This is a genomic window from Bacillus sp. Bwzl_19 (genome assembly GCF_054900515.1).
The window spans coordinates 2,309,947-2,367,617 of sequence record NZ_CM142729.1 but is presented as its reverse complement, the minus strand read 5'-3'; the positions used below and the strand labels follow the sequence as shown (position 1 = coordinate 2,367,617).

55 protein-coding genes, 1 other RNA gene, 1 pseudogene and 2 other annotated features (2 of these 59 only partly in view) are annotated in these 57,671 nt (G+C 46.7%); of the genes and pseudogenes, 47 read left to right on the top strand and 10 right to left on the bottom strand.

Annotation, left to right across the window (positions count from 1 at the left end; genetic code table 11):
- From recJ to dtd, 4 genes are all read left to right on the top strand, one after another.
- Nucleotides 1–206: the end of a single-stranded-DNA-specific exonuclease RecJ gene (gene recJ, locus ACW5MY_RS12600; RefSeq protein WP_013353032.1), read on the top strand. It extends 2,152 nt beyond the left edge of the window; only the last 206 of its 2,358 coding nucleotides appear in the window; its start codon lies beyond the left edge, outside the window; its stop codon occupies nt 204–206.
- Nucleotides 207–211: 5 nt separating this feature from the next.
- A complete protein-coding gene (locus ACW5MY_RS12595) occupies nt 212–724 on the top strand; it encodes an adenine phosphoribosyltransferase (RefSeq protein ID WP_013353031.1) in 513 nt (170 codons plus the stop codon).
- Between the two features lie 158 nt (nt 725–882).
- Complete coding sequence (gene relA / locus ACW5MY_RS12590; RefSeq protein WP_289393775.1) at nt 883–3,087, top strand: GTP diphosphokinase; 2,205 nt, start codon at nt 883–885, stop codon at nt 3,085–3,087.
- A gap of 12 nt (nt 3,088–3,099) precedes the next feature.
- Nucleotides 3,100–3,543 (top strand): D-aminoacyl-tRNA deacylase, encoded by a 444-nt coding sequence (dtd, locus tag ACW5MY_RS12585; protein WP_013353029.1) that lies wholly within the window; start codon nt 3,100–3,102, stop codon nt 3,541–3,543.
- A 28-nt stretch (nt 3,544–3,571) separates the two neighbouring features.
- Here the strand turns inward: dtd and ACW5MY_RS12580 are convergent, their stop codons facing one another.
- Entirely contained in the window at nt 3,572–5,125 is a 1,554-nt protein-coding gene (locus ACW5MY_RS12580; RefSeq protein ID WP_014470771.1) for an SH3 domain-containing protein, read from the bottom strand.
- A 130-nt stretch (nt 5,126–5,255) separates the two neighbouring features.
- On the opposite strand from ACW5MY_RS12580, the gene ACW5MY_RS12575 reads away from it, so the two are divergent.
- The 5 genes from ACW5MY_RS12575 to ACW5MY_RS12555 all read left to right on the top strand — a co-directional run bounded on the left by ACW5MY_RS12575 (nt 5,256) and on the right by ACW5MY_RS12555 (nt 9,964).
- Nucleotides 5,256–5,426: a YrzK family protein gene (locus ACW5MY_RS12575; protein WP_014470770.1), complete on the top strand. Its 171-nt coding sequence runs from the start codon at nt 5,256–5,258 to the stop codon at nt 5,424–5,426.
- A 60-nt stretch (nt 5,427–5,486) separates the two neighbouring features.
- Nucleotides 5,487–5,731 (top strand) — a binding site (T-box leader).
- Between the two features lie 74 nt (nt 5,732–5,805).
- A complete protein-coding gene (gene hisS / locus ACW5MY_RS12570; protein WP_013353026.1) occupies nt 5,806–7,080 on the top strand; it encodes a histidine--tRNA ligase in 1,275 nt (424 codons plus the stop codon).
- 14 nt (nt 7,081–7,094) lie between these two features.
- The gene (gene aspS / locus ACW5MY_RS12565; RefSeq protein WP_289393774.1) at nt 7,095–8,873 is read left to right on the top strand and encodes an aspartate--tRNA ligase; all 1,779 of its coding nucleotides are present in this window, start codon (nt 7,095–7,097) and stop codon (nt 8,871–8,873) included.
- A gap of 62 nt (nt 8,874–8,935) precedes the next feature.
- Nucleotides 8,936–9,128, top strand: a non-coding RNA gene (gene ssrS / locus ACW5MY_RS12560) — 6S RNA.
- Nucleotides 9,129–9,199: 71 nt separating this feature from the next.
- Nucleotides 9,200–9,964 carry a tRNA threonylcarbamoyladenosine dehydratase gene (locus tag ACW5MY_RS12555; protein ID WP_289393773.1) on the top strand — a complete coding sequence of 255 codons (765 nt, stop codon included), beginning with the start codon at nt 9,200–9,202 and terminating at the stop codon, nt 9,962–9,964.
- Nucleotides 9,965–10,081: 117 nt separating this feature from the next.
- Here the strand turns inward: ACW5MY_RS12555 and ACW5MY_RS12550 are convergent, their stop codons facing one another.
- Complete coding sequence (locus ACW5MY_RS12550; RefSeq protein ID WP_013353023.1) at nt 10,082–11,350, bottom strand: replication-associated recombination protein A; 1,269 nt, start codon at nt 11,348–11,350, stop codon at nt 10,082–10,084.
- 194 nt (nt 11,351–11,544) lie between these two features.
- Between ACW5MY_RS12550 and cymR the strand changes: the two genes are divergently transcribed.
- From cymR to ACW5MY_RS12510, 8 genes are all read left to right on the top strand, one after another.
- Nucleotides 11,545–11,961 carry a cysteine metabolism transcriptional regulator CymR gene (gene cymR / locus ACW5MY_RS12545; protein WP_013353022.1) on the top strand — a complete coding sequence of 139 codons (417 nt, stop codon included), beginning with the start codon at nt 11,545–11,547 and terminating at the stop codon, nt 11,959–11,961.
- Nucleotides 11,962–11,979: 18 nt separating this feature from the next.
- Nucleotides 11,980–13,119, top strand: coding sequence for a cysteine desulfurase family protein (locus ACW5MY_RS12540; RefSeq protein ID WP_462061614.1), 1,140 nt, complete (start codon nt 11,980–11,982; stop codon nt 13,117–13,119).
- A 36-nt stretch (nt 13,120–13,155) separates the two neighbouring features.
- Nucleotides 13,156–14,271: a tRNA 2-thiouridine(34) synthase MnmA gene (mnmA, locus tag ACW5MY_RS12535; protein ID WP_013353020.1), complete on the top strand. Its 1,116-nt coding sequence runs from the start codon at nt 13,156–13,158 to the stop codon at nt 14,269–14,271.
- 87 nt (nt 14,272–14,358) lie between these two features.
- The gene (locus ACW5MY_RS12530) at nt 14,359–14,979 is read left to right on the top strand and encodes a tetratricopeptide repeat protein (RefSeq protein WP_088030693.1); all 621 of its coding nucleotides are present in this window, start codon (nt 14,359–14,361) and stop codon (nt 14,977–14,979) included.
- An 18-nt stretch (nt 14,980–14,997) separates the two neighbouring features.
- Complete coding sequence (gene recD2, locus ACW5MY_RS12525; RefSeq protein ID WP_013353018.1) at nt 14,998–17,376, top strand: SF1B family DNA helicase RecD2; 2,379 nt, start codon at nt 14,998–15,000, stop codon at nt 17,374–17,376.
- A gap of 110 nt (nt 17,377–17,486) precedes the next feature.
- On the top strand, nt 17,487–17,945 hold the full coding sequence (locus tag ACW5MY_RS12520; RefSeq protein WP_041481661.1) for a PRC-barrel domain-containing protein: 459 nt from the start codon (nt 17,487–17,489) through the stop codon (nt 17,943–17,945).
- A gap of 12 nt (nt 17,946–17,957) precedes the next feature.
- Nucleotides 17,958–18,149 carry a hypothetical protein gene (locus ACW5MY_RS12515; protein WP_003152738.1) on the top strand — a complete coding sequence of 64 codons (192 nt, stop codon included), beginning with the start codon at nt 17,958–17,960 and terminating at the stop codon, nt 18,147–18,149.
- Between the two features lie 21 nt (nt 18,150–18,170).
- Entirely contained in the window at nt 18,171–18,302 is a 132-nt protein-coding gene (locus ACW5MY_RS12510; RefSeq protein WP_003152741.1) for a YrzQ family protein, read from the top strand.
- A gap of 33 nt (nt 18,303–18,335) precedes the next feature.
- Here ACW5MY_RS12510 and ACW5MY_RS12505 read toward each other — a convergent pair whose 3' ends face one another.
- The 4 genes from ACW5MY_RS12505 to ACW5MY_RS12490 are packed head-to-tail and all read right to left on the bottom strand — an operon-like array spanning nt 18,336 to nt 21,295.
- On the bottom strand, nt 18,336–18,992 hold the full coding sequence (locus tag ACW5MY_RS12505; protein WP_013353016.1) for an amino acid ABC transporter permease: 657 nt from the start codon (nt 18,990–18,992) through the stop codon (nt 18,336–18,338).
- A gap of 18 nt (nt 18,993–19,010) precedes the next feature.
- Complete coding sequence (locus ACW5MY_RS12500; RefSeq protein ID WP_061573720.1) at nt 19,011–19,661, bottom strand: amino acid ABC transporter permease; 651 nt, start codon at nt 19,659–19,661, stop codon at nt 19,011–19,013.
- A gap of 57 nt (nt 19,662–19,718) precedes the next feature.
- Nucleotides 19,719–20,546 (bottom strand): transporter substrate-binding domain-containing protein, encoded by an 828-nt coding sequence (locus ACW5MY_RS12495; RefSeq protein ID WP_013353014.1) that lies wholly within the window; start codon nt 20,544–20,546, stop codon nt 19,719–19,721.
- A 20-nt stretch (nt 20,547–20,566) separates the two neighbouring features.
- Complete coding sequence (locus ACW5MY_RS12490; protein ID WP_013353013.1) at nt 20,567–21,295, bottom strand: amino acid ABC transporter ATP-binding protein; 729 nt, start codon at nt 21,293–21,295, stop codon at nt 20,567–20,569.
- A gap of 215 nt (nt 21,296–21,510) precedes the next feature.
- Between ACW5MY_RS12490 and ACW5MY_RS12485 the strand changes: the two genes are divergently transcribed.
- From ACW5MY_RS12485 to ACW5MY_RS12425, 13 genes are all read left to right on the top strand, one after another.
- Nucleotides 21,511–22,572, top strand: coding sequence for an AI-2E family transporter (locus tag ACW5MY_RS12485; RefSeq protein ID WP_289393771.1), 1,062 nt, complete (start codon nt 21,511–21,513; stop codon nt 22,570–22,572).
- A gap of 43 nt (nt 22,573–22,615) precedes the next feature.
- Nucleotides 22,616–22,823: a binding site (T-box leader), on the top strand.
- Between the two features lie 80 nt (nt 22,824–22,903).
- Nucleotides 22,904–25,540 carry an alanine--tRNA ligase gene (alaS, locus tag ACW5MY_RS12480; protein WP_013353011.1) on the top strand — a complete coding sequence of 879 codons (2,637 nt, stop codon included), beginning with the start codon at nt 22,904–22,906 and terminating at the stop codon, nt 25,538–25,540.
- Between the two features lie 84 nt (nt 25,541–25,624).
- Nucleotides 25,625–25,891: an IreB family regulatory phosphoprotein gene (locus ACW5MY_RS12475; RefSeq protein WP_012118070.1), complete on the top strand. Its 267-nt coding sequence runs from the start codon at nt 25,625–25,627 to the stop codon at nt 25,889–25,891.
- 8 nt (nt 25,892–25,899) lie between these two features.
- Nucleotides 25,900–26,316 carry a Holliday junction resolvase RuvX gene (gene ruvX / locus ACW5MY_RS12470; protein WP_003152750.1) on the top strand — a complete coding sequence of 139 codons (417 nt, stop codon included), beginning with the start codon at nt 25,900–25,902 and terminating at the stop codon, nt 26,314–26,316.
- Nucleotides 26,317–26,328: 12 nt separating this feature from the next.
- Nucleotides 26,329–26,610, top strand: a complete 282-nt coding sequence (locus ACW5MY_RS12465; RefSeq protein ID WP_003152751.1) for a DUF1292 domain-containing protein — start codon at nt 26,329–26,331, stop codon at nt 26,608–26,610.
- Nucleotides 26,611–26,721: 111 nt separating this feature from the next.
- Nucleotides 26,722–27,813 (top strand): endolytic transglycosylase MltG, encoded by a 1,092-nt coding sequence (mltG, locus tag ACW5MY_RS12460; protein WP_013353010.1) that lies wholly within the window; start codon nt 26,722–26,724, stop codon nt 27,811–27,813.
- A 151-nt stretch (nt 27,814–27,964) separates the two neighbouring features.
- A complete protein-coding gene (locus ACW5MY_RS12455) occupies nt 27,965–28,618 on the top strand; it encodes an O-methyltransferase (protein WP_013353009.1) in 654 nt (217 codons plus the stop codon).
- A gap of 6 nt (nt 28,619–28,624) precedes the next feature.
- A complete protein-coding gene (locus ACW5MY_RS12450; RefSeq protein WP_003152757.1) occupies nt 28,625–29,554 on the top strand; it encodes a peptidase U32 family protein in 930 nt (309 codons plus the stop codon).
- 17 nt (nt 29,555–29,571) lie between these two features.
- Nucleotides 29,572–30,840: a peptidase U32 family protein gene (locus tag ACW5MY_RS12445; protein ID WP_003152759.1), complete on the top strand. Its 1,269-nt coding sequence runs from the start codon at nt 29,572–29,574 to the stop codon at nt 30,838–30,840.
- A gap of 6 nt (nt 30,841–30,846) precedes the next feature.
- Nucleotides 30,847–31,482 carry a uridine kinase gene (gene udk, locus ACW5MY_RS12440; RefSeq protein ID WP_003152763.1) on the top strand — a complete coding sequence of 212 codons (636 nt, stop codon included), beginning with the start codon at nt 30,847–30,849 and terminating at the stop codon, nt 31,480–31,482.
- Nucleotides 31,483–31,735: 253 nt separating this feature from the next.
- The gene (gene greA / locus ACW5MY_RS12435) at nt 31,736–32,209 is read left to right on the top strand and encodes a transcription elongation factor GreA (RefSeq protein WP_003152766.1); all 474 of its coding nucleotides are present in this window, start codon (nt 31,736–31,738) and stop codon (nt 32,207–32,209) included.
- Between the two features lie 52 nt (nt 32,210–32,261).
- Nucleotides 32,262–34,016, top strand: a complete 1,755-nt coding sequence (locus ACW5MY_RS12430) for a peptidoglycan D,D-transpeptidase FtsI family protein (protein ID WP_289393749.1) — start codon at nt 32,262–32,264, stop codon at nt 34,014–34,016.
- 63 nt (nt 34,017–34,079) lie between these two features.
- A complete protein-coding gene (locus ACW5MY_RS12425; RefSeq protein ID WP_013353007.1) occupies nt 34,080–34,796 on the top strand; it encodes a YrrS family protein in 717 nt (238 codons plus the stop codon).
- Nucleotides 34,797–34,835: 39 nt separating this feature from the next.
- Here ACW5MY_RS12425 and ACW5MY_RS12420 read toward each other — a convergent pair whose 3' ends face one another.
- Nucleotides 34,836–35,039, bottom strand: coding sequence for a YrzA family protein (locus ACW5MY_RS12420; protein WP_003152771.1), 204 nt, complete (start codon nt 35,037–35,039; stop codon nt 34,836–34,838).
- Between the two features lie 183 nt (nt 35,040–35,222).
- On the opposite strand from ACW5MY_RS12420, the gene ACW5MY_RS12415 reads away from it, so the two are divergent.
- From ACW5MY_RS12415 to ACW5MY_RS12395, 5 genes are all read left to right on the top strand, one after another.
- Entirely contained in the window at nt 35,223–35,864 is a 642-nt protein-coding gene (locus tag ACW5MY_RS12415) for a class I SAM-dependent methyltransferase (protein WP_013353005.1), read from the top strand.
- A gap of 20 nt (nt 35,865–35,884) precedes the next feature.
- Nucleotides 35,885–36,580, top strand: a complete 696-nt coding sequence (gene mtnN, locus ACW5MY_RS12410; protein WP_003152774.1) for a 5'-methylthioadenosine/S-adenosylhomocysteine nucleosidase — start codon at nt 35,885–35,887, stop codon at nt 36,578–36,580.
- Between the two features lie 44 nt (nt 36,581–36,624).
- Nucleotides 36,625–37,548, top strand: coding sequence for an O-acetylserine dependent cystathionine beta-synthase (locus tag ACW5MY_RS12405; RefSeq protein WP_013353004.1), 924 nt, complete (start codon nt 36,625–36,627; stop codon nt 37,546–37,548).
- Between the two features lies 1 nt (nt 37,549).
- Nucleotides 37,550–38,692, top strand: coding sequence for a bifunctional cystathionine gamma-lyase/homocysteine desulfhydrase (locus ACW5MY_RS12400; RefSeq protein ID WP_003152778.1), 1,143 nt, complete (start codon nt 37,550–37,552; stop codon nt 38,690–38,692).
- A gap of 83 nt (nt 38,693–38,775) precedes the next feature.
- A complete protein-coding gene (locus ACW5MY_RS12395) occupies nt 38,776–39,006 on the top strand; it encodes a YrhC family protein (RefSeq protein WP_013353003.1) in 231 nt (76 codons plus the stop codon).
- A gap of 38 nt (nt 39,007–39,044) precedes the next feature.
- Here ACW5MY_RS12395 and ACW5MY_RS12390 read toward each other — a convergent pair whose 3' ends face one another.
- Nucleotides 39,045–39,536, bottom strand: a complete 492-nt coding sequence (locus ACW5MY_RS12390) for a helical membrane plugin domain-containing protein (RefSeq protein ID WP_003152780.1) — start codon at nt 39,534–39,536, stop codon at nt 39,045–39,047.
- 17 nt (nt 39,537–39,553) lie between these two features.
- Nucleotides 39,554–42,496 (bottom strand): formate dehydrogenase subunit alpha, encoded by a 2,943-nt coding sequence (gene fdhF / locus ACW5MY_RS12385; protein WP_088030690.1) that lies wholly within the window; start codon nt 42,494–42,496, stop codon nt 39,554–39,556.
- Nucleotides 42,497–42,802: 306 nt separating this feature from the next.
- Between fdhF and ACW5MY_RS12380 the strand changes: the two genes are divergently transcribed.
- The 7 genes from ACW5MY_RS12380 to ACW5MY_RS12350 all read left to right on the top strand — a co-directional run bounded on the left by ACW5MY_RS12380 (nt 42,803) and on the right by ACW5MY_RS12350 (nt 49,772).
- Complete coding sequence (locus ACW5MY_RS12380) at nt 42,803–43,171, top strand: Na-translocating system protein MpsC family protein (protein WP_003152783.1); 369 nt, start codon at nt 42,803–42,805, stop codon at nt 43,169–43,171.
- A gap of 264 nt (nt 43,172–43,435) precedes the next feature.
- The gene (locus ACW5MY_RS12375) at nt 43,436–44,236 is read left to right on the top strand and encodes a formate/nitrite transporter family protein (protein WP_013353001.1); all 801 of its coding nucleotides are present in this window, start codon (nt 43,436–43,438) and stop codon (nt 44,234–44,236) included.
- A gap of 389 nt (nt 44,237–44,625) precedes the next feature.
- Nucleotides 44,626–44,766: a YrzI family small protein gene (locus ACW5MY_RS12370; protein WP_003152787.1), complete on the top strand. Its 141-nt coding sequence runs from the start codon at nt 44,626–44,628 to the stop codon at nt 44,764–44,766.
- Nucleotides 44,767–44,939: 173 nt separating this feature from the next.
- The gene (locus ACW5MY_RS12365; protein WP_007408227.1) at nt 44,940–45,095 is read left to right on the top strand and encodes a hypothetical protein; all 156 of its coding nucleotides are present in this window, start codon (nt 44,940–44,942) and stop codon (nt 45,093–45,095) included.
- Between the two features lie 172 nt (nt 45,096–45,267).
- Nucleotides 45,268–45,807, top strand: a complete 540-nt coding sequence (locus ACW5MY_RS12360; RefSeq protein WP_013352999.1) for a class I SAM-dependent methyltransferase — start codon at nt 45,268–45,270, stop codon at nt 45,805–45,807.
- Between the two features lie 209 nt (nt 45,808–46,016).
- Nucleotides 46,017–46,583 carry a TetR/AcrR family transcriptional regulator gene (locus ACW5MY_RS12355; RefSeq protein ID WP_003152789.1) on the top strand — a complete coding sequence of 189 codons (567 nt, stop codon included), beginning with the start codon at nt 46,017–46,019 and terminating at the stop codon, nt 46,581–46,583.
- 27 nt (nt 46,584–46,610) lie between these two features.
- A complete protein-coding gene (locus tag ACW5MY_RS12350; protein ID WP_013352998.1) occupies nt 46,611–49,772 on the top strand; it encodes a bifunctional cytochrome P450/NADPH--P450 reductase in 3,162 nt (1,053 codons plus the stop codon).
- 149 nt (nt 49,773–49,921) lie between these two features.
- On the opposite strand, the gene ACW5MY_RS12345 is transcribed toward ACW5MY_RS12350, so the two are convergent.
- Complete coding sequence (locus tag ACW5MY_RS12345) at nt 49,922–51,130, bottom strand: MFS transporter (protein ID WP_013352997.1); 1,209 nt, start codon at nt 51,128–51,130, stop codon at nt 49,922–49,924.
- A gap of 124 nt (nt 51,131–51,254) precedes the next feature.
- On the opposite strand from ACW5MY_RS12345, the pseudogene ACW5MY_RS12340 reads away from it, so the two are divergent.
- The 5 genes and pseudogenes from ACW5MY_RS12340 to ACW5MY_RS12320 all read left to right on the top strand — a co-directional run.
- Nucleotides 51,255–52,138 (top strand): annotated as a pseudogene (locus ACW5MY_RS12340) (LysR family transcriptional regulator).
- Nucleotides 52,139–52,205: 67 nt separating this feature from the next.
- Entirely contained in the window at nt 52,206–52,688 is a 483-nt protein-coding gene (gene ybaK, locus ACW5MY_RS12335) for a Cys-tRNA(Pro) deacylase (RefSeq protein ID WP_013352996.1), read from the top strand.
- Between the two features lie 46 nt (nt 52,689–52,734).
- The gene (locus ACW5MY_RS12330; RefSeq protein WP_013352995.1) at nt 52,735–53,652 is read left to right on the top strand and encodes an MBL fold metallo-hydrolase; all 918 of its coding nucleotides are present in this window, start codon (nt 52,735–52,737) and stop codon (nt 53,650–53,652) included.
- Between the two features lie 229 nt (nt 53,653–53,881).
- Nucleotides 53,882–55,834 (top strand): BglG family transcription antiterminator, encoded by a 1,953-nt coding sequence (locus ACW5MY_RS12325; RefSeq protein WP_013352994.1) that lies wholly within the window; start codon nt 53,882–53,884, stop codon nt 55,832–55,834.
- Nucleotides 55,835–55,986: 152 nt separating this feature from the next.
- A protein-coding gene (locus ACW5MY_RS12320; RefSeq protein ID WP_289393746.1) for a fructose-specific PTS transporter subunit EIIC crosses the window boundary here: on the top strand, nt 55,987–57,671 show its 5' portion. 274 nt of this gene lie beyond the right edge of the window; 1,685 of the gene's 1,959 nt are visible here — the first part of the coding sequence; the start codon lies at nt 55,987–55,989; its stop codon lies beyond the right edge, outside the window.

The window sequence follows — 57,671 nt, the reverse complement described above, 5'->3', positions numbered from 1 at the left end:
TTGTTAAAATAGAAGATGGTGTGCTGTCTGTCGTGAGCGGCGCGAAAAAACGCGACCTCGCAGATTCGCAAACCTATCAGGTAAAACAGCAGCTGATGGAATTAGACCAGAAGCTCAATTATTCCGCAGCCCATGAGCTGAAGGAATGGCTGAATAAGCTGATGAACCAAGGTTCAGAGGCTTATGAAAGTACGAGGAGGACATAGAACAGATGGATCTTAAAAAATACGTAACAATTGTGCCCGATTACCCGAAAGAAGGCGTGCAATTTAAAGATATTACGACATTGATGGACAAGGGCGACGTATACCGTTACGCGACTGACCAAATTGTTGAATATGCAAAAGAAAAAGAAATTGATTTAGTTGTCGGGCCCGAAGCGCGCGGCTTCATTATCGGCTGTCCGGTCGCATATGCGCTCGGAGTCGGCTTTGCGCCGGTTCGGAAAGAAGGAAAACTTCCGCGTGAGGTCATTAAAGTCGATTACGGTTTGGAGTACGGCAAAGACGTACTGACCATTCATAAAGATGCGATCCTGCCGGGACAGCGCGTTCTGATTACTGATGACTTATTGGCAACAGGCGGAACGATCGAAGCAACGATTAAGCTTGTGGAAGAGCTTGGCGGCGTCGTAGCCGGTATTGCGTTTTTAATTGAGCTTTCTTACCTTGACGGCAGAGCAAAGCTTGACGATTACGATATTTTAACACTAATGAAATATTAAACCGCATATGGAAAAAAGCACTCGTGTCAGGGTGCTTTTTTCCTATTATTTCATCATCCTGACAGATTCTTTAGGTGTTTTGAACTTCTGCCCTTTACATCTCTCGTTTTTTTCTTGATAATAAACTAATACAGTTTACATTTAAAAAAGGTGATTCCATGGCGAACGAACAAGTATTGACTGCCGAGCAAGTAATAGATAAAGCGCGCACTTATCTGCCGGAGGAGCAGATTGCGTTTGTTGAGAAAGCTTATCTGTATGCGCAAGACGCGCATCGCGAACAGTATCGCAAATCAGGTGAGCCGTACATCATTCATCCGATTCAGGTGGCGGGAATCCTCGTCGATCTGGAAATGGACCCTTCCACGATTGCGGGCGGATTTCTGCATGACGTGGTCGAGGACACGGATGTCACCCTCGATGACCTGAAGGAAGCATTTTCTGAAGAAGTGGCGATGCTTGTCGACGGTGTAACGAAGCTCGGTAAAATTAAGTATAAATCTCAAGAGGAGCAGCAGGCGGAAAACCATCGAAAAATGTTTGTCGCTATGGCTCAGGATATCAGAGTCATATTGATCAAGCTGGCGGATCGCCTTCATAATATGCGGACGTTAAAGCATCTTCCGCAGGAAAAGCAGCGGAGAATTTCAAATGAGACGCTGGAAATTTTCGCTCCGCTGGCCCATCGGCTCGGGATTTCTAAAATCAAATGGGAGCTTGAAGACACCGCTCTCCGTTATTTGAATCCTCAGCAATATTACAGAATCGTTAACCTCATGAAGAAAAAGCGCGCGGAACGCGAACTTTATGTCGATGAGGTTGTCAATGAAGTGAAAAAACGCGTCGAAGAAGTGAATATCAAAGCGGACTTTTCAGGCCGTCCGAAGCACATCTACAGCATTTACCGCAAGATGGCGCTGCAAAATAAACAGTTTAATGAAATATATGATCTGCTCGCCGTCCGTATTCTTGTCGGAAGCATTAAAGACTGCTACGCCGTACTCGGCATTATTCATACGTGCTGGAAGCCGATGCCGGGCAGATTCAAAGATTATATTGCGATGCCTAAGCCGAATATGTATCAGTCCCTGCATACGACAGTAATCGGGCCTAAAGGCGATCCGCTGGAAGTGCAGATCAGAACGTTTGAGATGCATGAGATCGCTGAATACGGGGTGGCTGCACACTGGGCATATAAAGAAGGCAAGGCTGCAAACGAAGAAGCGACATTTGAGAAAAAACTGTCCTGGTTCCGCGAAATTCTGGAATTCCAAAACGAATCTACCGATGCGGAAGAATTTATGGAATCGCTGAAAATCGATTTATTTTCTGACATGGTATACGTATTTACGCCAAAAGGCGATGTCATTGAACTGCCGTCAGGCTCTGTACCGATTGATTTTTCCTACAGGATTCACTCCGAGATCGGCAACAGAACCATCGGAGCGAAAGTGAACGGGAAAATGGTGACGCTTGACCATAAGCTCCGGACGGGCGACATTGTCGAAATCCTGACGTCCAAGCATTCATACGGTCCGAGTCAAGACTGGATCAAACTCGCACAGACGTCACAGGCGAAACACAAAATCCGCCAATTCTTCAAGAAACAGCGCCGTGAAGAAAATGTCGAAAAAGGCCGTGAGCTGGTCGAAAAAGAAATTAAAAATCTTGATTTTGAAGTGAAGGAAGTTTTAACGCTCGAAAACCTTCAAAAGGTTGCCGACAAGTTCAATTTCTCAAATGAAGAGGATATGTACGCGGCGGTCGGGTATAACGGGATTACCGCTTTGCAGGTGGCAAACAGGCTCACCGAAAAAGAACGGAAGCTGCGTGATCAGGAAGAGCAGGAAAAAATCGTTCAGGAAGTCACTTCCGAGCCGAAACAGTATCCGCAAGGGAGAAAACGGGAAGCGGGTGTGCGCGTGAAAGGCATCGACAACCTTCTCGTCCGTTTGTCGAAATGCTGCAACCCGGTGCCAGGCGATCATATTGTCGGTTTTATTACAAAAGGGCGCGGTGTATCCGTTCACCGTGATGACTGTCCGAACGTAAAAACGAATGAAGCGCAGGAACGATTGATCCCTGTTGAATGGGAGCATGAATCACAAGTTCAAAGACGCAAAGAATATAACGTTGAGATTGAGATTCTGGGGTATGACCGTCTCGGGCTGTTAAATGAAGTGCTTCAGGCCGTAAACGAAACGAAAACCAACATCTCGTCTGTCTCGGGCAAATCCGACCGCAATAAAGTCGCTACGATTCATATGGCGATTTTTATTCAAAACATCAATCATCTGCACAAAGTGGTCGAGCGGATTAAGCAGATCAGAGACATATATTCAGTCCGCCGGGTAATGAACTAAAAGGAGCTTGCTATGAAATTAGTTGTTCAGCGTGTAACAGATGCAAGTGTGACAGTTGACGGCGCTGTCGCCGGCCGGATCGGACCCGGCATTATGGCGCTTGTCGGCGTCACTCATGAAGATACAGAGGAAGATGCCGCCTACTTGGCCGATAAAATCGTGAATCTCCGGATTTTTGATGACGAGAGCGGCAAGATGAATTTATCGCTTTTGGATACGGGCGGAGAGATTTTATCAGTTTCCCAGTTTACGCTTTACGGCGAAACGAAGAAAGGGAGACGCCCGAATTTTATGAATGCGGCGAAACCGGATCAGGCTCTGCTCCTTTATGAAAAGTGGAACGAACTTCTTCGGGAAAAAGGAGTCAAAGTGGAAACCGGAATATTCGGGGCCATGATGGATGTTCAGCTGACAAATTCCGGGCCCGTTACATTGATTATGGATTCTAAACAATAAAAAAAGCTGCCGTTTGGCAGCTTTTTTTTTATGATTGAAAATAATGTTCCAATCCGCTTTCAATTCCGTCTGTCACTTTTTCCTGGTAAGAGCCGCTATGTATGATTGTTTCTTCTTGCGGTTGACTGAGATAGCCGAGCTCATACAGCATGGCAGGCCGTTTATTTTCTCTCAGGACGTAATAATCTCCAAACAGTACGCCGCGATCGGGGATAGGCGAACGCTTCACTACTTCAGAATGGACGTCTGAGGCAAGCTGCCGGTCCTTAGACGGACTGTAATAATAAGCGGTGCTTCCTCTTGTTGACGTATCGGCATAGCTGTCATAGTGGATGCTGATAAAGGCATCCGCATTCCTGTAATGGGAGGTTGAAACCCTGGCCTGCAGGCTGATAAATGTATCATCCTGCCTTGTGATATACACGTTTGCACCGGCCGCTCTCAATTTCCCGGCCAGCAGCTTAGCGGTTTTAATCGTTACGTTTTTTTCAAACTTTCCGGAGTAGCCGATCGTTCCGCTGTCTTTACCTCCGTGTCCGGGATCAACGACGATCGTTTTATTTTTAAGTGAGCCGCTGCCGCCTGACGTGTTGGGAGAAGGTGCTTCTCCTGTTTCTTCACCGCTTTTAGACGTTTGCACGACCCAGTTTGCCACATATGCTGTTTGTCCGTTTTCTAGCCGGACTTCATACCATTTGCCGCTTGAGCCGACAATCGGATAGGCTGCGCCTTTATCCGCTCTTTTTACGATAGAAGCGGAAGTCGAGGCTGAGCTCCTTAAGTTGGTGCCGCCGTAAACGATATACGCTTTTTTCGAGGTGTCTGAGCTGTCTCCCGAACCGGCCGCGCTGTCCGATGAGTCAGAATCCTTTATGATGTAGTGGCTTGCTGCCCAGCCTCTTTGCCCGTTTGCTTCAATTTTCAGCCAGCCGTGATCTTCGCTTAAGATGGAAACCTTTGTTCCGCGTGATAATTTAGTCATAATGGCTGAATCATGTGACGCTGCACTTCTGACATTCAATGAAGAAACGCCGACGGTCCCGTTCTTTGAACCGCTTTGGGACGAATTTGCTTTCGTATCCGATCCGCCGCTGTCCGCGGTGACGTATTCGGAAGAAACCCATCCGGTTGTGCCTTGATAAGAAATGTTCACCCATCCGCTGTTCTTGTCCAGCATGGATGCATGTGCGCCTTGCGGAAACTTGCCGATGACTTCATATGATGTCCCCGGGCCTTTTCTGATGCGGAGGTCAGGGTCAGTGGAAGTGACCGTTCCGCTTTTTGCGGATGCATTGTCTGCTCCTCCGGCTGTTTTTGATATCAGCCAGGAAACGACCCATCCGGTTTTACCGGGGCTCAGCTGAAGCTGCACCCAGTCTCCCTCTTCCTTGAGGATGGGGTATCTTTCCCCTTTTTTTACTTCAGCCTTAATTTCGTAGCTCAGGCCGGGACCGCCTCTGACATTGATCTTGTCTGTCGCGATGACCGCTTCTCCCTCTGCGGCGACTGCGGTGTGGAATGACGGAAGAAGCGCTGTGATGATGACGCCGCATAAAATAAGAACAAGAGTTCTCTTACTCATGGCTGTCCTCCTTTCTGAACTAACTAAAATACATTCTTGTATAATATCGCATTTTCCTTGCTGAATGTTAAATAAAAATAAAATAGTTTGTTTATACTAGTCATAAATACAGCGAAAAGGTGTGCAAATCATGAAATTTCAACCAAAAATGGGACGCGCGCTGCACGATGCGGAAGGAAATCTTCACTTCAGTGATCAGAGCGATAGAGAGAAGGACGGTTTTCTTGAAGAGACGGCAACGGAGTTCGGTCTCTTATCGAAAGAAGCGGTCGCAAGGAAAAACAGACGGAATAAAACTTGACAGGGGCGTGCAATCCCATTATTATAATAGAAATTGATGTACATAAGTCATGATAACGATTTTGAACCGATAATGGAGAAGAGTAGGTCAGAATGCATGGAGAAGAGAGGAACCGTCCCAGGCTGAAAGCGGATCCGCACTGCATCTTTCTCGAAACAACACTCCGGAGGTTCCCTGCTGAACGCTTTGCCGGAAAAGGGCATCAGTCATTAGGCAGCGGACGTGAACCTGCGTTAACGGTCAGAGCGGGGATGCTTCGGCATTCCAACTAGGGTGGCACCACGGGTATAACTCTCGTCCCTACTATACATGTATAGTAGGGGCGGGAGTTTTTTTATTTCATGTTTTAATGAAGAAAGACATTAAGGAGGCCTGTAACATGGCATATCACATTCCAAGAGGCACACAGGACATACTGCCGGGTGAATCAGACAGATGGCAGTTCGTCGAACAAATTATGAGAGAGACGTGCCGCACTTATCAATATAAAGAAATCCGCACGCCGATCTTCGAACATACGGAATTATTCGCAAGAGGCGTCGGTGAGTCTACAGATATCGTACAGAAAGAAATGTACACTTTTGAAGACCGTAAAGGGAGAAGCCTGACGCTTCGGCCGGAAGGAACGGCCGCTGCAGTCCGCGCGTTCAATGAAAATAAATTATTTGCAAATCCGGTGCAGCCGACGAAGCTGTATTATGTCGGACCGATGTTCCGTTACGAACGTCCGCAGACGGGACGCTTCCGTCAATTCTATCAATTCGGAATTGAAGCGATCGGCTCCAAAGATCCGGCCGTGGATGCAGAAGTCATCGCGCTTGCAATGAGTATTTACCGTAAAGCCGGTTTGAAAAATGTCAAGCTTGTTCTGAACAGCCTGGGCGACCAGGACAGCCGCAAAGCCTACCGGGAAGCGCTCGTCAAACATTTTGAACCGCGTATCGGAGAATTTTGCTCAGACTGCCAGTCGCGGCTGCACACAAACCCGCTCAGAATTCTTGATTGCAAAAAAGACAGAGAGCATGAGCTGATGAAAACGGCTCCGTCAATTCTTGATTACTTAAATGAAGAATCAGCCGCATATTTCCAAAAGGTGCAGCAGTACATCACGGCGCTCGGCATTCCGTTTGAAATTGATCCGAACCTTGTGAGAGGGCTTGATTACTACAACCATACCGCTTTTGAAATCATGAGCAATGCGGAAGGCTTCGGAGCGATTACAACCCTTGCCGGAGGCGGCCGCTATGACGGGCTTGTCGAACAGATCGGCGGACCGGAAGCGCCGGGTATCGGATTTGCGATGAGCATCGAACGTCTGCTGGCAGCCATTGACGCTGAGAAAACAGAGCTTCCTGTCAATCAGGGGATTGACTGCTACATCGTGACGCTCGGAGAAAAAGCGAAGGATTATTCCGTTTCTCTCGTGTACAAACTGAGAGAAGCTGGCATCTCAAGTGAAATCGATTATGAAAACAAAAAAATGAAGGGCCAATTCAAAACGGCTGACCGTCTCGGCGCACGCTTTATTGCGATTTTAGGGGAAGATGAACTCGCCCAAAATAAAATCAATGTAAAAGATGCGGAAACAGGAGAGCAGCGTGAAGTGGTGTTAGACGAGCTGATACAAGTGTTAAAGGCAGATCAAAAGCAGTGAAGGAGAGGAACGCTATGTTTGGAAGAACCTATTATTGTGGCGAAATAACTGAAAAAGCGATTGGCGAAACCGTCAAACTGAAAGGATGGGTGCAGAAACGGCGCGATCTCGGCGGCTTGATTTTTATTGATTTGCGCGACCGTTCGGGTATTGTGCAAGTCGTGTTCAATCCTGACGTCTCGAAAGAAGCCCTTGCCGCGGCAGAAGCAATCAGAAATGAATATGTGCTTGATATTGAAGGCACGGTTTCTGCCCGTGAAGAAGGCACGGTGAATCCCAACCTGAAAACCGGTAAAATTGAAATCAAAGCTGAAGCAGTGACGGTGCTCAGCACGGCGAAAACGCCGCCGTTTCCGATCAGTGACCAAGCGGCTGACGTTTCTGAAGACGTCCGGTTAAAACACCGCTATTTGGATTTGCGCCGCCCGGCGATGTTTCAAACATTGCAAATGCGCCATCAAGTCACAAAATCCATCCGCCATTTCTTGGATGAAAACGGATTTCTTGATATTGAAACACCGATTTTAACGAAAAGCTCTCCGGAAGGCGCCCGTGATTACTTAGTGCCGAGCCGGGTGCATGAAGGGGAATTTTACGCTCTTCCGCAATCGCCGCAGATTTTTAAACAGCTTCTGATGGTGTCGGGCTTTGAACGGTATTATCAAGTGGCCCGCTGTTTCCGCGATGAAGACCTGCGTGCCGACCGCCAGCCGGAATTTACGCAGATCGATATCGAAATGTCCTTTATGAGTCAAGAAGACATCATGGCTCTGGCCGAAAAGATGATGGCGAAAGTCATGCTCGAAACAAAAGGCGTCGAAGTATCGCTGCCGCTTCCGCGAATGACATATGAAGAAGCGATGAACAGCTACGGCTCCGACAAGCCTGACACACGCTTCGGCATGCTGCTGACGGACGTATCAGACATTGTGAAAGATACTGAGTTTAAAGTGTTCTCATCAGCCGTTGCCAACGGCGGTGTTGTAAAAGCGATCAATGTCAAAGGCGCTGCCGGCGACTACTCCAGAAAAGATATTGATGCGCTCGGCGTTTTTGCCGGAAATTACGGCGCGAAAGGTCTCGCTTGGGTCAAAGTTGAAGCTGACGGCGTAAAAGGTCCGATCGCGAAATTCTTTGATAATGAGAAGCAGGCAAAACTGGCAGAAGTGCTTGATGCTTCTGAAGGCGACCTGCTCCTGTTCGGCGCTGATAAGTTTGAGGTTGTGGCCCAATCCCTCGGCGCGCTTCGCTTAAAGCTCGGTAAAGAACGCGGCCTGATTGACGAAAGCCTCTTCAACTTCCTGTGGGTTGTGGACTGGCCGTTACTGGAGCATGACGAGGAAGAAGGCCGTTTCTATGCGGCTCACCATCCGTTTACAATGCCTGTCCGTGAAGATCTTGACCTGATTGAAACGGCGCCTGAGGATATGAAAGCGCAGGCTTACGACCTTGTCTTAAACGGCTATGAACTCGGCGGAGGCTCAATCCGTATTTTTGAGAAAGACGTTCAGGAAAAAATGTTCGGGCTTCTCGGCTTTACAAAAGAAGAAGCGGAGGAGGAGTTTGGATACCTTCTCGAAGCTTTTGAATACGGCGCTCCTCCGCACGGCGGAATTGCGCTCGGCTTAGACCGTTTGGTTATGCTTCTTGCGGGCCGCACAAACTTAAGAGATACGATCGCTTTCCCGAAAACGGCAAGCGCAAGCTGTCTTCTTACGGAAGCGCCCGGCGAAGTGAGCGACGCCCAGCTTGAAGAACTTCACCTTTCTGTCAAAAGAAAAGTGAAACAGTAAAGATCAGCAGTTTGTTTCTTGAAAATCAAAAACTGCTGTGATATGATTTTGACAAGTTAAATAAAGTCCTGATGTGTTAGTTGTACACCTAGTTTTGACCGAACATTTTTTTGATTTGGGAGCCCGTATTTTTAAATGGCGTACATGCCTCTTTTCATTCGGTAAAGGGGACTTACAAAGTTTAAAAAAGGGCACCCACCTGCTGAGAGCGGGTTCAAAACGAAGGAAAGCTGCAACGGCACAATTGGGACTTTATTTTTTGTGCGTTAAAACCAGCGGCTTTTTGACAAGCCGAGTTTATAAAACCAGAATGTGGAGTGAGGTTCTTGTTACATCAGTTTTCCAGAAATGAGCTAGCGATTGGAAAAGAAGGGCTGGACACGTTAAAAAACAGCACGGTGGCCGTTCTCGGCGTCGGCGGAGTCGGTTCATTCGCAGCCGAAGCATTGGCGAGGTCCGGAGTGGGACGGATCGTGCTTGTCGATAAAGATGATGTTGACATTACAAACGTAAACCGCCAGCTGCATGCTCTCTTGTCAACGGTGGGGCAGCCGAAAACGAACTTGATGAAAGCGCGGATCGCAGATATAAATCCGGATTGTGACGTCGTCGCCTTGAAAATGTTTTATACGGAAGAGACGTATGAGCAGTTCTTTGAGTATCCGCTCGATTACGTCATTGACGCGTCGGATACGATACATTATAAAATTCATCTGATGAAAGAATGTCTGAAACGGAATGTGCCGCTGATTTCAAGCATGGGAGCGGCGAATAAAACAGACCCGACACGCTTTCAGATTGCTGATATTTCAAAAACCCATACTGATCCGATTGCCAAAGTCGTCCGTACTAGGCTTCGCAAAGAGGGCATTAAAAAAGGCGTTCAGGTCATTTTTTCTGATGAAAGCCCGATCGTCATCCGTGAAGATGTCAGAAAAGAAGTCGGGAATGACGAAGCGAAAATCCGCAAAGCGCAAATGCCGCCGTCTTCCAACGCCTGGGTTCCGTCAGTGGCCGGTCTGATTATGGGCGGACATGTCATTATGGAGCTCTTAAAGGATATTGACATTAAACGGGTCAAAGATAAATAAAAAGAAAAACAGCCTTCTTCAGGAAAGGCTGTTTTTTATTTGAATAAAGCCGCCGTTCACACGAATGGCCGGCCGGTATAAAAAAAAGACAAGAACACATTGGGTGTCCTTGTCCGATTATTTTTTCTGTTTCAGCAGTTTTTCATACACTTGCTTTATGGCGGCTTCAAATTTCCCCGTTTGTTTCGGTTTATAGTATTGTTTGTTTTTTAACGGTTCAGGCAAATATTGCTGTTCGACCCATCCGTTTTCGAAATCGTGAGGATATTGATAGCCGATTCCGCGTCCGAGCTCTTGGGCTCCTTTATAGTGGGCGTCTTTTAAATGTTTCGGCACATCGCCGATTTTACCCGATCTGATATCTTTGAGCGCTTCATCAACGGCTGAGATGGCGGAGTTTGATTTTGGCGAAAGGCATAATTCGATTACCGCATTCGCCAGCGGAATTCTCGCTTCGGGAAAGCCGATCCGCTCTGCGGTCTGAATCGCGCTCAGCACCCGGGGGCCTGCCTGCGGGCTTGCAAGGCCGATATCTTCATAGGCGATTACGAGAAGTCTTCTTGAAATGCTTTCAAGATCGCCGGCTTCGATCAGTCGGGCTAAATAATGAAGTGCGGCGTTTGCGTCTGAGCCGCGGATTGATTTTTGGAATGCGGATAAGACGTCATAATGCGCATCTCCGTCTTTATCATGGGTATAGCTTTTTTTCTGCAGACATTCTTCCGCTGTTTCCCGCGTAATGCGGATCGTGCCGTCACTTGATTCCTTTGTGGAAAGCACGGCAAGCTCCAGTGCGTTCAAAGCGGAACGGACGTCTCCTCCACACCCTTGCGCGAAATGATCCATCGCTTCGTCGTCCACCGAAACGCTGTAGGAACCGAGTCCCCGGTGTTCATCTGTGAGCGCTCTTCTCAATGCCTGCTTGATCAGATCCGGTGTTAACGGTTCGAGTTCGAATATCTGGGTACGGCTTCTGATGGCCGGGTTAATGGCATGATAAGGATTGGCGGTCGTCGCGCCGATTAAAATAATCATGCCGTTTTCTAAATAGGGCAGGAGAAAATCCTGCTTCCCCTTATCAAGCCTGTGCACTTCATCAAGTATTAAGATGACCTGACCTGACATTTTCGCTTCCTGTACGACAATTTCCATGTCTTTTTTATTATGAATGACGGCATTCAATTTTCTGAATGCGATGCTTGTCGATCCTGCGATCGCTGTGGCGATGGACGTTTTTCCGATGCCTGGCGGTCCGTACAGGATCATGGATGATAGGTGCTTTGCGCGCACCATTCTGCCGATGATTTTATCTTCTTTGACCAAATGTTCCTGGCCGATAATGTCTTCGATATTGGCAGGCCGCATCCGATACGCCAATGGTTTCATGAACATCTCTCCTTACATATACAGGGTAACGGAAAACGGCCGATTAGAAAAGCGAATTGCGGCGGGCCCCGTGTTTCAATGAAAATTAGGATAAGTTATGTTATAATAACAGTTGGTCTATAAGATACTAAACTGATTATTCATATCCATTTACTTGTATAAATTAACAATTAGAATTGACTGGGGTGTTCATATTGAAAATATCGACAAAGGGAAGATACGGGCTCACCATTATGATTGAATTGGCGAAAAAGCACGGAGAAGGTCCGACGTCGCTCAAAAGCATCGCCCAAACAAACAGCCTCTCTGAGCATTACTTGGAACAGCTTGTATCACCGCTCAGAAACGCGGGACTCGTAAAAAGCATCAGAGGCGCTTACGGCGGTTATGTGCTCGGCGGCCAGCCTGAAGAGATAACGGCCGGAGATATTATCAGAGTGCTGGAAGGGCCGATCAGCCCGGTAGAAGTGCTTGAGGATGAAGAGCCTGCCAAGCGGGAGTTATGGATCCGCATCCGCGACGCCGTAAAAGACGTGCTGGACAGTACGACGTTAGAAGACCTTGCGAGCTACACGGACGGCGAGCAGGAAGCTTATATGTTCTATATTTAAACCAGAGGTGTAAAGACAATGGAACGGATTTATTTAGATCACGCCGCGACTTCCCCGATGGATGAGCGTGTGCTCGAAAAAATGAAGCCTCATTTCTTCGGCAGCTTCGGCAATCCGTCAAGCATTCATTTATTCGGAAGAGAGTCCCGGAAATGGGTCGACGAAGCGAGAGCGGACATCGCGCGTGAAATCAGTGCGAAAGAACAGGAAATCATTTTCACAAGCGGCGGCACGGAGGCTGATAATTTAGCGATTCTCGGCACGGCTGCCGCCCGGAAGAATGAAGGGAAACACATTATCACGACCGCTATTGAGCATCATGCCGTATTACACGCCTGCGAAAAGCTGGAAGAAGACGGTTTTGAGGTGACATACCTCATCCCGGGCCCTTCAGGACGGATCAGTGCAAATCAGGTGAAAGAAGCGCTCCGTGATGATACAATCCTTGTTACCGTCATGTATGGCAATAACGAAGTCGGAACCATTCAGCCGATTGACGAAATCGGAGAGCTGTTAAGCGGGCATCAGGCCTATTTTCACACAGATGCCGTCCAGGCATTCGGTTATATACCGATCGATGTGAAAAAAAGCAGAATTGACATGCTGTCTGTTTCCGGTCACAAGCTTAACGGGCCAAAAGGGACAGGCTTTTTATATGTAAATCAAGAGGTGAAGCTGTCACCGATTCTTCTCGGGGGCGAGCAGGAACGAAAGCGGCGCGCGGGTACGGAAAATGTACCGGGCATTGCCGGCTTAAAGGAAGCGGTCGTTCTTTCAAACCGTGAGCGGGAAGAGAAAACAGCGATGTTTAAGGAGTTTAAAAACATCATCATGAGCACGCTGGAAAAAGCCGGCGTCACAGCGGAGGTGAACGGAGATGCCGAGAACTGCCTGCCGCATATTTTAAACCTTTACTTTCCCGGTGTGCCGGTGGAATCGCTGCTGGTCAATCTTGATATGGAAGGCATTGCCGTCTCAAGCGGATCTGCGTGTACGGCGGGGTCCGTTCTTCCGTCTCATGTTCTTACGGCCATGTTCGGAAGTGAGAGCGGCAGGCTGACCTCGTCAATCCGCCTCAGCTTCGGCCTCGGCAATACGGCGGAACAAATCGAAACAGCCGCCGAAAAGCTTGCCGCCGTCGTCAAACGGCTTGCTTAAAACGGCGGACTTACGTTTTTAATGGAGTGAATGCAAATGGAAAAACGGCCGGAGGATACAAGAGTCGTAGTCGGCATGTCCGGCGGCGTGGACTCTTCCGTGGCGGCCCTTCTGCTGAAGGAGCAGGGCTACGATGTAATCGGAATCTTTATGAAAAACTGGGATGATACGGACGAAAACGGATTTTGCACGGCGACGGAAGATTATGAAGACGTCATCCGGGTCTGCAACCAGATCGGAATCCCGTATTATGCCGTCAATTTTGAAAAGCAATACTGGGAAAAGGTATTTCAATATTTCCTTGATGAATATAAAGCCGGAAGAACTCCAAATCCGGATGTCATGTGCAATAAAGAAATTAAGTTTAAGGCTTTCTTGGATCATGCTTTATCACTCGGCGCGGATTACCTCGCGACAGGCCATTACGCCCGCGTGGACCGAAGCGGAGATACAGTGCGCATGCTTCGCGGCCTGGATGAAAACAAGGATCAGACTTATTTTCTGAATCAGCTCAATCAGGAACAGCTCAGTAAAGTCATGTTCCCGATCGGTGATCTGCAAAAAAGCCGCGTGCGGGAAATTGCCAAAGAAGCAGAACTTGCGACAGCGGCGAAAAAAGACAGCACGGGAATCTGCTTTATCGGCGAACGCAACTTCAAAACGTTTCTCAGCCAATATCTCCCTGCTCAGCCGGGCGATATGATGACAATGGACGGGGAAGTAAAAGGCCGTCATGACGGACTGATGTATTATACGATCGGACAGCGCCACGGTCTTGGAATCGGCGGAAGCGGCGAGCCGTGGTTCGCCGTCGGTAAAGATCTTGAAAAAAACATTCTGTATGTTGATCAGGGATTCCATAACCCGCTTCTGTATTCTGATAAAATTACGGCGACAAATATCAGCTGGACGCGTCCGGGTTTGATGGACGGCGGCGAAATGACATGCACGGCGAAATTCCGCTACCGTCAGGAAGATCACAAAGTTACGGTGAAAATGACGGGTGCTGACGAAGCGGAAATCATTTTTGACGGGCAGGTCCGTGCTGTAACGCCGGGACAAGCCGTCGTTTTTTATGACGGAGAAGAGTGCCTCGGCGGCGGAACGATTGATGACGTTTATAAAGACGGAACAAAATTGTGGTACGTATAACACATGTAAAAAACCTCAACTCGCATGTTGAGGTTTTTTAGCGAAAGGAAGTTAAAAATGGATTATAATAAAATCGGAATCGACGCCATGCAGGAGGGCGATTTTGAAAAAGCGGCAGAGGCTTTTACGAAAGCGATTGAGGAAAACGGCCAAGATCCGGTGCCGTATATCAACTTTGCGAACCTGCTTTCTTCTGTAAACGAACTCGAACGCGCGCTTGCTTTTTACAACAGAGCGCTTGAATTGGACAATTCAGCGGCAGCCGCTTATTACGGAGCGGGAAACGTATATGTGATGAAGGAATCGTTTTCTGAAGCGAAGGATATGTTTGAAAAAGCGCTTCGCTCCGGTATGGAAAACGGAGACTTGTTTTATATGCTGGGAACCGTTCTCGTTAAATTAGAGCAGCCGAAGCTTGCGCTGCCGTATTTACAGCGGGCCGTTGAATTGAACGAAAACGATACGGAAGCGCGGTTCCAGTTCGGAATGTGTCTCGCAAACGAAGACATGCTGGATGAGGCATTGGCGCAGTTTGAGACGGTGATCGAGCAAGATCCAAGCCATGCGGACGCATTTTATAATGCCGGCGTCGCTTACGCCTACAAAGAAAATCGTGAAAAGGCGCTTGAGATGCTTGAAGGCGCAATCGGCATACAGCCTGATCATATGCTTGCGCTTCATGCGAAACAGCTTATCACCCAATCATAACGGAAGGAGGGAAGGCTCGTGGATCAGCTGAAAATCGAGGAACAACCGTATGTAAAAGGCGTCATTCATACGGTCATTTACCACAATGACACCAACCTGTATACAGTGCTGAAAGTCAAGGTTGCAGAAACGTCTGAGGCGATCGAAGACAAGGTCGTATCCGTAACGGGCTACTTCCCTCTGCTGCAAGAAGATGAGACTTACACATTTTACGGAAAAACCGCCACACACCCCAAGTTCGGCCTGCAATTCCAGGCTGAACACTTTAAAAAAGAAATTCCGACCACAAAAGAAGGGATTATTCACTATTTATCAAGCGATCTGTTTGAAGGAATCGGAAAAAAAACGGCGGAAGAAATCGTCAAAAAGCTTGGAGACGGCGCGCTGAATAAAATTCTGGCTGATGCGTCGGTGCTTTACGATGTGCCGAAAATGTCCAAAAAGAAAGCGGATAAGCTTGCCGGAGAGCTGCAGCGGCATCAGGGGCTGGAGCAGATTATGATTTCTCTTAACCAATATGGTTTCGGACCTCAGCTTTCCATGAAAATTTATCAGGCTTACGAAACGGAAACCCTTGAGAAAATTCAGGAGAATCCTTATCAGCTTGTAAAGGACGTGGAAGGCATCGGCTTTGTAAAAGCCGACGAGCTGGGCGAAAAAATGGGTCTGTCAGGGAACCATCCCGAGCGGATCAAAGCGGCGATCTTATATACGATTGAATCGACCTGCCTTTCAGAAGGTCATACGTACATAGACACAAAGCAGCTGATTATCAATACGCAAACGCTTCTGAATCAGTCAGCTGACGGAGGCCGGGTCACGGAAATGGATGCGGCTGACGGCATCATCGCCCTCGGAGAGAGTAAGGACATCGTCATAGAAGGAGACCGCTGCTATTTTCCGTCTTTGTTTTACGCGGAACAAAATGTCGCAAAACGCGTGCTCGACATTGCGGCTCAGACGGAGTATGCCGATCAATTTCCTGAATCGGAATTTCTGCTTGCGCTCGGCGAACTGGAAGAACGGATGAAAGTTCAATACGCTCCGAGTCAAAAGGATGCCATTCAAAAAGCGCTGTCTTCGCCGATGCTTTTACTGACCGGAGGACCGGGTACGGGAAAAACGACCGTTATCAAAGGAATCGTGGAATTATACAGTGAACTCCACGGCGTATCGCTTGATCCCGGTGATTATAAAAAAGACGAGGCGTTTCCGGTGCTGCTTGCCGCGCCGACCGGAAGAGCCGCAAAACGGATGAGCGAATCTACGGGTCTGCCTGCTGTTACGATTCACAGGCTGCTCGGCTGGAATGGCGCTGAAGGCTTTACCTACAATGAAGATCAGCCGATTGAAGGGAAACTGATCATTATAGACGAAGCGAGTATGCTCGATATTTGGCTCGCCAGCCATTTGTTTAAGGCGCTCCCTAAGCACATCCAGCTCATCGTCGTGGGTGATGAAGACCAGCTTCCTTCCGTGGGGCCGGGGCAGGTGCTGAGAGACCTTTTGGCTTCTGAGGTGCTGCCGACCGTGCGTCTGACAGATATTTACCGTCAGGCGGAAGGGTCATCCATCGTCGAACTTGCCCATGATATGAAAAAAGGGCTGCTTCCAAAAGGACTGACCGCGCCGACAAAAGACCGCTCATTTATCCGCTGTAATTCTGCACAGATTAAAGAAGTCGTCGATCAAGTCGTTTCAAACGCGTTAAAGAAGGGATATACCTCCAGAGATATTCAAGTGCTTGCGCCGATGTACAGGGGAAAAGCGGGAATTAACGAGCTGAATATGCTTCTTCAAGACATCATGAATCCGCCGAAAGAAAAAAGGCGGGAGCTGAAATTCGGAGATGTCGTCTACAGGACGGGCGATAAAATATTGCAGCTTGTCAACCAGCCGGAAAACAATGTGTTTAACGGTGATATCGGCGAAATCGTGTCCATTTTTTATGCCAAAGAAAATACGGAAAAAGAAGACATGGTCGTCGTCTCGTTTGACGGCAATGAAATCACCTTTACGAAAAAGGATTTCAGCCAGTTTACCCATGCTTACTGCTGTTCCATCCACAAGTCTCAGGGAAGTGAATTTCCGATTGTCGTCCTGCCTGTTGTCAAAGGCTACTATCGAATGCTTAGGAGAAATCTCCTTTATACCGCCATTACAAGGGCCAAGAAATTTCTGATCCTTTGCGGAGAAGAAGAAGCGCTTGAATGGGGCGTCAAAAACAATGATGCCACCGTCAGACAGACGTCGCTTAAAAACAGGCTCACAGAGCAGACTGAAGAGATGGATGCAGAACTGGCCGCTCTGCAAAAAGAACTGCCGTTCAGTGTATATGATGCGAATATCGGAATGGAAGGCATTACGCCGTTTGACTTTATGGAAGAAAAAGCGTAAATAAAACCCGGCACATACGCCGGGTTTTATTGTGGAAGTCATTTCAAAGTATGGCGCCCGGCTTCTCGGCAAAACCTATACGTGTTCAACAAAAGGTGGTTGATCACACTTTGAGAACATGCCATGCAGCTGAAGGACGAACAGTTTATGACGAACACAACCGGCGCAGCCTCGGGATGATTTCGGATGTGTGTTTCTCTCTTGACGGCCGGTTTCTCGGTTTTGTGCTGGAGCAGAAACGCCTGTTTCACAACCGCCATCTTTTTTTAGAAGCCAGTGATATAAAAGAGATGGATCAAGAAGCCGTAGCTGCCGCCGAAGCTCATTTGCAGCCTTTGCCGAAGAGCTGTTTCACCTTTGAACAGATTAAGATGCAGCCGGTGAAATCGCCTGATGGTGAAATGTTCGGTTTGCTGGAAGATGTATACTTTTGTTTGGACAAGGGCATAATCGTAGCATATGAACTTACGGACGGTTTCTTTTCAGATCTGGCAGGCAGACGCCAAGTGCGCCGGGCCGCCGATACGCTTATTGAAGCGGGGAAAGACGGTATCGTCCTGAACGGATAAGAGGTGTAGTCTGTGCTTGTATGTCCGAACTGCAAAAGTAAAGATATCGGCAAAATCGGCGTAAACCAATACTATTGCTGGGGCTGCTTCATAGAGCTGACGGTGGCCAAAGGCAAAATTGCGACACATCAAGTAGAGGAAGACGGCACGTTAAGCAGTCTTGATGATTTGTTTTCTGAAGACGAACGCAGTATCAATTTTTAATGTTGAAAGGAGATACGCGCGATGGGCAGAACAATGACCTCTCTATTGGCTTTAGGAGCAGGAGCCGTTATGTATCGTATGGCTTCTCAGTCCGATATGCTGAATAAAAAAGGTATGAAACGGATGAGAAGACGAGTCATGAAAATGTTTTAAGTGAAAAAGGATACTTCTTCGGAAGTATCCTTTTTACGTTTGTCTCGCTTCCAGCCGTCTGGCTGCAAGAGACAGACTGTAATTGACCGCGAAATACATCAGGGCCGCCAGCAGAAAGATCGGAAAAAAATACCCTCCGTCAGCACTTTGTCCGTTTAAAATCTGCGCGTTATGAATCAGTTCGGGCAGAGCGATTACGACCGCAAGTGACGTATCCTTTAATAAAGAAATAAACTGGCTCACAATCGGAGGGACCATACGCCTGAGCGCCTGCGGCATCACGACGAGAAAAAGAGTCTGCGTATATGTCAGCCCTGAAGACCGCGCCGCATCAATCTGTCCTTTTTCAACGGATTGCAAACCGCTTCTGATGATTTCTGACAGCATGGCCGATTCAAAAATCGTTAGCGCCGTGATGGCGGCCGCGGTAATTTCCAGTTTAATGCCGATTTCCGGGAGGGCAAAAAACGTAAAGAAAATGATTAATAACAGCGGCAGATTACGGATGGTTTCGACAATGGCGGCTATAACGCCTGAGACGGCGGGGATTTTCGCATAGCGCAAAGTGCCTGCTGCAAGCCCGAAAATAAAACTGAGAATAATGGAAACGAGCGCAACATAAAGTGTGATCAAAAAGCCGTTCCATAAAAACAGCAGATGACCCGGTGTATAGGCGCCGCTAAAATCCATGTTTTTCACTCTCCTTTTTTAATAACTTTTCCCGAGGCGTCTTTCCAAATAGTGAACTCCGATGCTGAGTGGTATAGTTAACATCAAATAAAAAAGCGCGACAAAGATATAGACATCAAACACGACGAGAGTGCTTGAGGAAACGAGATCCGCCTGATACATCAAATCCAGTCCCGCCACGACTCCGAGTATTGATGAGTTTTTGACAAGGTTGAGAAATTGGTTTCCGAGCGGGGGAATCACGATTTTAACGGCCTGAGGGAGAATCACGTATCTCATCGCCTGACTGTAGGTGAAGCCTGACGATCTGGCCGCTTCCATTTGGCCCTTGGAGACAGTCTGAATTCCGGCTCTGATGGCTTCTGCGATAAAAGCGGAAGTATATATCGTCAGCGCAATCGTCCCCGCCTGAAAGCCGTCCAGTCTCAGTCCGGCGTTCGGAAGTCCGAAATAAAATACGAAGGTGATGAGGAGAAGCGGAATGTTCCGGATAAATTCCACATACGCAGTCCCGATCCATTGGATGGGTTTGAAAGCCGTGATTCTCATGACTGCGATCAGAACGCCCAGCGCGAAGCTGCCTGCCAGCGCGATGAAACTCGCAAGCAATGTGTGCAGGAAACCGTCCATGTACATATCGAAGTTTTCCGTTAAAATTGAAAAGTTCATAGCATGTCACTCCTTATAAAACGGGGATGAGCATACCTGCCCACCCCGCGGTCCGTTCTATTTTGCCGGTTCTTCTTTGATCCATTTTTTATAGATTTTGCCGTACCTGCCGTCGGCTTTCATTTTTTTCAAAGAAGCGTTGATTTCCTTGACGAGTCCGGATTGGCCTTTTTTGACGGCGATTCCGTAAGGCTCATCGGTGAATGTGCCGCCTGTCAGCTGATATTGTTTATTTTCATCCGCCATGCCGTATAAAATCGCATTATCAGTTGTGAGCGCATCTCCCTGTCCCGCCTTGAGTGCAGTAAACGCTTCGGCGTAATTTTCAAATTCCAGAACGGAGGCGTCAGGCGCTTTTTCTCTGATGTTTTGTGAGGAAGTGGAGCCTTTTACCGCCAACACTTTTGAACCTTTTTTGAGGTCTTCGGTGCTTTTGATACTGCTTCCTTTTTTGACGAGCAGGGATTGCCCGGCTTCAAAATAAACGTCTGAGAAATCAACTTCTTTTTTCCGCTCATCCGTTATCGTCATTGTGGCCGTGATGGCATCGATATCTCCGTTTTGCAGCATCGGAATTCTCGTTTTCGACGTCACTTCCTTAAACTCCGCTTTTTTCTCATCCCCCAGAATATCTTTTGCGATCTGTTTGGCAATATCAATATCAAAGCCTTCAATATCGCCGGAGCTCGGGTTTTTCAGTCCGAATAATCTTGTATCGGTTTTGACGCCGAAGATAATCTTGTCTCTGTCTTTAATTGAGGCTAACGTGTCTTTTCCCGTACCCTTTGAATCGCCGGACGTTTCTTTCCCTCCGCAGGCGGCCAGCATAAAGACGGCCAGCAGAGATATCAAACCGACAGATAACCATTTTGTTACGCGTGACATAATCGTTCCCCCGTTTCTTTTCAGTGATTTAAAATACGGCTTAAGAATAAACGCGCCCTCTCTTCACGAGGGCTTTCGTAAAACTCAGCCGGTGCAGCTTCTTCCAAGATGGATCCCCCGTCGATAAATACGATGCGGTCCGCCACTTCTTTGGCGAATCCCATTTCATGGGTGACGACTACCATGGTCATGCCTTCTTTTGCGAGTGTTTTCATGACATCCAGCACTTCCCCGATCATTTCCGGATCAAGCGCGGATGTCGGTTCATCAAACAGCATCACCTCGGGCTTCATCGCAAGCCCTCTGGCAATGGCCACACGCTGCTGCTGGCCGCCTGAAAGCTGTGAAGGATAGGCGTCCGCTTTGTCCGGTATGCCGACTTTTTTCAAATAATATAAGGCCGTTTCTTTTGCTTCTTCTTTTGATTGCTTGAGCACTTTGATCGGTGCGAGCATGATGTTTTGCAGAACGGTTTTGTGCGGGTACAGATGAAAATGCTGAAACACCATACCGATGTTGCGGCGGACTTTATTCATATCCGTTTTCTTGTCATGGATGGCGGCGCCATTTACCGTCAACGCGCCTTCATCAACTGTTTCCAGCTGATTGATGCAGCGGAGAAGCGTGCTTTTTCCCGATCCTGAAGGTCCGATGATAACGACGACTTCCCCTTTTTTAATGTGCAGATTAATGTTCTTCAGCACGTGAAAATGTCCGTAGTGCTTATTTACATCCTGAAATGAGATCATGGCAATCCTCCTAAGAAAAACATGTCATATAGACTAATAAGTTTTCGAATTAACTTCATGCTATGATAATTATTCAGATTTTTATGATTTATATTCAAACTTTTTTGAAATTTCAGATAATTATTCCGTCAAGAGATCTGCGTCATAAGGCGGACTTTATGAAACGGGAATAATTCCGGCTTTCTGTCAAAAGATAAAGCAAGAGGTGAAACGTCATGCTTCAAAAACCGCTGCAGCTCTTAATGTGGACGGCTGTATGTCTGCTCGTTTTGTTAACAGTGTATGTCTTTTGTATGCTCGATATGTTATGGGCACCCATATGGCTTGTTATGAAATCTCTCTTTATTCCTATATTCATCGCAGTATTTATTGCTTATCTTTTACTTCCGATTACTGAATGGCTTCATGGGAAAGGGATGCCTAGAACTTTAAGCCTGCTTCTGATTTATTTCCTGTTTTTCGGCGGAATCGGCTGGGGGGTTTATAAAGGAGTTCCTGTTTTAATTGAACAGCTGCAGGATCTGTCTGAGAGCATTCCCGGGCTTGCTGAAAACTACAACAGCATGCTGAGGCATCTGCATAATCACACGGATCATTGGCCTGACGGCATGCACCATCGGATGGACAAAATGATTCAGCAGACAGAAACGTTTCTTGCCGGCACGATTGAAAGCACGATCAGAAGCATCCGTTTCGTGCTTGATTATATCCTGATCGCGGCGACGATTCCTTTTCTCGTGTTCTATATGGTGAAGGATATAGACGTTATGAAAAAGACGGTCTGGTATTTGACGCCGAAATCCTGGAGAAAAAGGGGGAGTGAATTTCTGCGGGATGTGGACGACTCTCTCGGTGATTACATCCGCGGTCAGCTTCTCGTTTGTTTTTTGCTCGGGTTCATAGCCGGCGTTTCATTTTGGCTGTTCGGGCTTCCTTACCCGCTGATTTTGGGCCTTGCCATCGGGATTACGAATGTCATCCCGTATTTCGGTCCGTTTATCGGCGCTGTGCCGGCGCTGCTCCTTTCGCTGGCGATTTCCTCCAAGGCTGTGATCATCGTAATCGTCACGATTTTTATTCTTCAATTTATAGAAGGAAACATTTTGAGCCCGCTCATTGTCGGACGAAGTCTCAGGATGCACCCCGTCGTGATCATGCTTGCGCTTCTTGCCGGAGGGGAGCTCGCGGGCATTCCCGGCATGATTCTCGCTGTTCCGGCGGCAGCCGTTTTAAAAGTGACGGCCATTCACTTTTTGCGGATCAGGACGGAACATTGACATTCGGGTTCTGCTTGTCTATAATTTCGAGTAGAATACATACGAATCTCGAGTGACGGATATGAGTACGCCGAAGCCCTGTTTAAGAGAGAAGCTCCGATACGCTGAAAGGAGCTTCAGCAGAAGATCGGCCGAAGCTAATCCTGAGTGCAGTTAAAGGCTGCCGCAATCCTGCGTTACGGGATGAAAGGTGACAGGCCTTTTTCGGCCTGTAATCAGGGTGGTACCGCGAGACAGCTCTCGTCCCTGTGTGAACGCATGGTTTGCATAGGGAGAGAGCTTTTTTGCTGTCGCAAAAGAGAATTTCGGGTAGTGATAAGGAGGAATATAGATGAAACACTTAACTTCTGCTGAAGTGCGTCAAATGTTTTTAGATTTCTTTAAAGAAAAAGGCCATGCCGTTGAACCGAGCGCCTCATTGGTTCCGCATGAAGATCCGTCTTTATTATGGATCAACAGCGGCGTTGCGACGCTGAAAAAATACTTTGACGGCCGCGTTGTGCCGGAGAATCCGAGAATTGTAAACGCGCAAAAATCAATCCGCACAAATGATATTGAAAATGTGGGGAAAACGGCGCGCCACCACACGTTCTTTGAGATGCTCGGAAATTTTTCCATCGGTGATTATTTTAAAGAAGAAGCCATCACGTGGGCTTGGGAGTTTTTAACGAGCGAAAAGTGGATCGGCTTTGATCCGGAGCTGCTGTCTGTAACGGTTCACCCTGAGGATGAAGAAGCTTATACGCTATGGGCGGAAAAAATCGGCGTTCCGGAAGAAAGAATCATCCGTCTGGAAGGGAACTTCTGGGATATCGGCGAAGGCCCGAGCGGACCGAATACAGAAATTTTCTATGACCGCGGCGAGAAATACGGCAATGATCCGTCAGATTCTGAATTGTATCCGGGCGGCGAAAATGACCGCTATCTTGAAGTGTGGAACCTGGTATTCTCAGAGTTCAACCACAACCCGGACGGCACGTACACACCGCTTCCGAAGAAAAACATTGATACGGGCATGGGGCTTGAACGGATGGTCTCCGTGATTCAGGACGTCCCGACAAACTTTGACACTGATTTGTTTATGCCGATTATTGAAGCAACAGAGCGCATTTCCGGAGATGCTTACGGAAAGGATGCAGTGAAGGATACGGCCTTTAAAGTGATCGCCGATCATATCAGAACGGTCGCATTTGCGGTAAGCGACGGAGCTCTGCCGTCAAATGAAGGGCGCGGGTATGTACTGAGACGCCTCTTGCGCCGGGCGGTGAGATACGCGAAAACCATCGGTATCAGCCGTCCGTTTATGTACGAGCTGGTTCCGACTGTTGCAGGAATTATGGACGCTTTCTATCCGGAGGTGAAAGAAAAGCAAGAGTTTATCGCCAAAGTCATCAAAACGGAGGAAGAGCGCTTCCATGAAACATTAAACGAAGGTCTGGCCATTTTATCCGACGTGATAAAGAAAGAGAAGGAAAAAGGCAGCGGCATCATCTCCGGAAAAGACGTATTCAAACTGTACGATACGTACGGATTCCCGGTTGAATTGACGGAGGAATACGCGGAAGATGAGCAAATGAAGGTTGACCATAAGGGCTTTGAAGCCGAAATGGAAAAACAGCGTGAACGGGCGAGAAATGCGCGCCAAGATGTAGGAAGCATGCAGGTGCAGGGCGGCGCATTGCGCGACATTACCGCAGAAAGCACATTTGTCGGCTACAGTGCCGTAAAAGCTGAAGCGAAGGTGATCGAGCTTCTTCATGACGGGCAATTAATCAGCGAGGCGCAGGAAGGGGATACCGTCCAAATCCTTCTCGACAAAACGCCTTTCTATGCTGAAAGCGGCGGACAGATCGGTGACAGAGGAGTGCTGAGAAGCGAGCAGGCTGTCGTAACCATTAAGGACGTGAAAAAAGCTCCGAACGGTCAGCATGTACACGAAGGCACGGTGGATAGCGGCACGATTCAAAAAGGCGCAAGCGTGACGGCTGAAGTTGAAGATCAAATGAGAAGCGGCGTGGTGAAAAACCATACAGCAACCCACCTTCTGCACCAGGCGCTGAAAGACGTTCTCGGCACACATGTCAACCAAGCGGGTTCACTCGTTACCGAAAATCGTCTGCGTTTTGACTTCTCTCATTTCGGTCAAGTGACAAAAGAAGAACTTGAACGCATTGAAGGAATCGTCAACGAAAAAATCTGGGAGAGCATTCCGGTAGCGATTGATTTGAAACCGATCAATGAAGCGAAAGAAATGGGCGCGATGGCCCTGTTCGGCGAGAAATACGGCGATATCGTCCGCGTCGTACAAGTCGGAGATTACAGCCTTGAGCTTTGCGGCGGATGCCATGTCACGAATACGGCTGAAATCGGTCTGTTTAAAATCGTATCCGAATCAGGGATCGGCGCAGGTACGCGAAGAATCGAAGCCGTAACAGGAAAAGGCGCTTATCAGGAAATGAACAGCCAGCTCAGCCTTCTGCAGCACGCTGCGGACGAGCTGAAATCAAACGTAAAAGACGTACCGAAGCGAATTCAGTCTCTTCAAGCAGAGCTGAAGGAAGCGCAAAGAGAAAATGAATCATTGCTCAGCAAACTTGGCAATGTGGAAGCCGGAGCCATTCTGTCTAAAGTAAAAGACATCGGCGGCGTAAAAGTGCTGGCTGAAAAAGTAAATGCGAAAGACATGAACCACCTTCGCACTATGGTGGATGATCTGAAAGCGAAGCTCGGTTCTGCGGTCATCATTCTCGGCGCCGTGCAAAACGAGAAAGTCAACCTTTCAGCAGGCGTGACGAAAGACCTGATCGAAAAAGGCCTTCACGCCGGCAAAATGGTCAAACAAGCGGCTGAAGTCTGCGGAGGCGGAGGCGGAGGCCGTCCGGACATGGCGCAGGCCGGCGGAAAGCAGCCTGAAAAATTGGAAGAGGCGCTCGCATCTGCGGAAGATTGGATAAAATCCGTTTTATAATCCTTTCAACTAGTGTAGAATGATGATAAGATGAGGACCTCAGGCTGAACTTTGCCTGCGAATTTGGGAAAGAGGTGCAAAACGGTGAGCTCGTTTGATAAAACGATGAAATTTAATTTCTCCGATGATTCTGCTGAAACAAACGTCGAAGAAGTGCTGAATACGGTATATGATGCGCTTCAGGAAAAGGGGTACAATCCTATCAACCAGATTGTCGGATACTTGCTGTCTGGAGATCCTGCATACATTCCTAGGCATCGCGACGCCCGGAACTTAATTCGCAAACTGGAACGTGACGAATTAATCGAGGAATTGGTAAAATCCTATCTAGAACAGCATAAAGAGGCGTAAATACATTCATGAGAATATTGGGACTTGATCTTGGTACGAAAACACTCGGCGTAGCTTTAAGCGATGAAATGGGCTGGACCGCTCAAGGCATTGAGACGATAAAAATAAACGAGGCTGAAGGAGATTACGGTCTGGACCGTTTATCCGAGCTGATGAAAGACTATAATGTAGAGAAGATCGTGCTCGGTTTTCCGAAAAACATGAACGGGACGATCGGTCCGAGAGGCGAAGCCAGCCAAACATTTGCGAAACTGCTTGAAACAGCGTACAATGTCCCTGTTGTGCTGTGGGACGAGCGTCTGACGACGATGGCGGCTGAAAAAATGCTGATCGCGGCTGACGTCAGCAGGCAAAAACGAAAAAAAGTCATTGATAAAATGGCGGCTGTCATGATCCTTCAAGGATATCTGGACAGTTTAAACTAAGAGGTGAAAGAAATGGAACACGGCGAAAAACACATTACAATTGTCGATGATCAAGGCAACGAACAGCTTTGCGAAGTGCTGTTCACATTTGAAAACGACACATTCAACAAATCTTACGTACTTTATTATCCGATTGATGCTCAAGACGATGATGAAATCGAAATTCACGCTTCAAGCTTCGAACCGAACGAAAACGGTGAAGACGGCGAACTGATGCCGATTGAAACTGATGAAGAGTGGGAAATGATCGAAGAAACGCTGAACACGTTTTTAGCGGAAGAAGACGAAGAATAAAATGAACAGAAAAAGCCGGAGCGCATATGTGCTTCGGCTTTTTTTTTGTAATAAATTGCCGAATGCACATGAATCATGTAGTATAAGAGCTGTTGGGAGGAAAATACTTGTATGAATATCAATCAGACTAAAAATTCATTTCCGCGTAAAAACAAAAAAACAACGATAATACTGTCCTCCGTGATTGCTCTGCTTATCATCATTTGCGGTGCTTTTTTCTATGGAAAATCTCTGCTGTCTCCGGTTGACAAAGGCAGCAAAACGGCAGTCAATATTAATATTCCGAGCGGTTCTTCCGTTTCGGCAATCGCTGAAATTCTTGAGGATCAGCATGTCATCAAAAGCAAAAAAGCATTTCAGCTGTATGTGAAGTATAAAGGCGCTTCCGGGTTTCAGGCGGGATTTTACCACCTGAATAAAGGAATGGATGCGGATGCGATTATCAAAAAACTGACCGCGGGATCAACGGGATATGCCTTTCAGATCTCCGTTCCTGAAGGAAAACAGCTTACACAGATTGCGGATGCGATCGCAAAAGAAACATCATATTCAAAAGAAGAGATTATGGCGAAACTGGATGACAAAACATTCATCGGCAAACTGAAAAAACAGTTTCCTGATACGATAACGGACGCACTTTCAAACAAGAAGCTCAAGCATCCGCTCGAAGGCTATCTGTATCCGGCCACATATCCGTTTAATGATCCGGATGCATCGCTTGACACGATTTTGACGGCAATGGTTCAGGAAACAAACACCCGTATCGAAACGTATAAATCTGAACTGGAAAAAAAGAAACTTTCCGTCCATAACGCTCTGACGATGGCATCGCTTATTGAAGAAGAAGCCACCGCCAAAGCCGACCGTCACAAAATCGCCAGCGTTTTTTACAACAGGCTTGCAGAAAAAATGCCGCTGCAGACTGACCCGACGGTATTATATGCGGCCGGCAGGCATAAAAGCCGGGTCTACTACAAAGACCTGAAAATTGATTCTCCGTTTAATACGTATAAACATAAGGGGCTGCCGCCGGGACCGATTGCAAATGCCGGCGATTCATCATGGGAAGCGGCTCTCCGCCCTGACAAAACGGATTATCTCTATTTCCTTGCAAAATCAAACGGCGAGGTCGTTTTCACCAAAACATTAAAAGACCATAATAAAGCGAAGGAAAAGTATATTTCCAAAAAAGACAGCGAATAAAAGGAGGGCAAAAGCTCTCCTTTTATTCCATTCTGAAAGGTTTTATGATAAAATATATCGGGTTGTTTACTTATGGATAAAGAAGTGTCTTAAGAGAGTGTCCCCGCGGATTCGTCAGGGGCACTCCTTTTTAGAACGGAGGCTGTTTGCCGTGAATGATCGGTATGAACAAATAAACGAGTATATAAACGCGATGCTGAAGCCTCGGCCTGATAAAGTGAAAAAGCTTGAAGCCTATGCAAAAGAGCACCATGTTCCGATTATGGAAGAAGCGGGCATTGAAGTGCTGCTTCAAATGCTGTCGATTCAACAGGCGAAAAACATTTTGGAAATCGGCGCGGCAATCGGATATTCCGCCATACGGATGGCGCTTGAGCTTCCGGATGCGAATATTTACACGATTGAACGGGACGACAAACGCTATGAAGAAGCTGTGAACAATATAAAAGACTTTGAAATGGACAAACGGATTCACGTAATGCACGGGGATGCGCTGGAACTTTCTGAGTCTGTCCGTGTCACGGCTCCTTATGATGCCATTTTTATCGACGCGGCCAAAGGCCAGTACACGAACTTTTTTGAGCTCTATGAACCGATGCTTGCGCCGGATGGAGTCATTTTTACGGACAATGTTCTGTTTAAAGGACTGGTGGCACAAAATCACTCGGACATTGAGCCGAAAAGAAGACGGAAGCTTGTTGAAAAAATTGATCAATATAACCAATGGCTGATGAACCGGCCTGACTATCAAACGGTCATACTGCCGGTCGGAGACGGCATCGCCATCAGTAAAAAGAAGAGGTGAATGATCATGAAAAAACCTGAACTTTTGGTGACTCCGACTTCTGTACAGGATATTCTTCCGCTCATTCAAGCGGGCGCAACGGCCCTGTTAGTCGGAGAACAGAGATACGGCCTGAGACTGGCCGGTGAATTTTCAAGAGAAGATATAAAAGAAGCCGTAAAGACAGCTCATCAGGAAGGCGCGAAAGTGTACGCCGCCGTCAATGCTATTTTTCACAACGAAAAAGTGGACGAGCTGAACGGCTATCTTGCCTTTTTGCAGGAGGCCGGCGTTGATGCGGCTGTTTTCGGTGATCCGGCCGTTTTAATGGCGGCGCGTGAAGCGGCTCCCGATCTCAAACTGCACTGGAGCACGGAAACAACGGGTACCAACTACTATTCCTGCAATTACTGGGGACGCAAAGGCGCACGGCGGGCAGTGCTGGCTAAGGAATTAAATATGGACAGCATCATTGACATAAAAGAGAACGCCGAAGTGGAAATTGAAATTCAAATCCACGGCATGACGTGCATGTTCCAATCGAAGCGTTCACTAGTGGGCCATTACTTCGAATACCAGGGAAAAGTCATGGACATCGAACAGAAGAAAAAAGAAGCGGGAATGTTTCTGCATGACAAGGAACGGGGCAATAAATACCCGATTTTTGAAGATGAAAACGGCACGCACATCATGAGCCCGAACGATGTGTGCATGATTGATGAATTAGAGGACCTGATGGACGCCGGCATCGATTCTTTCAAAATCGACGGAGTTTTGAAGTCTCCTGAATACTTAACTGAAGTGACCCGCATGTACAGAGAAGCAATCGATCTGTGCTTCGAAAGCCGAGAGACATACGAAGAGAAAAAAGAGAGCTGGATAGAGCGGATTGAAAGCATTCAGCCTGTGAACAGAAGCATCGACACAGGATTCTTCTTTAAAGAAACGGTCTATTAAAAAGGAGGGTGCAACGGATGACAGCCGTAAATCAAACCATTTCCAAAGTCGTAAACGGAAAACGCGTCATTACGAAAAAACCTGAACTCCTTGCTCCGGCAGGAAACCTTGAAAAATTAAAAATTGCTGTTCATTACGGAGCGGACGCGGTTTTTATCGGAGGACAGGAATACGGACTCCGCTCAAATGCGGATAACTTCTCAATAGAAGAAATCGCAGAGGGCGTAGAATTTGCCAAAAAATACGGGGCAAAAATATATGTGACAACAAACATTTTCGCCCATAATGAAAATATGGACGGTCTGGAAGAATACTTAAAAGCGTTGGGAGACGCAAAAGTTGCCGGAATTATCGTCGCTGATCCGCTGATTATTGAAACATGCCGGAGAGTGGCCCCGGACGTAGAAATTCACCTCAGCACACAGCAGTCCCTTTCAAACTGGAAAGCGGTGCAGTTCTGGAAAGAAGAAGGGCTTGACCGCGTGGTGCTTGCCCGTGAAACGAGCGGACTGGAAATTAAAGAAATGAAGGAAAAGGTGGATATTGAAATTGAAACCTTTATCCACGGCGCTATGTGTATCGCTTATTCAGGACGATGCGTGCTGAGCAATCACATGACGGCCCGGGATTCCAACCGCGGCGGCTGCTGTCAGTCCTGCCGCTGGGATTATGATCTGTATCAGACAGACGGTGCAAACGCGGTCGCGCTCTATGACGAAGAAGACGCTCCGTTTGCGATGAGCCCGAAAGATTTAAAATTGATTGAATCCATTCCGCAAATGATCGAGATGGGTATCGACAGCCTGAAAATTGAAGGCCGGATGAAATCGATTCATTACGTTGCGACGGTTGTCAGCGTGTATCGCAAAGTCATCGACGCATACTGCGCTGATCCTGAAAACTTTGTCATTCAAAAAGAATGGCTGGATGAGCTGGACAAATGTGCAAACCGGGATACCGCGCCTGCTTTCTTTGAAGGCACGCCCGGGTATGAAGAGCAGATGTTCGGCGAACACGGAAAGAAAACAACATTTGATTTTGCCGGTCTCGTGCTCGCGTATAACGAGGAAACTCAAATGGTGACGCTCCAGCAGCGCAATTTCTTTAAACAAGGTGACGAAGTGGAATTTTTCGGTCCTGAAATCGACAATTTCACATTCACAATCGGCACTATTTGGGACGAAGACGGAAACGAGCTTGATGCTGCCCGCCATCCCCTGCAAATCGTTACATTTAAAGTAGACAAAAAGATTTATCCGAGCAACATGATGAGAAAGGGGAAGTAATCACCAATGGGTAAGAGTCCTGTAGTTATAGGCATCGCAGGAGGGTCCGGATCAGGAAAAACAAGCGTCACCCGTTCCATCTATGAACAGTTTAAAGGACACTCGATTTTAATGATCCAGCAAGACCTTTATTATAAAGACCAAAGCCATCTTCCGTTTGAAGAAAGGCTGAACACAAACTATGATCACCCGCTCGCATTTGATAATGACTATTTAATCGAGCATATTCAAGAGCTTTTGAATTACCGGCCGATAGAAAAGCCGATTTATGATTATAAACTGCATACGCGTTCTGAGGAAACCATTCCGGTTGAGCCGAAGGATGTCATTATTCTGGAAGGCATTCTCGTCCTCGAAGATAAAAGACTTCGCGACCTCATGGATATGAAACTTTATGTCGACACGGACGCGGATCTCCGTATCATCAGACGGATTATGAGAGATATTAACGAAAGAGGCCGTTCAATCGATTCTGTCATTGAGCAGTATGTGTCCGTCGTCAGACCGATGCACAATCAGTTTGTTGAACCGACGAAACGCTACGCGGACATCATTATTCCGGAAGGCGGACAAAACCACGTCGCAATTGATCTGATGGTCACGAAGATTCAAACGATCCTTGAACAAAATGCAATTTTGTAATACCATAGCATAGACATAAATAACTCAGACCATATTATGTATAGGCTGGAAGGGAATGAGACAGTTCCCTTCTTTCCCTGTTTATAAACCGAAACATTTGCAGAAAACACACATTCAGTTTAAGATAAACAGTACCTATATGGGAGAGAAGAACGAGGACTGCCCTGTGTTCTCATTCTTGATTTTTTCGTTTATGCTCTCATACATAATCACACGTTATTGTTGAGGGACAACCACCAAGGAGTGAAGGAACATGGCACAAGAAAAAGTTTTTCCGATGACTCACGAAGGAAAACAAAAACTTGAACAAGAATTAGAGCAATTGAAAACGGTTAAACGTAAAGAAGTAGTAGAACGCATTAAAATCGCAAGAAGCTTCGGAGATCTGTCAGAGAACTCTGAGTATGATTCCGCAAAAGAAGAACAGGCATTTGTGGAAGGGCGCATCACGACGCTTGAAAACATGATCCGCAATGCGAAAATCATCGAGGATGACGGCGGTTCAAATGTAGTCGGTTTGGGAAAAACCGTATCATTCATCGAATTGCCCGACGGTGAAGAAGAATCTTACACGATTGTCGGAAGCGCTGAAGCTGATCCGTTTGAAGGAAAAATCTCAAACGACTCGCCAATCGCAAAAAGCCTGCTCGGCAGAAAAGTGGACGAAGAAGTGACAGTTCAGACGCCGGGCGGAGAAATGCTCGTGAAAATTGTGAAAATTTCATAAGATCCGTTTAACAATGAAACACCTCGTCCAAAATGTGGATGAGGTGTTTTTTATGATCGTATCAAAAAGGCTGAAAACGGCCGTGATTTGTTTTCTGCTCGTGTTTTTCTTTCTGCTTGCTAGGCTGGCTGAAATTCAGCTGTTTTTTACAGAATCTTTTTCAAAATCCAATATTAATCTGATTCAGGAAAGCGTCAAGCAGCGGACGGAAGAAGTCCTTATTTCAGACGGACGCGGCTCTTTTCTTGATCGGAACGGCAAAGAGCTGACCGGAAAAAAGCAGCCTGCCGTCATACTGTTTCCCTTTCTCGTGACGCAGGATTGGCCGGTTGACCGGGTATCAGACATTCTCGGAATGAAACAGGGGGAGCTCAGGCAGCTGCTCACGGAAGCAAAAAAACCGGTGATCCTGAACAGCAGAAAAATAAAACATTTGACGAAACAATCCGTGGCAAATATCAATTCTTTGAAATATCCCGGCATTTACGGCGTATATATGAAAGACAGCAAAGAAACAAACATAGCCGCTCATCTGTTGGGCGCGACAAACCAGGACCCTGAGCTTTTGAAAAAGAAATACCCCGGGAGGAAGGAACTGCCGATCACGGCAAAAATCGGGACAAGCGGGATGGAGCGGTCGTTTGATGAGTTTTTACTGGCGGATCAGGACACAAAACTTTTGTATCATGTCGACGGAAGGGGAAACCCTTTATTCGGAATGGACGTCAAATATACGGCTGAAGCAAACGCGTTTTATCCGCTGCAAGTCAAAACCTCCATCGACCGCAATATTCAAGAAGCAATGGAAGATGTATTGAAAGACCGCGGGTTAAAAAAGGGGGGAGCCGTCCTTTTAGACATTGAAAAAAGCAGTGTGCTCGGAATGGTATCAAAGCCTGACGCTGACATGTCAAAGCAGCAGACACTGCAAAATTACATGCTGACGCCGATTTATCCGGGATCAGTGTTTAAAACGGTGATCGCCGCAGCCGCAATAGAACAAAACGAAGTGAAGCCGGGCACATCCTTTAACTGCAATCTCAACCTGTACGGAGAGCCGGGGGATGACAAAGGCACGCTCAGTTTTGGAGAAAGCTTTGCCCAAAGCTGCAATTATACGTTTACAAGTCTTGCGGAAAAATTGATCAAAAAAGATGATTCCGTTATTGAAAACATGGCGGAAAAACTAGGTCTCACACAGCGGGCGGGCTGGGAAGGCAAGCTGTACCGGGAAGACGGATTCAGGCAGCTGTATAATGAAAAAAGCGGGGTCATTTGGGGAGATGACAAAGACAAAACCGTAAAAAAAGCCGTCGCACAGACGGCGATCGGGCAAAAAAACGTGAAAGTCACGCCTCTTGAAGTCGCCAATATGATGGCGGCGATCGCGCGCGGCGGTGAAAAAAAACAAGTCAAAATTGCGGACAAAATTGAATACAAAAACAAAACGACGATGGCGTCATTCAAAGATCAGCCGTTAAAAGGGGAAAACATCGACAAATATACGGCGCAGCAGCTTCAAAAAATTCTCAGAGAAGTCGTCACCTCACCGAAAGGAACCGGCCGAAGGTTTCAGGATCTGCCGTATGAGATAGCAGGCAAATCGGGAACGGCCCAGACGGGAATGTTCACAAAAGAAAAACAGACGCTTTACCACAAATGGTTTGCGGGATACTTTCCCGTGGACAAGCCGAAATACGCTCTCGTGGTGCTGCACATGGACACGCCGGGGGATAAGGCTCTGACAAATACAGTGTTTTATGATATTGTTAAAAAGGTACATGAAAATGAAACAAATCAGACATAGAACAACCGCTCAGCCCATGTTAAAATATATGCTGAGCAAGAGGGATAAAGGAGTGCAGAATGATTGAGCAATAAACAATCTCGTTTTGAAAACCGTGATAAGCGCAGAAAAGCAAATATGGTGCTTAACATTTTAATTGCTATCGTATCTATTCTTATTGTCGTCGTTGCAGTCAGCCTCTTCATCAACAGTCCGTCGAGCGACGTGAGCGAAAAAGCGGACACGAGCCAGAAGCAGGAAACACCTGCATCAGGCAAGACGAAGCAGACATCCGATGAAGACATAAAAGACAGCAAAAAAGATAAGGCATCAGACGATGACAAAAAAGATAAACAGGATAAGGACACATCTGATTCATCTTCAGACTCTGACAGCAAAAAAGACGATGATTCATCGAAAAGTGATGACAGCAGCAAAAAAGACTCTGATTCAAGCGATCCTTTTAAAGAAGCAAAAATAACAGAGGGCGGCTCATCAAGCGATGTCGAGAAAACAATTGTTAACCCAAAATGGAAAGCGGTCGGAACAAAGCAGACGGGAGAACATGCGGCGACGTATGACTCAAGCTCTGAAGACTGGTCCGAAATGCTTGACGCCATCTCTTACGCAACAGGCGTGTCAAAAGATCACATGACAGTGCTGTGGCTCGGAAACAATGGAAGCCCGCAAGATGCGAAGGGTAAAGTTTTAGACAAAACGAACGGCAAAAAGTATCAGGTCACCATCACTTGGAAAGACAAAAAAGGCTGGAAGCCGACAAAAGTAGAAACGTTAAAATAACCGCAAAAAAGCAGCTGATTATTCAGCTGCTTTTTTCTGTCATACGTCAGCTGAAAAATGCACCGACGCGCTGTAAAGGATTCTGCCGTCAACGGCCGTCACCTGATGGGATACAGAACGGACGCGAAGCATAATCGCCTGGTTGTTTTCAATCTGAACGTTTATTTTCTTTTCAAGCTCCTGCAAAGATGCCGCTTCGAAAAATTCTACTTTATCTTTGATTAAATCCAATTGAAAATTCATCAGTACAGATCCTCCTGATTTTTCTTCTGAGTCAATGAAAGTATAAGCCTTTCTGCCGTAATTGCGCAATAATCCCAAAGTATTTTAGTACCCTTCCATTCTTTTTTGTGATAGGATAGGAACTGTTCCACGATTAATCCATACTATACTCATAGGAATTATAAATTATGGAGAGTGAAAAATATGGGCCGTGAATTTATTCCATTATTTGAAGATTGGGCAGCGACTTATGATGCCACAGTGCACGGGGCAGACAAACAATATGCTGATGTTTTTAAAGGGTATGACAATATTCTTGACAGCATCGTGGCACTTTCAGGTTCAAACGTTTTAGAGTTCGGACCGGGCACAGGGAATTTAACGGCGAAATTAGCCGCCGCGAACAAAAAGGTGTTTGGTGTAGAACCGTCTCCGTCAATGAGAAAACTGGCGGCTGACAAGCTTTCTGACAAAGCCGTGTTCAGTGACGGAGATTTTCTGGAGTTTCCCGCTCCGCCTTTTCAAATAGATACCATCGTCAGCTCGTACGCCTTTCATCATTTAACCGATGAAGAAAAGCGAACGGCTGTAAAGCAGTATGGCACAATCCTTCAGAAGCATGATAAAATAGTGTTTGCCGATACCGTCTTTAAAGATCATGAAGCTTATGATGAAACAATTAAAAAAGCAATCCGAAACGGCTATCATCAATTAGCGGACGATTTAAAGACGGAACATTATCCGACACTCGGGACAATGAAAAACATCTTTTCAGAAGAGGGATTTGCCGCGCGGTTTACGCAGCAAAATGACTTTGTCTGGATAATGGAGGCGATTAAACGGTAAATCGAAGGGATTGTGTATAAATGAAACTGGCAGTCATCGGAGCAATGGAAGAGGAAGTTACGATTTTAAGAAGCAAACTGAAAGACGCAAAACAAGAGATGATCGCTCACTGTGAGTTTACGACGGGCAGCTATGAAGGCGTCGAAGTTATCTTGCTGAAATCGGGGATCGGAAAAGTCAACGCCGCGATCAGCACGACGCTTCTGCTTGACCGTTTCAAACCTGATTATGTGATTAACACAGGCTCAGCGGGCGGTTTTCATCATACATTGAATGTAGGCGACGTCGTCATCTCAACAGATGTCCGCCATCATGACGTGGATGTGACGGCGTTTGACTATGAATACGGACAGGTGCCGGGTCTTCCGGCAGCATACAAAGCTGATGAAAAGCTGATCAGTATTACTGAGGAAGCGGTTTCTGAACTGAACGGCATTCAAGTCGCCAAAGGCACAATCGCTACGGGAGATTCTTTTATGAATGATCCGAAGCGGGTTGAAGACGTACGCGCCAAATTTGCGGATTTGTATGCGGTTGAAATGGAAGCTGCGGCTGTCGCACAGGTGTGCCACCAGTTCAAAACGCCTTTTGTTGTCATCAGAGCTTTATCTGATATTGCCGGAAAAGAATCTGACGTTTCATTTGATAAATTTTTAGAACAGGCTGCCGTTCATTCAACTGAGCTTGTCCTGAATGTCATCAAACGAATTCACTAAGCGGGGGATTCTCGTTCTCCTCCGCTTTTCCAGGAGGACACATATTGAACGCGATAACAGATATTACAGAACTGATCGGAAATACACCGCTGCTCCGTCTCAAGCATTTTGATATACCGGAGGGAACAGCGGTTTATGCTAAACTTGAGATGATGAATCCGGGCGGAAGCATTAAAGACAGGCTGGGCGGAATGCTCATTGAAGATGCGCTACGCACGGGAAAGGTGAAACCGGGCGGTGTTATCATCGAAGCGACTGCCGGAAACACCGGGATCGGACTCGCTCTGTGCGCCAGAAAGCATCAGCTTCGCGCCGTTTTTTGCGTCCCGGAGCATTTCAGCAGAGAAAAGCAGCAAATTATGAAAGCTCTCGGAGCGGACATCGTGCATACGCCGAGAGAAGAAGGCATGCAGGGAGCCATTCGAAAAGCGCTTGAACTGGAGAGAGAGATTAATAATTCTTATGCCGTTCTGCAATTTAAAAACCGAGTAAATCCATTGACTTACTATAAAACGATCGGACCTGAAATATGGAACGCGCTCGGCGGGGATATCCACACCTTTGTCGCAGGAGCGGGTTCCGGCGGCACCTTTGCCGGTACGGCAGCTTATTTAAAAGAGAAAAATCCTGCCGTCAAAACGGTGATCGTTGAACCGGAAGGCTCGATCCTGAACGGAGGAGAGCCGCATGCCCATAAAACGGAAGGCATCGGCATGGAGTTTATCCCGGATTATATGGACGAGAACCATTTTGACGCCATTTACACAGTGGAAGACGATACGGCGTTTTCGCTTGTCAGAGAAGCGGCCGAGAAAGAAGGCCTCTTAATCGGAAGCTCTTCAGGGGCGGCTCTTTATGCAGCGCTTGAAGAAGCGAAAAAAGCGCCCGCCGGATCAAATATCGTCACTATTTTCCCTGACGGCAGCGATCGATATATAAGCAAAAACATTTTTCAAGGAGGTCAGTAAGATGAAGAAAAAAACGCTGATGGTACACGGAGGAATTACGGGAGATGAAAAAACAGGAGCGGTTTCCGTACCGATTTATCAAGTAAGCACGTACCGGCAGCCGAAAGCGGGCGAGCACACGGGTTATGAATATTCAAGAACGGCCAATCCGACGCGGACGGCGCTTGAAAGCTTAATTGCGGAGCTTGAAGGCGGCGCGGCGGGATATGCGTTCGGCTCAGGCATGGCTGCGATTACTGCCGTCATGATGCTGTTTGACAGCGGCGATCATGTTATTTTGACGGATGATGTATACGGCGGCACTTACCGGGTGATGACAGGTGTGCTGAACCGCTTCGGTATTGAAGCGGACTTTGTTGATACGAGCAGTGAAGAAAAAGTCAAAAAGGCCATTCGCCCGAATACGAAAGCCATTTATATCGAAACACCGACAAACCCGCTATTGAAAGTGACTGACCTCAAACTGATGTCTGACATCGCAAAAGAAGCGGGCGTATTGCTTATCGTCGATAATACGTTTTACACGCCGTATTTCCAGCAGCCGCTCAGCTTCGGCGCGGACATCGTGCTTCACAGCGCGACAAAATATCTCGGCGGCCACAGCGATGTCGTCGGCGGCTTAGTCGTGACGGCTGATAAAGAGCTCGGTGAAAAGCTTCATTACGTGCAAAACTCAACGGGCGGCGTTTTAGGACCGCAGGATTCATGGCTTTTAATGAGAGGCATTAAAACACTGGGACTCAGAATGGATGCCATCAATCACAGCGCCGGGAAAATCGCCGAGCTGCTTGAAGCGCATGATGCCGTTCAGACGCTCTACTATCCGGGATCAGCGAAACATCCGGGCCATGAGCTGACAAAAGCGCAAAGCTCCGGTTTCGGCGGAATGATTTCCTTTGATATCGGCAGCAGTGAACGCGTCGACGCATTTTTAGAAAAATTGAACCTGTTTACAATCGCTGAAAGCTTAGGAGCGGTTGAAAGCTTAATCTCCGTGCCGTCCAGAATGACGCACGCTTCGATCCCGCGCGACCGACGGCTTGCGCTTGGCATTACCGACGGGCTCGTACGGATCTCAGTCGGTATTGAGGATACTGAGGATTTAACGGCGGATGTGAAACAGGCGCTTGATTCCCTTTTATAAAGAATGGATAGATTTACATTCTCTGTCGGCTGTCAGCTTGTATTATAATGTTGGTAGACTATAAAACTGGCAGGTGACCTTATATGGAGAAGAAAAGACTGAAATCATTAATAGAAGATTTTAAGCATTACGCATTTATTCTGCTTGCAGTCAGCACCTTCATTTATATCGGCGCGGTTCTTCCCGGACAAGGGCTGACTGCGGGCCAGAAAATGCTGATGTTTGTAACGGATTGTGCATTTTTAGCGGGCGCTTATTTCTGCGTTGACCGTTCACTTATTTATAAAAAGAGGCTGGAAGAGGCCGATGAATAAAAAAAGCCATTGTCTTTTGACAATGGCTTTTTCATTTCTTATTCAGACGGGGTTTCGCGTAATTCTTTTCCCATTCCTTTTAAAAACTGAAGCCCGAAGCCGAGCGCGCGGTTAATATCAGGATCACCGACGGCTTTCATCAGTTCAAACATACTGACTTTCCTGTCCTCCTTTAAAAATCTTTGCGCCTGATCTGTCCCGGCCATGGCGCTTTCTAAAAGTCTGCCCATAAATTCGGGATCAGCTTTTGACAGCGCGCCTCCCGCGGCCATCATCGTATTCAGAAGATTGGTGACAGGTTCCCGGGAAATCTGTCCGAGTGCGATTTTGGCAATCTCCTCTTTTGCCTGGAGCATATAGCCGGCGGCATCAAAAATGCCCAAGCCATTCAGCTCTGCCATAATGGACATCGTTTTCGCGACGGCTTCTTCATTTTCTGCGAGAAGCGTCTTCAGTTCTTCCAGTTTTTCAGCTTTCAGCTGTTCCTCTGTTTTCGTTTCTTTTTGAATTTCAGTAATTGGGCTTGCCATAATGTTTCCTCCTTTCCTTAATCAGTTAGGTGCACATAGCCCGGACGGTTCCATTTTCGCTGAGCTTCCACACCGTTTTGCGGATGACGTTTTTTGTTCCGCGGATTCGTTTTCGGAAGCGGCGGTGTATCACAGGAGCCGAGCACTTCCATGCGGACTTTTGTCTGTTTATAGGCAGGTGTATGTGTCCGTGAATCATACGCAGGCCCGGTCAGGAAATTAATCGCAGAATCTTTATCTGTAGAGTTCATCGGCAGATAAAGCTCATTTGCGCGGACACGGTCTGTCACAAGCGCATTCAATTTAACCGCCCCAAAAGGAGAGACGAGCCGGATCATTGTTCCGTCGCAAATTCCGCGTTCAGCCGCGAGCTCCGGCGATACTTCAACAAATACATCCGGCACTTTAGACTGAATGCCCTTCGATTTGTTTGTCATGTTTCCTTCGTGGAAATGTTCAAGCATCCGTCCGTTGTTAATATGCAGGTCATATTCTTCAGGGAATACGGCAGGCTCCACCCAATCGCTCAGCGCAAAACGGGCTTTTTTGTCCGGGAAGTTAAAGCCGTCTTCATAAAGAAGCGGAGTGCTCTCTCCCGTAAAGCTTCCCCACAGGAAGCTGTTCCAACCGCTAAGAACGTCGTAGCTTGCTTTTCCGAACAGCGGAGAAAGGCTCGCCATTTCTGAGAAAATATCGCTTGGATGCGTGTAATTCCAATCAGCGCCTAAACGATTGGCGACTTCCTGAATAATCCACCAGTCCGGTTTAGCATCACCAAGCGTCGGAAGCGCCTGATACAATCTTTGCACACGCCGCTCTGTGTTTGTAAATGTTCCGTCTTTTTCAAGAGATGGAACTGCAGGCAGGATGACATCCGCGTATTGCGCCGTTCTTGAAAGGAAAATATCCTGCACAACAAAGAAATCAAGGCTGGATAAAATGTCATGAACATGGTTGGCGTTTGAATCGACGAGCGCCATATCTTCACCGACAAGATACATGGCTTTCATGTTTCCTTCTTCAATCGCATGGAGCATTTCGATATTATCAAGACCCGGCTTGCCGTCAATTTCAACACCGTAAGCTTTTTCGAATTTAGCGCGTGCCTCATCATCGGTAATATGCTGATACCCCGGAAGCCAGCCTGGAAGAGTTCCCATATCGCAAGCGCCTTGAACGTTGTTATGTCCCCGCAGCGGATAGGCTCCGGCGCCCGGACGGCGGTAGTTTCCTGTGGCAAGCAGCAGATTGGAAATCGCCGCTGATGTATCAGAGCCGCCTGTATTCTGGGTAACGCCCATGCCCCAAAGAACACAAGTGCCGTCTGCATCACGAATCATTTCGGCAATGCGGATGATCGTATCCTGAGAAAGTCCGGTGATGCGCTCCGCATATTCTAATGTATACTTTTTCAGCGTTTCTTTATAATCTTCAAAGTAGTTGACATTCTCATCAATAAACGCTTGATCGTGCCAGCCTTGGTCAATCATATATTTTGTCACTGCCATGAGCCAGACTTGGTCAGTCCCTTGTTTCGGGCTGATAAAGAGGTCGGACCGTTCAGCCATTTCATTTCTGCGCAGATCGGCAACAATTAATTTTTGTCCGTGAAGCTTATGGGCGCGTTTCACGCGTGTGGCCAGAACCGGATGTCCTTCTGCCGGATTGGCGCCGACGATGAGCACGAGGCCCGCTTTTGCGATATCTTTAATTGTGCCGGCGTCACCGCCCATACCGACTGTGCGGAATAAGCCGTCCGTTGCCGGTGACTGGCAGTAGCGTGAACAGTTATCCACGTTGTTGGTTTCAAATACTTGACGCGCTAATTTTTGAATAACGTAGTTGTCTTCATTCGTAATTTTAGAAGAAGAAATAAAACCGACAGAACCATTTCCGTGTTCGGCCTTGATCGAACCGAGTCTTGAAGCGACAAGATCAAGAGCTTCTTCCCATGACGATTCAACAAATGCGCCGTTTTTCCGGATAAGCGGTTTTGTAATCCGTTCTTCCGAATTCACGAAGTCCCAGCCGAATTTCCCTTTCACACAAGTGGAAATCGCGTTAACCGGAGCATCGGAAACAGGCTGAATTTTAAGGATGTCACGGCCTTTTGTCCATACTTCAAAAGAGCATCCGACGCCGCAGAACGTGCAGACCGTTTTTGTTTTTTTCGTCCGTTTATCGCGCATAGCCGCTTCCACTTCTGACACGGCGAAGATGCTTGTATAGTCGGGTTCAACATTTTTCACTAAATCAATCATCGGTTCCATGACATCTTCTTTTATTCCTGTCATAAATCCGGCTTGGCCGAGCATTGATTTTTCCATCAGTGCGTTACAAGGGCAGACAGTGACACATTGGCCGCAGCTGACGCAGGATGATTCATTAATGGCGACGCCTTCATCCCAAATGACCCGCGGGCGGTCGCGCTCCCAATCAATTGAAAGGGTCTCATTCACCTGAAGGTTTTGACACACTTCCACACATTGACCGCAGGCGATGCATTGGTTCGGATCATAGCGGTAAAACGGGTGAGACATATCAACCGCGCACTTTGAATCATCTTTCGGCGTATACGGATATTTCTGATGCTCAATTCCCATCATTTCCGCTGTATTATGCAGTGTGCAGTTGCCGTTGTTGTTATCGCATACCGTACAGTAAAGCAGGTGATTCTCGAGCAGGCGGTCCATGGCCTCTGTCTGAGCCTCTTTTACCCTTCCCGACGTAAGCGAGATGGACATCCCGTTTTCTGCAGCCGTGGAACAAGAGCGCTGCAATTTCCCGTTTACTTCAACAATACAGGTGTCACATGTTTGAATCGGATCTACTTCCGGTACATGGCATATTTGCGGAATCTCAATTCCGTTATGGTTTAAAATATCTAAAATCTTTGACCCCTCTGGTGCTTCATACTCCGTGCCGTCAATTTTGACACGGATAGACTGAACGTCTGTCACTTCCAATTCCCCTCCATCTTTTAAACTCGAAAAAAAGCCATGCACATAGATACCGGCCTCCTGTCCGGAGAACGGTATAAATACGCATGGCGGAATAGTTCACTAGCAAGTCTTACTAACAGACCAATCCTATTTGTATAAAACGATAGACTCGTAACACGTTTCCTATTACAAATCCATCTTCACTGCTTTTATTATAAGGTGATATTTATTATAATACAATACGAAAGGAAAACTTTAACCAGGTGAAATGTCACAAAGGGGAACCGGGAATGTCTTTCATAGGCTGAAATCGGAGGGGACAATATGTCTAAAAAAATTCATGAATTTAACGATATTATCCGGAAATTGCGTAAAGAATTATTTGGAAAGGGGCCGGAACGAATTCACACCGTTTTTGTGGATAACATGGCGGTATCAACGCTTTACGGCAATCTAAGCGCAAGTGAGCAGTTTATCGCACGCACGCCTGAAGGAAGAGAAATGGTTCATGCAGCGCGGACCAGCTTAATTCAGGAACTGTATTCAAAACAAACGCCTGACGGAATGGAAGAGCTCATCGGAGCAAAGCTCGTGCATCTGTTTTCAGACATCAAGATCGAAGAGAATATTGCGGTGTCTGTATTTGTCTTTGACCGAACCATTGAAGAGCGCCGTGAAGAAATCAAAAGCTGAAAAAAATTCAATTGACACGAAATTGTCACATTTGATATGATATGAACTGCCAGCAGTGGCTTAAGGACGATTTTTTTATGGAATGTGTGCATGATCTGTACATTTTCTATAGCTAATATTTTCATTCTGCTTGATATTGTTGTATGGGTATGCATACAAGTTAGGCAGCATTCAAACCCGTTTTAGACGGGCTGTTTGAATGCTGCCTTTTTTGTTAGGCGTCTTTGGAAACTGCGGGCTGAAATGATAAATGGAGGGGTTATTATGGCTTTTCGTAAACCGGACGAAATAGCGGAGCTTGCGGTCGAATCAGGGGTAAAAAAGGTGCAGTCACCGCTTTCAGCACTGATTGTATTAGGATTTTTGGGAGGAGCGTTTATCGCACTCGGTTATTTGCTTGATATCCGTGTCATCGGCGACCTTCCGAAAGAATGGGGAAGCCTGTCGAGTTTAATCGGGGCGTCCGTGTTTCCCATCGGATTGGTGCTCGTCGTTCTTGCCGGCGCGGAGCTGATTACGGGAAATATGATGTCGGTATCCATGGCGCTGTTTTCCAGAAGAATATCCGCCGGTGCATTAGTGAAAAATTGGGTGATCGTGACGTTGATGAATCTTGTCGGCGCACTGTTTGTCGCTTACTTTTTCGGACATGTTGTCGGATTAACCGAAACAGGACCTTACTTGGAAAAAACGATTGCGGTCGCACAAGGCAAATTGGATATGCCGTTTGGAAAAGTCATTGTTTCGGCGATCGGCTGTAACTGGCTTGTCTGTTTGGCCGTCTGGCTTTCTTTCGGCGCAGAAGACGGAGCCGGAAAAATCGCGGGTATATGGTTTCCGATTATGGCGTTTGTCGCAATTGGTTTTCAGCACGTTGTAGCCAATATGTTTATCATCCCGGCTGCGATTTTTGCAGGCTCTTTTTCGTGGGGTGATCTGATTGGCAATCTCATTCCGGCCTTTATCGGGAATGTAATCGGCGGGGCAGTGTTTGTCGGCCTTATTTATTTTATTGCATATTCAAAAAAAGATCAGAAAAAGCAAGGGATGAAAAGAGTTTCCTGAGGTAAGAAAGATGCCGGAAAACACGGACAATTGAAGCGGAATGCCAGCACATTTTCCGTCCAAATCTTGAAAAAAATGTTTACAAAATGGAAGCTGATGGATATACTTACAAAGTAAGAAAAAAGCAAAGGGAGGTTGAATCACATGACGACGTTAAACGGCAATCAAAATTTACAATTGAACCGATTCAGCCTGTGGAAGAGTTCGTGTCCTTCCTTAACCTCTGCCCGTCAAGCACGTTAATTTCGGAGTATCAGGACATTCGCAGCTCCCCGCAGGGAAAGAAGCTCCGTCTTCTTTTGTCTGCGGATTTAGTCTGCCCGCAGCGCATATGAAGTTTGCTGCGGGTTATTTTCGCTTGTGCGGATATTGAAAGGGGGTGAGCGATAATGACCATTAATCTTTTCTTTTTAACACTGACCATTTCAAAGCGTTTTAAAAGTGCGGAAGAGTATGAACGAGAACAGCAGGTCGAAGAGTTTTATAATGAAGCGAAAGAACGCCAGTTGAAACACTTTTATATGAACTGAACGGACACGAAGGGCCAAAACGGAGGAGAAGGAGGAGATCATCATGTTCAGAATTGAACTGCTGAATCATTACACAATGGAGAAGGACCAGGTTTAGCGAGGATGTTGCTGTCACGTCGCAGACGGCCTGCATACCATGGTAAAGAAAGAAAAATTGGTAAGCGGGTGATAGCATGCAAGGCGGTCAGAACAGAATTCCATCCATCGGACACGGGTATGCGTCAATGCCCCATTCATTTAAACACGGCTACGGCAACCCGTATCGCCGGCAGAGAATGGCGGCGCTTTCCCGGCAGACAAGATATATAGCACCGTATTATTGGTACTAGAGCAGGCGGAAAACCTACGTTTTCCGTCTTTTTTTTATGAAAACAAATATAAATTTCAAATAAATCGAAACGTTCATGAAGAGAAGTGCGTCTAGTTAGTACCTCATACTAATACGAGGTAATATTATTTCTGAATAATAAATCACAGGAATGGAAAAGCGGGTGTTATACAATGTTGCAACATACATCTTCAGCATTAAAACGAATGCGCGCGAAATACTTTGCTGCATCAGAACCGGCAGAGTCAGTCATTCAGCAAATCTTGATGGACATACAGGAATACGACCGCATTTTGGAAATCGGGACCGGAAACGGCTCAATGTTTAAACAAATCATCGGACAGCTTGAAAAGGGCAGTCTTAAAAGCATAGAAACATCGAAACGTAAAATACGGAAAACACAGCGCGCAAACCGTTCGGTTATAAAAGCCGGGCTCGGAAACATTCAGCAGGGGAGGCCTGAAAGCTTACCGTTCCGCGATCGCAGCTTTCATAAAGTTTTCTCATTACATACTGCTGAAACAGTCAGCGATTACAGGACAGCATGTAAAGAAGTGTACCGCGTTCTTCAAATTGACGGATGTTTCTATATGGTTTTGAAACCTTCGCGGATGAGTGAGAAGGATGTGATTCAGGTGCTCTATGATCAGCATTTCAGAGACATTTCAGTTGTCAGCAGAGATTCATTCCATTTTATTACTGCCATTAAATAGAATATTTCTTAGGAAATAAAAAGAGCTGCTTAAGTCACTGCAGCTCTTTTTGTGAAATTGGGCATATTTCCTTATTTTTGGTTATTTCACATCTATTTTATATTAAAAAAAGTTTTTTTCTTATACAATGGTAATCAGATGACCGTACATTTTAAATATTTTGAACAAACGGAATGAACATTCATTCCGCATTTAGAAAGGGGGATGAAATGACAGCTTCAAACAAGGTTGAACTCATTATGAAAGCGTCGCTTACTTTGTTTACAGATAGAGGATTTGACGCCACGACGATTCCGATGATTGCCGCTCAGGCCGATGTCGGAACCGGCACAATCTACCGTTACTTTGACAGTAAAGAGACACTTGTGAACGTACTGTATCAGGAAAGTGCGCAGCGTTTTATGAAAAAAGTCAAAACGGACTTTCAGGGTATCTCTGTAAGAGAAGGGTTTCATCACCTGTTTTATTGTCTGATTGATTTTACGAAGGAAAGTGAGTATGCATTGTTTTTTCTTGAAACGAATAAGGACGCCTACTTTCTGAATGAAACGAGCCGTAAGCTTCTTGATGAAATAACACAGATGCTTGACGTCTTTTTTCAGCGCGGCAAGTCTGAAGGTGTGCTCCGCAATCTGCCGTCCAATGTGCTGATGGCGCTGCTGCTCGGGGCATATCTCAAACTCTATCAGCTTATTCGGACGGGAAGCGTCGAAATAACAAAACCGTTTCTGAAAGAATTGGAACAATGTTCTTGGGATGCCATCAGAACTCATTAACTATTCGCCGAAGGAAGGAAGATCGATATGAAACAGCTAAGCGCTATACCGCAGCCGAAAACATACGGACCTCTGAAAAATCTCCCTCACTTGGAAAAAGAAAAACTGTCACAATCGCTCTGGAAAATTGCCGAAGAATACGGCCCGATCTTTCGTTTTGAATTTCCGAGCTCTGTCGGGGTCTTCGTCTCAGGCCGCGAGCTCGCGGCAGAAGTCTGTGATGAAAAGCGATTTGATAAAAACCTCAGCAAAGCCTTGCTGAAAGTCCGTGAGTTTGGCGGTGACGGACTATTTACGAGCTGGACTCACGAAAAGAATTGGCAGAAAGCGCATCGGATTTTATTGCCGAGCTTCAGCCAGAAGGCGATGAAAGGCTATCATTCAATGATGCTTGATATTGCCATGCAGCTCGTGCAGAAGTGGAGCAGGTTAAATCCGAATGAAGAAATTGACGTCGCTGAAGATATGACGCGCCTGACGCTGGATACAATCGGCCTGTGCGGATTTCATTACCGCTTTAACAGCTTTTACCGCGACACACAGCATCCTTTTATCACAAGTATGCTTCGTGCGCTGCAGGAGGCAATGCGCCAATCACAGAGACACAGCCTGCAGGACAAGCTGATGATCAAAACGAGACATCAGTTCCAGCAGGATATTGAAGTGATGAATGAACTCGTAGACCGGATTATTGCTGAGCGGAGGGAAAATCCGGATGAGAATCTGTCTGACCTTTTAGCATTGATGCTTGAAGCGAAAGATCCTGTAACGGGTGAAAGGCTGGATGATGAAAATATCCGCTATCAAATCATTACCTTTTTGATCGCGGGGCATGAAACCACAAGCGGGCTGCTTTCATTCGCGATTTACTGCCTGCTGAAAAATAAAGATAAATTGAAAAAAGCCATTCAGGAAGCCGAGCGGGTGCTGACGGGAGAGACACCTGAATATAAGCAGATTCAGCAGCTGACATATATCCGCATGGTGCTGAACGAGACTTTACGGCTGTATCCGACTGCCCCGGCATTTTCCCTGTACGCGAAAGAAGATACGGTTCTCGGCGGGAAATATCCGATTGCGAAGGGACAGCCGGTGACGATTCTGACTCCGCAGCTTCACCGGGATAAAAGCGCGTGGGGAGAAGATGCCGAGCTATTCCGTCCGGAAAGGTTCAGCGATCCCGCGGCAATTCCGGCTGATGCGTATAAGCCGTTCGGAAACGGACAGCGCGCATGCATCGGGATGCAGTTTGCCCTGCAGGAAGCGACAATGGTGCTCGGCCTTGTCCTTAAACACTTTGAACTGATTGATCATACTGATTATGAGCTTACGATTAAAGAAGCTTTAACCATTAAGCCCGGTGATTTTAAAATCCGTGTGAAAAACAAGGATGTGTCTAATCAGCAGTCCGCACAAGTCCATAAAGCTGAAGGCGGCGGTCACAAAGAAGAAACGAAAGAAATCCCGTCCCACGGAACGCCGCTTCTCATTCTTTACGGATCAAATTTGGGAACTGCGGAAGGAATCGCGGAAGAGCTGGCTGATATCGGCAGAAGCAAAGGATTTTCAAGTGAAACCGGCCCGCTCGATGATTATGCCGGGAAACTGCCTGTAAAAGGCGCGGTCGTTATTGTGACGGCTTCTTATAACGGGGCGCCGCCTGATAATGCGGCGGGTTTTGTGAAATGGATGGAAACCCTTGAAGATCAGGAATTAAAGGGTGTTTCTTACGCCGTCTTCGGCTGCGGAGACCGCAATTGGGCCGCCACTTACCAGAGGATCCCCCGCCTGATAGACAAAGTGCTTGAAGAAAAAGGGGCAAAACGGCTGACCTCTATCGGAGAGGGCGACAATGCCGATGATTTTGAGTACAGTCAGGAAGCCTGGGAAGACTCATTCTGGAAGGACATCATGAAGGCTTTTCATATAGAGGCCGCTCCAAAACAGACAAACAAATCACAGTTATCAATCGAATACGTAAGTGAAGCAGCCGAGACGCCGATTGCCAAAACGTACAAAGCATTTGAGGCGGAAGTCACCACAAACAAAGAGCTTCATACCGAAAGCAGCAAGCGCTCAGTCCGGCATATTGAGCTGCGTCTCCCCGAAACAGAAACGTATCAGGAAGGAGATCATCTCGGGGTGCTTCCGCAAAACAGCGGGGAACTGATCAGCCGTGTCATTCGCCGATTCGGTCTTGATCCGAACCAGCACTTTAAGATCAAGGGCCGGCAGCTGCCTCATCTGCCGATGGACCGGCCGGTTAATGCGCCGGAGCTTTTGGCGTCCTATGTAGAGCTGCAGGAACCGGCAACGAGAGCCCAGCTTCGCGAACTTGCCGCCCATACCGTGTGCCCGCCGCACCAAAAAGAATTGGAGCATCTTTATTCTGACTATGCGGCATATAAAGAAAACGTGCTGAAAAAACGAATGACCATGCTGGACCTGCTGGAAGATTATCCGGCTTGTGAACTGCCGTTTGAGCGCTTTTTAGAACTTCTGCCGTCCTTAAAGGCGCGCTATTATTCAATCTCAAGCTCACCGAAGGCAAACAAAAGGGAGCTCAGTATCACGGTCGGCGTTGTGACGGCTCCGGCGTGGAGCGGCCGGGGAGAATACAGGGGCGTGGCTTCGAACTATTTAGCCGGATTACAAAATGGCGATTCTGCCGTCTGTTTCATCCGCTCGCCGCAGTCGGGTTTCGCATTGCCTGAAAATACGAAAACGCCTCTCATTATGATCGGAGCAGGCACCGGAATTGCACCGTTCAGGGGATTTATCCAGGCGCGGGCAGCAGAAAAAATGTCCGGTAACAGCCTGGGCGAAGCTCATTTATACTTCGGCTGCAGACATCCTGAAGAAGACGATCTGTACAAAGATGAATTCGACCATGCGGAGAAAAACGGCCTTGTCACCGTGCATCGGGCGTATTCCAGATTAGATCAGGACTGTAAAGTTTACGTACAGGATGTCCTGCTTCGCGAGGCTGCACAGATTATTGCGCTTCTTGACCAAGGCGGCCATCTCTATATATGCGGAGACGGAAGCAAAATGGCTCCGGCTGTCGAAAATGTACTGCTTCAGGCGTATGAAAAGGTGCATAACACTGATTCAAAAGTTTCCTTGAATTGGCTTGAACAGCTGCAGGCGGAAGGAAGATATGCGAAAGATGTTTGGGCAGGTGTGTAACAGAAGCGTAAGGCAATTGAAGATTGTGTTTTAATTGAAGAAAGCCGGCACGATATTTGAAATCTACTGAATCAAAAGGAATAGTTATAGGGAGTATCGTGCCGGCCTTATCTTTAGTATCGGACAAAAGACACAAATCTTTAATGTTTTTATTGATTTACATGCAGGCGGCTATGTCCCTTTTTTCTGAATTCCGCCAGAAATAAAACCGGATAAGACAGCAATAGCAAAACCGAAATAAATGAAATGATACCGATCCAATGAAAATGCGTCCAAAAGAAACCGCCGCAAGACCCGGCCACGCTTGACCCGATATAGTATGCAAGCAGATATAATGAAGAGGCTTGCGCGCGCTGATCACCGGCTGCGCGGCCGACCCAGGCGCTTGCGATCGAATGTGCGCCGAAAAAGCCGAAGGTAAAGACGGCAATCCCCGCGATTTTAAGGGCAAGCTGGGGCAAAAGTGTCACCGCTGCACCGGCCAGCATAACAAAAATCGCAATCTTAATCATTTTTGCACTTCCGAAAAGGTCCGCTTTTTTTCCCATATAGACAGAGCTGAACGTTCCCGCGAGATAGACAATAAAAATAAAACCGATCACAGTCTGTGACAAATGATAAGGAGCCGCCATTAAATGAAAGCCGATATAATTATACAATGTCACAAAACTCCCCATTAATATAAATCCCAGAGATATTAACAAAAGCAGACGTTTGCGGTGTAGAACCGCTCCGTATTCCTTACATGCCGCTTTTACGCCCGCATGCCGCTGAGATGAATGGCGCGGAGCCGGAAGAAAACGCCAAAACAAATAGCTTAATACAATAGAAAGAATGCCGATAATGGCAAGCGCCGGCCGCCAGCCGAATACATCAGTCAGAAGCCCCGTTAACAGCCTGCCGCTCATTCCCCCGATGCTTGTGCCGCTGATATACAGGCCCATCATTTTCCCGAGGCCCTTCGGATCAAACTCCTCGCCTACATATGTCATAGCGACAGCAGGAATGCCTGCCAGAAAAATACCGAGCAGCCCCCTCATCGCCAAAAGCGCCGGAAAAGCCGGACTGAACGCTGTTAATAGACCTAAAACAGAAGTAGCTGTTAACGACAGCACCATTAATTTTTTTCTGCCGAATCCGTCAGACAACGAAGCGGCGGCCAATAATGAAAATGCCAAAACGGCTGTTGAGATGGATAAAGTTAAGCTGGCAGCCGCAGCGGAAATATGAAACTCTTCCGAAAACAAAGGCATAAGCGGCTGTGTCGTGTAAAGCGTGGCAAATGTCACAAAGCCGCTGATAAACAGAGCCAAGCTGGCCTTTCTGTAAGCCTTTGTATGAGGCTGAATAAACGTCATGAATGTCCCTCTTTTCTCACTGTTGGTTATATATGTATCGTACGCTTTTCATTTCAATGTGTCTAATTTATAATAACTATAGAATTAATGCGTGTAGGTTATGAGTAAAGGGGAGAAGGAGAAAATGGAGCTTCATCAAATTGACAACTTCATTGCGGCGGCAACTCATCAGCATTTCACAAATGCGGCAAAAGAAAGAATGATTTCTCAGCCGGCATTAAGCCGATCGATTATCAGGCTCGAAGAAGAATTAGGCGCGCCGTTATTTTACAGAGAGACAAAAGCCGTCCGGCTGACAAGGCACGGAGAGCAGTTCTTAATAAAAGCAAAACAAGCGAGACGAGCTTTAAATGAAGGCGTTGAACAAGTGAAAAAAAATATGAGCCTGGAGCACGGCGAAATATCTGTATCTTTTCTTCATACGCTCGGGCTGCGCTTGATGCCTCAGCTGATTGCCGAATTTAAAAAGCTATACCCAAACGTCACCTTCCGGCTTTATCAAGGCGCAAATGAAACGCTTCGCAAAATGGTGGAAACGGGAGATGCGGATATCTGTCTCAGCTCCCCGCCGCTTCCCAGCGAGCTTTTACAATGGACAGTGCTGGAGAAAGAGCCTCTTTATGCGGTGCTTCCTGAGAACCACCCGCTTGCAGGAAATAAAAGCATTCAAATGAAAGAGATGCAGGACGAGGATTTTGTCGGATTTAAACCGGGATACGGGCTGAGGTATATGTTTGATCTGATGTGCCGGGATTTGAATATACACCCGCATCTCGCATTTGAAGGAGAGGAAGTGTCAACCATATTAGGGCTGACCGCCGCGGGTCTGGGGGCTGCAGTGCTGCCGAAAACCGCGGAGCATTCATACTTTCCGGTCGTTTTTCTCCCGGTTGCAGATTACCAATGCGAACGCACCATAGCGTTAGCCCAGATAAAAACCATGCTCTCTCTCCCGCTGCTGAGCGTTTTAAACAGTTTGCACTTGATTATTACAAAGCACGCAACTGAGCGGTCATTTTATTAAAATCGAAGTTGAAAATAAAGCAGAAAGAAATACAGAAAACGGAGGATAACCATGGCGAAAAAAACAGTGAAAACAAATGCTGTTCGTATCATTGAGCAGCAAAACATTCCCTATGAGCTATTAGGTTACAAAACAGAAGGGGGACAGCCCGCAGACGGTCTTTCCGTTTCACAAAAAATCGGATACTCTGCCGAATATGTTTATAAAACCTTAGTGGCATCTGCAGGAACTGATCGTTATTACGTCTTTGTCGTTCCCGTTGCAAAAGAACTGAATCTGAAAAAGGCTGCGAAGGCGGCAGGTGAGAAGAAAATAGAAATGATTGCCATGAAGGACCTTTTGGGAGTGACCGGCTATATACGCGGCGGCTGCTCTCCGATCGGAATGAAAAAAAGGTTTCCGACTTTTATTGATAGATCCGCTGAAACACTGGGGTTTATGATTGTCAGTGCGGGGAAAATCGGAATGCAGCTTAAAGTAGCGCCTCAAGATTTAGCCGAAGCAAGCGGGGCGGTATTTACAGACATTGTATAAATGTCCGGTGGATCTAATGGAATACACGTTTCAAGGGAGAATGATAATGAAAAAAAGATATGAAAACTTGAATGGCGTGAAGAATGAACATGGATTCATGGACATGTGGAAATGGATGAAAGAACGAAGAGAAAAAAGTAAAGATTTAAGCGAGAATATTCCGAAAGCGGTCACAAGGGATGTCCGTGATGTTGCCGTCAATCGGACGGAAACCGCCATAACATGGATCGGCCATTCTTCATTTCTGATCCAAATACAGGGGCTTAACATAATGACCGACCCTGTATGGGCGCGGAGGATGGGTTTTCAAAAACGGCTGACAGAGCCGGGATATGAATTGAGCGAACTGCCTGACATTGATGCCGTGCTCATCTCACATGGGCATTATGACCATCTTGATTTTCCGAGTATAAAAAAACTGAGAGGAAACCCGGATTTTTACGTGGCTGCGGGACTGAAAAAGCTGTTCATCAAAAAAGGCCGCAAAAAGGTTCATGAAATGAATTGGTGGGATCGTTTTGAGATGCGGGGGGTGAATATATCATTTGTTCCGGCCCAGCACTGGACACGGAGAACGCTTTGGGATACCGATACCTCTCATTGGGGAGGCTGGGTCATAGAAAGCGAAAACGGCGAGTCCATCTATTTTGCAGGAGATACAGGCTATTTTGAAGGCTTTAAAGAAATCGGAGAGAGGTTTCGTATTAAGGCGGCCCTGATGCCGATCGGAGCATACGAACCCGAATGGTTTATGAAAGTGTCACATATCAATCCGGAAGACGCCGTGAAAGCGTTTTTGGAGCTGAAGGCTGACAGCTTCATTCCCATGCATTACGGGGCATTCCGGCTTGCTGATGATACAGGCCCGGAAGCATTAAGCAGACTGCACAGCGAGTGGGACCGGCGTGCATTACCTCCTGAAAACCTGAAAGCATTAGCGCTTGGCGAAACATTTTGGCTGTAACAGCAGGTTTTCGCTGCCGACACCAATCGTTTAAAAACGGTTGGTGTTTTGTTGTCAACCAAAGGTGAACAGCCTCAGTATAAAACATGATTTTTCCGGAATCTGCGGTAAAAAACAAAACTTTTTACTCTTTTGTTTCACTATACAATGAAAACGGTTTCGTATGCGTAGTATATTTAACCTATCATAATTGCTCCAGCAGAAACGGACAGGAAGGATAGAAAAACAGATGAAATACATGAATTCAAGACAGAAAAAGATTTTGTATCTGTTGTTATCTGAACCTGATGACTACTTAGTTGTGCAAGATTTCGCAGACAGGGTCCGCTGTTCTGAAAAAACGATCAGGAATGATTTGAAAACGATTGAAGATTTCCTGAATGAACATGCTCAAGCTCAGCTGATCCGCAAACCGGGATTAGGCGTCTATTTACATATATCTGAACAGGAAAGGTCACGGTTAAGCCGGCACATTTATAATGAGCACTTTACATGCAGGCACAAGACCGATGAAGAAAGAATACTTCACATCGCTTATGATTTATTAATGAATTCAAAGCCCGTTTCCGCAAAAGAAATTGCCGCACAGCATTTTGTAAACAGAGCTTCCATTAAAAAGGATATTAGTGCGGTTGAAGAGTGGCTGAAGCGATTTGACCTCATACTGGTTTCTAAACAGCGGCTCGGCTTAAAGATTGAAGGGGACGAAAAAAACAAAAGAAAAGCATTGGCGCGAATTTCAGATTTGATTGATAATGCGGAGTTTACAAGCCAATTTATAAAAAGTAAGTTTTTAAGTCATGAAGCGGACTTTGTGAGAAAAGAAATCAAGTTATTACAAAAAAACCATTCTATCTATTTTACGGATGAAACATTTGAAAGTTTGCTGCTGCATACATTGCTGACCATCCGCCGTATCAAAATGAAACAGCCGGTCGCCATCTCTGCAAGACAGCTGGAGGCGGTAAAAAAGAAGAAAGAATATGAATGGACACTGGCTTGTTTAAAACGGCTTGAGCCGGTATTTGCCATCCGGTTTCCCGAGGAAGAAGCCGTCTATTTAACTTTACATATAATAGGCGGGAAAGTCCGCTATCCATTGCAGCAAGAAAAGAAGCTTGATCTTGAAGATTCTGAGCTTTCCAAAGTCGTCAGGCATTTGATCAATCGTGTTTCAGAACTGAAAATGCTGGATTTTCACAAAGACCAGGAATTGATCAACGGATTGAACATTCATCTCGATCCGGTGTTGAAGCGGCTGAGCTATGATCTCTCTGTTTCAAACCCCATGCTCCACGATATCAAAAAAATGTACCCTTATTTGTTTCATCTTATCATTGACGTTTTAGAAGACATCAATCAAACATTTGATCTTTATATTCCTGAAGAAGAGGCGGCCTATTTGACGCTGCATTTTCAGGCAGCGATCGAACGGCTGCGCCGAAGCAGTCATAACCCTAAAAGGACGATCATCGTCTGCCATATGGGCATTGGCATGTCGCAATTGCTGCGGACTAAAATTGAACGCAAATTTCATCACATTACGATAAAAGACTGTATCGCAAAAGCGGAGCTGACAGAGTATATCAAAAAGCATAAAGATATAGATTTCGTCATTTCTACGATAGAGCTTGGAAATGTAACGATCCCTCATATCGTCGTATCACCGCTTTTGGAGCCTGCTGATGAAAAGAAGCTCAGCGCATTTATGCAACAGCTTGATACATCATACCGCCGGGAGCAAAAAACGTTTAAAATGCTGAATGATACGACTCCGTTTCTCGTTTTTTTACAGCAAGAGACAGAGCACCGTTATCAGGTCATTGAACAGCTGGCGCAGGCTTTGTATGAAAAAGGCTATGTAGAAAAAGAGTATGGCATTCATGCAGTAATGAGAGAAAAAATGTCGGCGACAAATATCGGGGCGGGTATTGCCATCCCTCACGCGAACTCTAAATATATCAAACAATCAGCCATTGCAATCGCCACCTTAAAAGAGCCCATTGAGTGGGGGACGGAAAAGGTGTCGCTTGTATTTATGCTTGCCGTCAAACACGAAGATCAAAACAAGGTAAAGCAATTATTCAGTGAGCTTTCCTATCTTAGTGAGCAGCCGGCATTTATTCAAAAACTGACGGAAGAAAAAAATGTGATGACGTTTTTATCGTATTTAAACTATTAAAAGCAGGGAATGGCTCCCTGCTTTTTTTCTGTTTATAGGGAAAAATGCCGTTATTTCCGGAACTTATGGTAAAAAAACGCGCTTATCACAGGCTGATTTCAGTATAAAGTTGAGACAAGATCTTGAAATTCAGACTGCAAAGGAGGATTTATATGAAACTGTTAGCGATTACATCATGTCCGAACGGCATTGCCCATACGTATATGGCTGCTGAAAATTTACAAAAAGCAGCCGGCAGATTAGGCGTTGAGATCAAAGTGGAAACCCAGGGCGGAATCGGGGTGGAAAATAGGCTGACCGAAGAGGAAATCCGGGAAGCAGACGCAATCATTATCGCGGCGGACCGTTCGGTGAACAAAGACCGATTCGCGGGAAAAAAGCTGCTGGCCGTCGGGGTTCAGGAAGGCATCCGCAAACCGGAAGAATTAATTCAAAAAGCGCTTAGCGGTGAAGTGCCGGTCTATCAATCTGCTTCAAAAGCTCAAACCGCAAGTCAGCAGGGCAAAAAACAAAACCCGATTTACCGTCATTTAATGAACGGCGTTTCTTTTATGGTTCCTTTCATTGTCGTCGGCGGATTATTGATAGCGGTTGCATTGACGCTTGGAGGAGAAAAAACACCAAAGGGCTTAGTCATTCCGGATGCGTCTTTTTGGAAAACGATTGAACAGATCGGCAGCGCTTCTTTTTCATTCATGATCCCGATTTTAGCCGGGTACATCGCGTTCAGCATCGCCGATAAGCCGGGTCTTGTCCCCGGAATGATCGGCGGATATATTGCGGCATCCGGCAGCTTTTACGACAGTGCGAGCGGCGCAGGATTTCTTGGAGGAATCATTGCGGGATTTTTGGCGGGATATGCGGCGCTTGGAATCAAAAAATGTAAAGTTCCTAAAGCAATACAGCCGATTATGCCGATCATTATTATTCCGGTGTTTGCCTCACTGATCGTCGGTTTGGCGTTTGTATTTCTGATCGGCGCCCCCGTCGCTCATATTTTCGCATCATTAACGGTTTGGCTTGCGGGAATGAAAGGCTCGAGCTCAATTCTCCTGGCATTGATTTTAGGAGCGATGATCTCCTTTGATATGGGAGGACCCGTAAACAAGGTGGCCTTTCTATTCGGATCGGCAATGATCGGAGAAGGAAATTATGAAATTATGGGCCCGATTGCCGTTTCCATTTGTATACCGCCGATAGGGCTTGGGATTGCGACGTTTTTAGGGAAAAGAAAATTCGCCGCCGCAGAAAGAGAAATGGGAAAAGCGTCATTTACGATGGGCCTTTTCGGTATCACGGAAGGAGCCATTCCATTTGCGGCCCAAGATCCCCTTCGTGTGATCCCGAGTATTATGGCGGGTTCTATGACCGGCTCGGTGATAGCGATGATCGGCCATGTGGGGGACAGAGTGGCACACGGCGGCCCCATCGTTGCTGTACTTGGAGCAGTAGATCATGTATTGATGTTTTTTATCGCTGTAACAGCAGGCTCTCTTGTCACCGCTCTGTTGGTTAATGTACTGAAGAAAGATATGGCGAAATCCCCCGCGCCCGGTGAGGTGCTGCCGTCTGCCGCACCAAATGAAGCTGCAGCGGCAAAAGAAACAAAGGAACCATCTCAGGCTGACAGTCGAAAAGCCGGGATGACCGAAATCAAAAAACTGACTGACATTATCAGCACGGACTTGATTGAACCGCATTTATCCGGCGAAACGAGGGATGACATTATCGATGAAATGATCGAGAAATTGTCCCGTAAAGGTATGCTTCTGTCTGACAGCGGATTTAAGCAGGCCATTTTGAGCCGTGAACAGCAGGGAACCACGGCGATAGGTAT

Bases quoted from the DNA above. Each gene is read 5' to 3' on its own strand.
- ybaK (WP_013352996.1), top strand. From the start codon at position 52,206: ATGGCGAAAAAAACAGTGAAAACAAATGCTGTTCGTATCATTGAGCAG.
- ACW5MY_RS12380 (WP_003152783.1), top strand. From the start codon at position 42,803: ATGTCTAAAAAAATTCATGAATTTAACGATATTATCCGGAAATTGCGT.
- ACW5MY_RS12495 (WP_013353014.1), bottom strand. From the start codon at position 20,546: ATGTCACGCGTAACAAAATGGTTATCTGTCGGTTTGATATCTCTGCTG.
- ACW5MY_RS12445 (WP_003152759.1), top strand. From the start codon at position 29,572: ATGACAGCCGTAAATCAAACCATTTCCAAAGTCGTAAACGGAAAACGC.
- aspS (WP_289393774.1), top strand. From the start codon at position 7,095: ATGTTTGGAAGAACCTATTATTGTGGCGAAATAACTGAAAAAGCGATT.
- ACW5MY_RS12345 (WP_013352997.1), bottom strand. From the start codon at position 51,130: ATGACGTTTATTCAGCCTCATACAAAGGCTTACAGAAAGGCCAGCTTG.
- mnmA (WP_013353020.1), top strand. From the start codon at position 13,156: ATGGAAAAACGGCCGGAGGATACAAGAGTCGTAGTCGGCATGTCCGGC.
- ACW5MY_RS12330 (WP_013352995.1), top strand. From the start codon at position 52,735: ATGAAAAAAAGATATGAAAACTTGAATGGCGTGAAGAATGAACATGGA.
- ACW5MY_RS12510 (WP_003152741.1), top strand. From the start codon at position 18,171: ATGGGCAGAACAATGACCTCTCTATTGGCTTTAGGAGCAGGAGCCGTT.
- ruvX (WP_003152750.1), top strand. From the start codon at position 25,900: ATGAGAATATTGGGACTTGATCTTGGTACGAAAACACTCGGCGTAGCT.
- ACW5MY_RS12390 (WP_003152780.1), bottom strand. From the start codon at position 39,536: ATGGCAAGCCCAATTACTGAAATTCAAAAAGAAACGAAAACAGAGGAA.
- ACW5MY_RS12540 (WP_462061614.1), top strand. From the start codon at position 11,980: ATGGAACGGATTTATTTAGATCACGCCGCGACTTCCCCGATGGATGAG.
- ACW5MY_RS12530 (WP_088030693.1), top strand. From the start codon at position 14,359: ATGCAGGAGGGCGATTTTGAAAAAGCGGCAGAGGCTTTTACGAAAGCG.
- ACW5MY_RS12465 (WP_003152751.1), top strand. From the start codon at position 26,329: ATGGAACACGGCGAAAAACACATTACAATTGTCGATGATCAAGGCAAC.
- ACW5MY_RS12505 (WP_013353016.1), bottom strand. From the start codon at position 18,992: ATGGATTTTAGCGGCGCCTATACACCGGGTCATCTGCTGTTTTTATGG.
- ACW5MY_RS12595 (WP_013353031.1), top strand. From the start codon at position 212: ATGGATCTTAAAAAATACGTAACAATTGTGCCCGATTACCCGAAAGAA.
- ACW5MY_RS12415 (WP_013353005.1), top strand. From the start codon at position 35,223: ATGGGCCGTGAATTTATTCCATTATTTGAAGATTGGGCAGCGACTTAT.
- alaS (WP_013353011.1), top strand. From the start codon at position 22,904: ATGAAACACTTAACTTCTGCTGAAGTGCGTCAAATGTTTTTAGATTTC.
- ACW5MY_RS12490 (WP_013353013.1), bottom strand. From the start codon at position 21,295: ATGATCTCATTTCAGGATGTAAATAAGCACTACGGACATTTTCACGTG.
- ACW5MY_RS12365 (WP_007408227.1), top strand. From the start codon at position 44,940: ATGCAAGGCGGTCAGAACAGAATTCCATCCATCGGACACGGGTATGCG.
- dtd (WP_013353029.1), top strand. From the start codon at position 3,100: ATGAAATTAGTTGTTCAGCGTGTAACAGATGCAAGTGTGACAGTTGAC.
- ACW5MY_RS12550 (WP_013353023.1), bottom strand. From the start codon at position 11,350: ATGAAACCATTGGCGTATCGGATGCGGCCTGCCAATATCGAAGACATT.
- ACW5MY_RS12580 (WP_014470771.1), bottom strand. From the start codon at position 5,125: ATGAGTAAGAGAACTCTTGTTCTTATTTTATGCGGCGTCATCATCACA.
- udk (WP_003152763.1), top strand. From the start codon at position 30,847: ATGGGTAAGAGTCCTGTAGTTATAGGCATCGCAGGAGGGTCCGGATCA.
- ACW5MY_RS12485 (WP_289393771.1), top strand. From the start codon at position 21,511: ATGCTTCAAAAACCGCTGCAGCTCTTAATGTGGACGGCTGTATGTCTG.
- ACW5MY_RS12375 (WP_013353001.1), top strand. From the start codon at position 43,436: ATGGCTTTTCGTAAACCGGACGAAATAGCGGAGCTTGCGGTCGAATCA.
- ACW5MY_RS12370 (WP_003152787.1), top strand. From the start codon at position 44,626: ATGACCATTAATCTTTTCTTTTTAACACTGACCATTTCAAAGCGTTTT.
- relA (WP_289393775.1), top strand. From the start codon at position 883: ATGGCGAACGAACAAGTATTGACTGCCGAGCAAGTAATAGATAAAGCG.
- ACW5MY_RS12350 (WP_013352998.1), top strand. From the start codon at position 46,611: ATGAAACAGCTAAGCGCTATACCGCAGCCGAAAACATACGGACCTCTG.
- ACW5MY_RS12575 (WP_014470770.1), top strand. From the start codon at position 5,256: ATGAAATTTCAACCAAAAATGGGACGCGCGCTGCACGATGCGGAAGGA.
- ACW5MY_RS12450 (WP_003152757.1), top strand. From the start codon at position 28,625: ATGAAAAAACCTGAACTTTTGGTGACTCCGACTTCTGTACAGGATATT.
- greA (WP_003152766.1), top strand. From the start codon at position 31,736: ATGGCACAAGAAAAAGTTTTTCCGATGACTCACGAAGGAAAACAAAAA.
- ACW5MY_RS12500 (WP_061573720.1), bottom strand. From the start codon at position 19,661: ATGAACTTTTCAATTTTAACGGAAAACTTCGATATGTACATGGACGGT.
- ACW5MY_RS12400 (WP_003152778.1), top strand. From the start codon at position 37,550: ATGAAGAAAAAAACGCTGATGGTACACGGAGGAATTACGGGAGATGAA.
- ACW5MY_RS12355 (WP_003152789.1), top strand. From the start codon at position 46,017: ATGACAGCTTCAAACAAGGTTGAACTCATTATGAAAGCGTCGCTTACT.
- ACW5MY_RS12360 (WP_013352999.1), top strand. From the start codon at position 45,268: ATGTTGCAACATACATCTTCAGCATTAAAACGAATGCGCGCGAAATAC.
- ACW5MY_RS12395 (WP_013353003.1), top strand. From the start codon at position 38,776: ATGGAGAAGAAAAGACTGAAATCATTAATAGAAGATTTTAAGCATTAC.
- mtnN (WP_003152774.1), top strand. From the start codon at position 35,885: ATGAAACTGGCAGTCATCGGAGCAATGGAAGAGGAAGTTACGATTTTA.
- mltG (WP_013353010.1), top strand. From the start codon at position 26,722: ATGAATATCAATCAGACTAAAAATTCATTTCCGCGTAAAAACAAAAAA.
- ACW5MY_RS12325 (WP_013352994.1), top strand. From the start codon at position 53,882: ATGAAATACATGAATTCAAGACAGAAAAAGATTTTGTATCTGTTGTTA.
- ACW5MY_RS12420 (WP_003152771.1), bottom strand. From the start codon at position 35,039: ATGAATTTTCAATTGGATTTAATCAAAGATAAAGTAGAATTTTTCGAA.
- ACW5MY_RS12430 (WP_289393749.1), top strand. From the start codon at position 32,262: ATGATCGTATCAAAAAGGCTGAAAACGGCCGTGATTTGTTTTCTGCTC.
- hisS (WP_013353026.1), top strand. From the start codon at position 5,806: ATGGCATATCACATTCCAAGAGGCACACAGGACATACTGCCGGGTGAA.